This window comes from Flavobacterium sp. RSB2_4_14, assembly GCF_051547085.1.
Lineage (GTDB): Bacteria > Bacteroidota > Bacteroidia > Flavobacteriales > Flavobacteriaceae > Flavobacterium.
Genome location: NZ_JBPTTL010000003.1, coordinates 230,687 through 288,357, shown reverse-complemented (window position 1 = coordinate 288,357; position 57,671 = coordinate 230,687). Strand labels below are relative to the sequence as shown.

The following is a 57,671-nucleotide window of genomic DNA, read 5'->3' as shown; positions in this document are numbered from 1 at the left end:
CATACTGTGAGTCCATATAATCAACAACGGCATCATTGATTAATTTCTCTATCGCTTCCTTTTCTTTAGTATTATCTTGGGCAACAAGAGTTGAAAAGGAAAATAGAAACAATAAAAGGAAACAAATGTGTTTAATCCTAATCATTGGGTTAGTTAAGTCATCAAATATAAAATTAATATTCAAAAAAAAATCCTGATTTATCAGGATTTTTATGTCTTTAAGTTAATTTCTAATCAACTTTCTATATTTAATTCGTTTTGGAGTAACATCAACCCCTAATCGTTTCTTTTTATTTTCTTCATATTCAGAAAAACCGCCTTCAAAATAGTACACTTCGGAGTTGCCTTCAAAAGCTAAAATATGGGTACAAATTCTATCCAAAAACCATCTGTCGTGACTAATAACCACGGCACAACCAGCAAAGTTTTCTAAACCTTCTTCCAAAGCTCGAAGCGTATTGATATCCAAATCATTGGTTGGCTCATCCAACAGCAATACGTTTCCTTCTTCTTTCAAGGTCATGGCCAAATGCAAACGGTTGCGTTCTCCACCAGAAAGCGCGGATACTTTTTTGTTTTGCTCGCTTCCGCCAAAGTTAAACCTACTCAAATAAGCTCTAGAATTGACTTGTCTTCCACCCATCATAATCAATTCTTGACCGTCGCAAAAGTTTTCCCAAATCGATTTATTAGGATCAATATTGGAATGGGATTGATCTACATAAGCAATCTTTACGGTGTCACCTATTGTGAAAGTCCCAGCATCTGCTTTTTCTTCTCCCATTATCATTCTGAAAATAGTGGATTTACCAGCACCATTTGGCCCAATAATTCCAACGATACCTGCTTGTGGCAAAGTGAAATTTAAATTATCATACAATAATTTTTCGCCAAAAGCTTTGGATACATTTTTAGCTTCAATTACATTGGTTCCTAATCTTGGACCATTAGGAATGTAGATTTCTAATTTTTCGTCTAATTCTTTTTGGTCTTCGTTCAAGAGTTTATCATAGTTCTGTAAACGGGCTTTTTGTTTGGTTTGTCTTCCTTTAGCACCTTGTCGAACCCAATCCAACTCACGTTCTAATGTTTTTCTGCGTTTGGAAGCTACTTTCTCTTCTTGCTCCATGCGTTTTGTCTTTTGGTCTAACCATGAAGAGTAGTTTCCTTTCCATGGAATACCTTCTCCTCTATCGAGTTCCAAAATCCATCCAGCAACGTTATCCAAGAAATACCTATCGTGGGTAACAGCAATTACCGTTCCTGCATATTGTGCTAAATGTTGCTCTAACCACAATACACTTTCAGCATCTAAGTGGTTGGTTGGCTCATCCAAAAGTAATACATCGGGTTGTTGTAATAACAAACGACACAAAGCCACACGACGTTTTTCACCACCAGATAATACACTAATTGGCATATCACCTTCTGGAGTTCGTAACGCATCCATGGCAATTTCTAATTTGGTGTCCAATTCCCATGCGCCACAAGCATCAATTCTATCTTGCAACTCTGCTTGCCTAGCCATGAGTTTATCCATTTTATCGGCATCTTCATATACTTCTGGCAAACCAAAACTATCATTGATTTTGTTGAATTCATCTAATAAAGCAACCGTTTCTGCCACACCTTCACTTACAACTTCTAATACGGTTTTAGACTCATCAAGTTTGGGTTCTTGCTCAAGATATCCCACAGTATAACCCGGTTGAAAAACCACATCGCCTTGGTAGTTTTTATCTACACCAGCTATAATCTTCAATAACGAAGATTTTCCCGAACCGTTTAACCCCAGAATTCCAATCTTTGCTCCATAAAAGAAACTCAAATAGATGTTTTTTAATACTTGTTTATCACTTCCTTGATACGATTTACTCAAGCGTTGCATTGAGAAAATTACTTTCTTATCGTCTGACATATTGTTGGGTATTATTTAAAAATTAAGTTCACAAAGATAGTTTTAAAAAAAAGAATTTTAAAAATGATTTTATTTTAAATCAAGCAAAAAGGAAAGTATCGGACCATAATCGGTTTCACTATTCTTCCCTTGGATTTTTTTATTGTCATAGTTAAAGTAGAAAGAAAATTGCAATTTAAAATTAGTCACAAACTCCCAAGTTAGATCAGTAGTAGCATCAAAACGGTATCTACTCGTTTCTGTAATTCCAACAAAAGAACTAAGAGCTGTCGATGCTGTTAAATTCGGCTTCAGAAAACTATAAAAAGTGTGTTGTAAGGTTGCTTGCCATTCAACATTGGAGTTAAACTCATCTATTTGTATGTTCTTTTCAAAATTCTGAAGAATACCCGTAAAAATTTGTAACTTTTGTATCTCGGTTAATACAAGATTATTACCTGCACCTGCACCAAACGAAATCTTAGCATCTATTCCCAACTCATCATTTCTATTAAAAGAATTCTGTTCATAAACAAACCATTTTTTTCGCAAAGCATAAAATGCCTCTAATGAAAATTGAATTCTTTCTGAAAATTCAGAGTCGGCAGTAGAAGTTGAGATATATGAAAAGGCATTAATAAATCGCCAGCGTGGAATAACATAATACAAATTACTTTCTGCATTTATTCGAAGTACATCCGAAGATTTAGTATAACTCACACCGCCACCTAAATCGCCTTTAAATCCTTTATACCATTCCGATTCAAGCGCATAAATTCTTGAAATATTTTGAAATTTCAAATCTTGTTTGGGTATACTCAACACCGTGATTTCACCACTAACAGGTGAATCTATAATTCTTCCTTTAAAAATTTCTCCGCTAGTACTTTCTACTCGATAGAGTTTACTACCACAACCAATAGATTTTATCTTATACCATTTTACATATATTATGCCTGGTCCTTGAGCATCAAAACGCATTCGTCCTTGTTCAAAAGAAATAAGTTTGCCCGATAGTTTATCGCCATTAGTTAGATATAAAATATCAGGTGTTACTATTTCTTCATTTTTTACAGTGGAAATAGGTTTTATAGTATCAGTTAGTTTTGCATCGGAAGTAGAATCTATAACTAATTTATTAGGAAGATTAGAATTCTTTTGATTATTAATTGTATCTGTTTTTTGGGCACATAAAAGCATCGGAAAAATCAAAATGAATAAGATTAATACTTTTATATATTTTATCATTATACTACCCAAACAATGTTATAAAACGTCCATCAATTGATGGAACTATAACACAACGTTATTAAACTCTTCCTTTGAGCGAACTAAATACCCAAGCATTGGCTAAAAAACCCACGCCAACAGTTCCAAAACCCCAACCGGCAACATCTGCATAACGGTAAATTCCCAATCCAATAAGAACTAATCCCATAATAATCATTATAAAAGTAGCCCAACCCAGCACCGTGTTTTTATTCATTCCCATGTGTTACGTATTTATTTTTATAAAAAGCAAATATCGTGAAATTTTCTAATTTAATAAATTACAAATAGAAATTTTCGTACTCAGAGTTAATATTAAATTCTGATTAATAAAATCTACTAAACCCACTAAAATCTGTGAATGATGTAACTTATATATTAAATTAAACAATAGCCCAACAATCCATTTACTTGAACTTTGTAGCGTGAAAATTAATTCACAATTAAATATTTAAAAATGAAAAAAAACCTACTTAATAGAATAATAGTAGTATCGCTATTTTTTATTCAGAATGTAATTTTTGGACAAGCTCCAAACTTAGGAACCGCAGCAAATTTTGAATTATTTACAAGTGTTGGTGCCGTTAGAAATACCGGAACTTCGTTAATCACTGGAAATGTTGGGACCAATAGTGGTTCTAGTACAGGCTTTGGGAATGTAAATGGAGTAATGCATGACGGGAATGGAACAAGTGCTCAATGCGGAACAGATTTATTAGCAGCCTATGGTGAATTAAATAGTGCTATTCCAAATTACTTTCCTGCTCCATTGTTAGGAAACGGACAAATACTTCCTCCCGGAATATATTCTATTTCTAGTGTTGCTTCTTTGAACTTGGATTTAACACTTGATGCACAAAATAATGCAAACGCAGTTTGGATATTCCAAATAGGTGGAGCATTTGCTTCAAGTGCCAATGCTGAAGTTAAATTAATTAATGGTGCCTTAGCTTGTAATGTTTTTTGGAAAATAGAAGGATTGGTTAGTTTGGCTACCAATACAAAAATGAAAGGAACAATAGTAGCAAATAATGCAGCAATTATAATGAGTACAGGTGTATCATTAGAAGGAAGAGCTCTTTCTACATCAGGTTCTATAGATGTTGACGGTGTATTATCATATACTCCTATTGGTTGTGGAAGCCCAGTTTTAAATGGTCCAACACCACCACCTTTAAATTCAACTGAATGTTATGCTATATTTTCTTCTAACGGATATGTTACCAATGCAGGAGTTTCAACAATAACAGGCGATGTTGGTACCAACGTAGGATTAACAACTGGTTTTAATGCTTTAAATGTAAATGGAAATATTCATCCGATTCCTGATACTTCAACAGCACAAGCAGCAACTGATTTAACTGGAGTTTACAATTTTTTAAATTTATTACCTTTTGAAATAGAATTATTATATCCTGCACAATTTGGGAATAATCTTGTTTTAACTCCTCATACCTACTTATTAAATGCAGCAACTGTTTTAACTGGTAATTTGTATTTAAACGCACAAAATAATCCTAATGCCGTATTTGTTATTAAAATCAATGGTGCACTTTCTACAAGTACTTATGCCAATGTAATTTTAATGAACGGTGCACAAGCTAAGAATGTGTTTTGGAAAGTTTCTGGTGCGGTAATAATTAGTGACTTTTCAGAATTTAAAGGAACTCTTGTTGCCAATAATGGAGCTGTAGATTTAACAACTGGAGTTATACTCGAAGGAAGAGCTTTTACTACTAACGGAGCATTAAGTACGGCAGCAATTAACGCGACTATGCCAATGGGGTGTTCTACTATGGGAACTGTTACATTAAACGATACACAAAAAGTTATCATTTATCCAAATCCTTTTGACACATTAATAAATGTTAAAATAAGTGACACCTTTGATAGCAACAATACCAAGATGATATTGTATGATATATATGGACGTGAAGTGTTAAAAGCTAATCTAACAAATACAACCACAATTGATATGAGCGGATTATCTTCTACTATTTATTTTTATAAAATAATAAGTAATGATACTGTAATCCAATCCGGAAAATTGATATCAAAATAATATAAAATTCAATATTTTAGAAATCCACTTCTTCCCGAAGTGGATTTCTTTGTTTATAGACTTATTTATAAACCATACCTTCTTTCATTACAAAAACAATATCGGTAACGGTTTTAACATCAACTGTTGGGGCAGCATTAGTCGTTTGTACTGTCATAAAAGTTCCTGCCTCTCAATTCCCTACTAATGCCATCCTATTTTAAAACATTCCTATAAAATTTAGAGAGTAACTCCATCTAGCTCCATAGTAACTTCTTTTCACAACCAAATAATAACTATTCCTGCTAACGCAACTATCCAAATAAGATTTTTGTAGTCCATAACATTATTACTATATTTACATAACAGTCTATAAATCCAACAATCTAATAAGCTAACATACTTATGAAAAGAAGAGATTTTCTAACCAGCTCTACGCTTGCTGCTGCCGGTGTAGCCACTTTGCTTGCAACATCTTGCACTGACAAACCAACAGAGAATAAAACAGAAGCAGGCGATACAACCACCAAGGATGATTTTGAATTAAACGAAATCACTATTAGTGAACTTCAAGACAAAATGGCTTCTGGAAAATACACTTCAGAACAAATAACCAAGATGTATCTAGAACGCATAGAAGCCATCGATAAAAACGGACCCAAATTAAATGCCGTTATCGAACTCAACCCTGATGCGCTTGACATTGCCAAAGCCATGGACAAAGAACGAAAAGATGGCAAAACAAGAGGTGCTATGCATGGCATTCCAGTTCTAATAAAAGAAAATATAGATACTGCCGATAAAATGATGACTACCGCTGGTTCAATTGCAATGATGGGAAATATTGCTAGTAAAGATGCCTTTACTATACAAAAACTAAGAGAATCAGGAGCCGTGTTGTTGGGTAAAACTAATTTAAGCGAATGGGCAAACTTCCGTTCTACCAGTTCCTCTTCAGGTTGGAGTAGCCGTGGCGGACAAACCAAAAACCCATATATCACAGACCATTCTCCTTGTGGCTCAAGTGCTGGTTCGGGCGTTGCTGTGTCAGCAAACTTATGTGCAGTAGCAATTGGCACCGAAACCGATGGTTCTATCGTTTGTCCAGCTTCCGTAAATGGTACAGTGGGCATTAAACCAACTGTCGGTTTACTAAGTCGTTCGGGCATCATTCCTATTTCACACACTCAAGATACTGCAGGTCCAATGGCAAGAACCGTTAAAGATGCTGCCATACTGTTAGATGCATTACTCGGCGTTGATGCCAATGATACTATAACCAAAGAAAGCGAAGGCAAACAAACAGGCAACTACACCAAATTTTGCGATGCCAATGGTTTAAAAGGAAAAAGAATTGGCGTTGAAAAGAAGAAATATACCAATCCATTACTCAACAACCTGCAGGATAAAGCCATAGCAACCCTAAAACAACAAGGCTCAGAAATTATAGAAATAGACTATCTGGACAGTATAAACGAATTGGGCAAGAATGAAGGAGAAGTGATGCGATATGAATTTAAAAGCGGGTTGAACAACTACTTGGCTTCCGCCAATGCCAAAGTAAAATCATTACAAGACGTTATTGATTTCAATAAAAAGAACGAAGACAAAGCCATGCCTACCTTTAAGCAAGAACTCCTAGAACAATCCCAAGCAAAAGCAGGATTGTACAGCAAAGAATACCTCAAAGCATTAGAGAACAGCCATAACGGTGCTAAGAAAATCATTGACACCATAATAAAAAAACACAACCTCAACGCCATAACAGGAATAACCATGGGACCATCGTGTAGCATAGACACCATTTATGGTGACCGTTGGGGCGATGTGTTCCTAACCGCACCGGCAGCCATGAGTGGTTATCCACACATTAGTGTGCCGTGTGGAAAAGTATATGACCTTCCGGTAGGACTATCATTCTTTAGTGGTGCCTACCAAGAAGGAGAAATAATAACGTTGGGATATGCCTATGAACAAGCATCCAAAAACAGAGTAAAACCAACATTCCAAAAAGCATTTCTGGATTAAACAATTCATTTTCAACTATGAAAAATATAATTTTATCACTTACTTTTTTACTTTGTCTTTCCATTCAATACATGAAAGCACAAGCCAATCTAGCTCTTGCTAAAAGTGGTATTCCCATTGAAATGCTTTTCCCCGAAGGCAAAACAAAAGCGCTAATTTTAAGTTATGACGATGGCCGTGCCGACGACAGAAGATTAGTAAAACTACTTAATGATTATAATCTCATAGGAACTTTTCATTTGAACTCCAATAAACTAGGCACCAACGATTACCTTACGAAAGCTGAAATAAAAGACCTGTTTAAAGGTCATGAAGTATCAGTACACAGTGCCAACCATCCCAATTTAACAACACTTTCAAAAGTTGATATTGTTTATGAAGTAGCAGAAGATAGAAAAGAATTAGAACGATTAATAGGTATTCCTGTTAGAGGAATGGCATATCCTTTTGGCAACAATAATGATGTTGTAATTGATGCTATATCAGGATTGGGAATTGAATATGCCAGAACGGTAGATGATACATATAACTTCAGCATCCCTAAAGATTTTTTAAAATGGCATCCTAGTATCCATCAATTTGCCAAAGCTTTTTGGGAACCCAATAATCCTGAAAATGATAAAAAGGAGTTAGACAGTTTCTATCAACTGATAACTAGTTTTCTCACTACAAAAGAGTTGGCTTTATTAGATGTTTGGGGACACAGTTGGGAATACCAAACTCGCTGGGAAGAAGTGGACAAGTTCTTTAAAATGGTGGCTAACAATAAGGCAATATATTACACCACACAGATAGCATTGGTAGATTATATTCATGCCTATAGAAACCTTAAATTCTCAGTAGACAAAAGCGTGGTTACCAATCTAAGTGCAATAGACATTTATATTAAAAAGAATAATAATGTTTATGCAATCAAAGGAGGAAGTTCAATAATATTGAAGGATTAAAATCATAAATATTGATTTAGTTAGTATTTAAAATTGAAAATAAATGAATGAACTGCCACTTTCCTGTGCCCAAATAATCACTAACAACATAGCCGACCAAATAATTCCTAACCAAAACCAGGATAGCTTATAAGCCACGTCAAGAACTTTGGTATTGCGTAAAAACCAATGACACAAAACAATCAATGGAACAATCACAGCAACTTTAAGTATAGCTAAGGTGGTCAATAATGGTTTACCATCTACTGCCATTCCAAACATGGATTGCAACATTCCCCATGATCTTGTAAAAGTATCAGCTCTAAAGAATACCCAAGTGATGTTGATTAACATAAAAGTGAGCAGCGCAAAACCAAAATTAGTTAATGTATTTGCACTTGGTTTGTGATCACTATGTACACCCGTTTTATCTCTAAAATATTTCTCTACCCAAAGGTATAAACCGTGCAATCCACCCCAAGCGACAAAAGTCCAATTGGCACCATGCCACAAACCGCCCAAAAGCATCGTCATCATCAAGGCAAAATACATTTTTGCTTTTCCGTTTCTGCTTCCGCCTAATGGAATGTATAAATAATCGCGTAACCAACTGGACAAGGTAATGTGCCAACGACGCCAAAAATCAGTGAAACCAATGGCAGCGTAAGGATAATTAAAGTTTTGTGGTAGCACGAAACCAAGGCATAATGCCACCCCAATAGCACAAGTTGAATAACCTGCAAAGTCCAGAAATATTTGACCCGAGAAAGCAAAAACACCTATCCAAGCATCCAATACTGGCAACACACCACTAGAATCAAATATTGAATCTGCTGTTGAAGAAAGCATACTATCGGCCAAGACCACTTTCATAAACAACCCTAAGGTGAGTAATAATAATCCATCTAACAGTTGCTTACGTGAAGCTACTCTCGGACTTTCAAACTGAGGTACTAGTTGTGGTGGACGAACAATAGGTCCGGCAACCAAGTGAGGAAAGAAGGTAACAAACAAAGAAAAATCAAGTAATGATTGAACTGGTTTGCTTTCTTTTTTGTACATATCAATAGTATAACACAATGTGGTAAACGTATAGAATGAAATTCCAGCAGGAAGTATAATATTAGGTTTAGCAGGATTGAAATCAATTCCAACAACATGTGTCAGGGCTACAAAGTTGTCTAACAAGAATGTGCCATACTTAAAAAAGCAAAGCATCCCAAGGTTACCTATCAAACTCACTACGAGTAGTAGTTTCTTTTTATGCGAATTCTCTTGAGTGTACAACGCTCTACCAACAAAGAAATCAATTACTGTTGACAACCATAATAATAGTATGAAAGGTGGATTCCAAGCTGCATAAAATATATAACTAGCTAGTAATAGATTTACCTTTTTTGTTTTCCATGACAATGGCAAATTATGCAGAAACAGTATAAGTATAAAAAAGGCGACGAATGTATAAGAGTTAAATACCATAATAGCGCTAGTTTAGTGGGTTGGATTAGTTTGTTTCAAATAGGTAAAGCCATCATGTTGGCTCAATAGCTCGAAGAAATGTTTAGTAAAAATAACCGCATCCGATCTTTTTAAATGAGATAATTCTGGACAATCAAAGTTGGCTATGGCTGGATAATCCTTAAAATGAATACCCGGACAATTGGTTTCTTTTAACAATCTATCCCAAAACCTTTCCCTCGTAAAACCCATACTTTCTTCTTGATAGAAACTACCACTTGATGGTGTTCTGACAAACACTACTTCGCCACCACGCGCTTTAATCTTATTGATATTAGCCACTACAGATTTAAAAATAGCATCATATTCTGCTTGTTTTGGTGGTGGAGCCATTTTAGCACCTTTAGAAAAGAATGCCCAAATACTTTTAACTTTATTGCGTTGAACCGTATCAGCTACAAAACTTTCGGTCATGTAGGATTGTCTTTCATAAGTAGTTCTATCAAAAAGTGTTGGAAAAATAGGCATCATAAAAACACCTGGACGACTTTGTAATTCTAATGCATCTAACTCGGCACTAAGTGATAAATTATTTTTATCTAAAAAAGCAAACTGTGACTCCAATACTTTGCTAATTTCAAAACTAGCATATTGAGCTGGTGTTCTATCATGAAAGTATTTAATATTTTTATTGGGAGTTTCTTGATTGGGTGGCGCATTACTGAAAAACAACCTTTCGGTAACATCAATTACTAATTTACCTTTGAAGTTAGGATCGTTTGCCAAGTCTTCCAAAACAGGTCTTGGGCAACTACCCACCATAGCTAACTGTATGGGCTCTACACTTGTTAAACTGTTCCAAGTAGGAATATCTAAATCAAACTTGATACGAGAAGAACCAATAAAAACAATGGTCTTGTCAGCAGATTCGCAGGCCTTGACCCTACTGTCTGCCCATAAAGGCGAATCGTCATCAAAATCAGCGGGAATACCTTCTCCTCGTAAGTAAATTTCATAACTCACCACAGCAGTTAACACCAAAAATAATGTTAGTACTGCTGACTTAAAAATAGTTTTGTCATTCATAATAGTTGGTTTGGTTAGGAATAATCTTTTATAAAATCTAATCAAGTGGGGAAATGATTGTGGCAGATTTTACTGTTATCTATTTCAAATTTAACCAATTAATAATACAAAACATTAATTTGCTTCTTTATTTATTAACTTTATTCTTGTTAATAAGTAACAGTATCGTACTTAGCGTATGTTTACTTTGCTATATTTGATACTTGTTATTTTATATATATTTCTCTTTATGACACCAAACAATAGACTTCTCAAACAATTAGAGCTCACTAACGAACAAACATCACCTTTGTTTCGGATTATGTGGGTACAAAACGCTGATGAACCGCACAGAAGACATTTTGAAAACAATATTTGTGCTTTTCATATTGGCAATGGGTATATACTATCGGTGGCACACAACTTAAAAGTAGAAGCAAAAATCTTTAAATCTATTGCCCAAAATATCTATACCTCTGAGATTTTGCCCTTACTAAATCCCATACAAGCACAACATTTTGAGAATTGTTTTGTGTTGGATGTTACTACTAATAAAAGATATTGGAACAGTAACAACCCTGCCGATTACCAACTTATAATTGATATTCTAAAACAAATCAACTTTGACACCCGTTGGATTACGTTAATGCAAAAAGAGATTTGCCAAACGCATTTGATTGTACAATTCAAGAACGACCTTTTTTATAATACTCCAGAACTAGCACAACACTTTACTCCTACTACTTCCTTTGCTGAATCGGCTATCAATCGCCATACGTTTTTGATTGAAGTAAAACTGGTAGAAGCGTTTTATAGTGATGACATTGCGCTATACAAAATTGTGAATACCCCACAAGAAGTGATGGATTGCATGCCAAGTGTGGCTATTGATTACTCCATCTTAAGCGATGAACAAACCCATTATTATTGCCTACAAAGTTCGCCAACAAGCGAAGTGGGCAAACTGCTCAACAAAGCTCAAATTGATGGGTTCACAGAGCATTTCAGCATTTTCCAAGAGCGTATAGGTGGAAATTACATACTCGAAGGCTTGCGTTATTTAATCAAAGGCTACTTCCGTTTTGGGTCTTCTGGCGCGCCTTATTTGGTGTACGATGCAGAACAACTTGAATTTAAAGTCAATGCTATTCAGAGTGAAGCTTGCCCTATTCAGCTTTCTATTGATAACAAGCGCGAGGGCAATTTTCAATATGTAAATGCTATTGCTTCTCCTTTGTACAACATCAAAGAAAAACTCGAAGCCTATCTTAAAGAATAAGCGGAATAACTACTGTCGTAACGCTGTTACTTCCCAGTACTTCTAATCACTGATGATGGAAATACCACGGCACTTTCATGTCCGTTTTTATAAACGGTTGCTACGCCAAAATTGAAGTTGTCTATCACAATTCCTTTAAGTGTAAATGTAGCAACATTGCCCACAAAACGACTGTTTTCCCATTGTGCCGAAGTGGTTAATCGCCAATAGATTTTGTAACCCGCAATGTCATTATCAGTTGGAGTTTCCCATTTCAAAACAGTATCGGGAGCTACAGCACCACCTATAGAGACATTTTTTGGTGGTGGTGGTGACCAACCCATACTGGCCAATACAATAGCATTTACAGCAGTGAGCTTCTTAGCATAGTCAAAGTTAACGCCTTCCAATACATCACCATATTTTATACCATTCTCTACTCTAGTATTTTGATGTTGACGGTTGTAGTTCTCGTGAGCTTCCATTATTCTGACACCTGCATAGCCCAAATCATTAAACGGACGATGATGTCCACCACGACCAAAGCGATCCAAACGATACACCATCATAGGGTTCATTTCGGGCATGTAAGTCGTTACTGTTTTATGAATATAACGTGCAAATTGTCTGGATATTCCATCTACTTCGCCTCCATAAAAACGGCGTTGATTGCGTTCTCTCTCTGTTTCAGTAACAGGTGTTGGTTCAGAAAATATACGGAATGTGCGGTTGTCTATCACACCATCAACCCCTTCAATATTGCCTATCATGTCGTTGTTCAACACGCCTATGATTTCCCAATTTTTGGCTTTGGCATACTCCGCAAAACCTTTTCCTCCGAAAAGTCCTTGCTCCTCACCGGATAGTCCTAAGTAAATAATACTGTTTTCAAAACTATATTTCGAAAGCACTCGAGCCGCTTCCATAGTACCTGCCATGCCCGAAGCATTATCGTTTGCACCAGGAGCATCGGTAGTGAAATCCATTGTATCAGAATTGCGGCTATCAATATCGCCTGTCATAATGATAAAGCGATTAGGATACTTTGTCCCTTTTTGAATGGCTACCACATTGACTACATAAGCTTCCTTAGGTATTCTATCGCCATCTTTTGGGGTAACCAAATCTTTTTGGTAAAACACTTCCAAACAGTTGTTGCAGGCTTTACTGGTTTTGTCAAACTCTGACTTTATAAATCGTCTAGCAGCACCTATGCCTCTAGTGGTGGAAACCGTATCGCTAAAGGTATTACGTGTACCAAAATCAGCTAGCGTTTTTACATCTTTAGCTATGCGTTGTGCTGATACACCTTCAATAATATCATACAAGCGGCTATCTGTTTGGGCATTTAGAGTTAATGAACCCATAACAGCCAGGAGTAGTAAATATTTATTCATAAAAGTTATTTGTTTATTTTTTTAGAAATTGTTGCGTGTCTTTTCCTTTGTCTGTTTCAACCATAATAAAATACATGCCTTGTGACAAAGCGCTTGTATCCAATGATGTTGTATTATTTGTTGTTAATAATAACTGTCCTAGCGTATTGTAAATGCTGATTCGTTTTAAAATACCATTAGCATTCGCCAAAGTAATATTCAAGATATCGTGAGTAGGATTAGGATATATTGAAAACAAACTACCCGTTGTAAAACTAGGCGTTCCTAAATTTACGACCGTTGTCGATGTGGTATTGGTCACTATTGGAAAGTTAAAATCAAAATAAATATTGGCCGTATTACTGATAACATCATTTAAACCTACCGTGTTTTTGGGTTTAATTTTAAAAGCTACATAGCCATGACTTGCTGGTTCATTTACTATAGAAGCAGGCAAATTAATGTTGTCAAAATACACACTCAATTGATTATTAAAGACAGTGGCCCTGTACGGATGACTAGCAGACTCTATTTGTAATGTAGCTACATTCAGGTTGTTTTGAATAATATCGCTAACCACAATATTGATAGCATCGGCTGTTCCTGTGTTTTGAAAACGCACTACATAATGCAAATCTTTAGTAACATCGGATAATGCTATTTGAGTGCCTTCCAAACACGTTTTATCATTGGGGTCAAATGAATTGACTACCGTTTGCCGCATAGTAAACACATTGTTGGCTGGTGTCTCATCAATTAACGAAGTAGTAAGTTGTGCTGTAAAGTCCAAAATGTCACCACTATTGAGCGGTGGCGTATCAATAGGCGCATTCAAGTTCAAAACCAATAAATATTCTCTGGTTTGAAAAGGAGCAATAGCTGTAAAATCCCAAACCAATGTGTTTGCTGCTTGTGAGGTTACTGCAGGAATCGCCGAAACAAAATCGGCAACATTATCATTAAAAGTTACTGTTGCACTACCCGATTGCGTTTGTGTTCCCACATTTTTTATCAACACTTTATAGGTGGCATCAAAACCAGCTCTGGCTCTACTTACTGGAATTAGTGTCACTTCCAAATCGGGATGAACACCAACAGCCGTAAGACAAAAATCGGTATTGTAAGCATCACCCGTTGCCGCAAAAGTAGTCGAAACCGATGGTGGCGACACGGTAAAATAAGGTAAATTTTGCATGGATGGAACAATGGTAAAAGTACCTGTACCTACATAACGATTGAAAAAACCTAATCCATTTGTGAGCACTGTTATGGAACCCATACTAGAATTTATGTTCACCGGCAAACTAGCCAATGGAACAGCAGTACCACCACAATTATATTGTGCTGAACCGCTTATAATATTAAAATTAGGATTAGGCGATAATGGGCAATACGTATTTATAAAACTGGTGTTATTCCCGCCAGCCATTAGTGCCAATTCTTCTTCATCCACACAAATATGGGTCAAAGCCGAATTCATATAATCAACACAAGGTGGCATCATCAACAGCATTAAACAAGTAGAAATAACTCCATTCTTCATGTTCATAAAAACAAGATTTGGATTAAAACTACAAATAATGTTAGTGGCTCTTGTGCTACTCAAATCGAGCTCCGTAATTAAATTATAACTAATGGATATACTCTGTAAATTAGACATTAAATTAAAAGTCCCATCGGTAATTTGGTTGTGTGAGCAGTCTAAAGAAAGTAGGTTTTGCAAACCTGCACCACTAAAAAAAGTAAGGGAATTATAATTGCAACTCAAAGTAGTCATATTAACAAAATTAGCAATCCCTGAGAGGTCACTAATCCCTGCATCATTCACATACAATCCTATTACTGCTGCCGCTTCATTCACATCAATTTGCCCATCATTGTTAGTGTCGGTATCTGCATCCCCAGAACCATTATTGTTGGTATCTACACACAAATTATTGATTAAAGCATTTTTAAAATTGGCATCGGGGAAATTAATAATCTGTGCTTGAGAGACTACTCCAAACAACATACAAAATCCCAAGAAGTAGTTCTTTACCATCGCTATATTTTTTACAATGTATAAAATTATGAAAATAATTAGTACTAAAGTTTTAAATAGGGTGAATTAACTAAAATAAAGTAGTAACAATTACGAAATCTAATGCGGATTATTTGTTAATATCCAATAACCCTATCAGGGTTTTGAACCCTGATAGGAATAAAAGATTTTGGGTTTCAAAAAAGTTATTTTTGGGGTTTTGTTCGGGTTTTGTTCGGGTCTTGTTCGGAAAAGGTGCCGTTTTTCGGGGTTTTATCGAAGGATTCCCGAACAACACCCGAACAAATGGTATAAAATTGACCTAAAATTCATTGCTTTTTCGCAATATTCTAGTTCCGTAGGAACGATGCATATTGTAGCAACGGATTTTAATCCGTTGGCGAATAAATCAACAATAAATTTCAATCCATTGAAAATAACAAAAACAAAAAATCCGTTAGTTATCAAACACCAACGGATTTTGCTCATAAAAAAAGTAACAAAAACTACAATACATCCAATTCCTTCATGCACTGTTTCATCATTTGATAGGTGCGTTCAATATCGTTATCCAAGCCAATAGAAAAACGAATTAACCCATCTGTTAGTCCCATTTCGTGTTGTTCTTCCAATGGTATTTCGGAAGAAGTAGAAGTGCCTGGCGCACTAAATAGTGTTTTATAAAATCCTAAACTCACAGCAAGATAGCCAAGGTTTCGGTGTTGCATCAATTCCATTAGTTCGTTGGCTTTGTCCAATGTGCCTACATCCATCGTCATCATGCCACCAAAACCATACTCTTGGTTGATCATAGTCGCATACAACTCATGACTTGGATGACTTGGCAAACCTGGATAGACAATCTTTAATCCATCTTTTTCAAATTGTTGTGCCAAATACATCCCATTGTGGCTATGCTGTTTCATACGGATGTGTAGCGTGCGTAAGTTTTTTAGAATACTGGCAGCACGAAGACTATCCATCGTTGGACCTAATAGCATACTCGCGCCATCGTTTACATTCTTCAAATCGTTAATAAATGCTTGCGAAGCACATACTACACCGCCCACAGTATCACTACTACCATTGATAAACTTGGTCAAACTGTGAATGACAATATCAGCGCCCAATTTTGCTGGAGAAACTGATAGCGGTGAGAAAGTATTATCCACAACCAGCTTGATACCATGTGTTTTGGCAATCAAGGCAAGGTTTTCTATATCGGCAACTTCCAACAGTGGATTACTGACCGTTTCACAATACAATACTTTGGTATTCGGAGTGATAGCCAATTCCACTTGGTCTAGTTTTGTTATATCTACAAAATGGGTTTTAATGTTCCACTTTGGTAACATATTTTTCATAAAGGCATACGTGCCACCATAAATGGTTCTGCTCGATACGATTTCATCGCCAGCACTACACAACTGCATCAATACGGGTGTAATCGCTCCCATTCCCGAAGCCGCTACATTAGCACTTTCGGTTCCTTCCATAGCCGCTAAAGCTTGCCCTAAATATAAATTCATAGGCGAAGAGTGACGCGAGTATAAATAACAGCCTTCGGCATTGCCTTCAAAGGTGTCAAACATGGTTTTAGCCGAAAGAAAAGTATAGGTTGAACTATCAGATATAGAAGGGTTTACTCCTCCAAACTCACCAAAGTATTGCAGGTCTTGAATTTTATCAGCAGGATGGAAATTATTCATAGTTAGGAGTTATAAGTTTATAATGATTTTCTTTGAGATAGTTTACTATTGTTTAAAGTGGTTCAAAGTTGTCTATTATTAAAACAAAAATCAATACATTTGAAAATAATTAGATTTATTATCTATAAATACATAGTATTATAGTTTTAAAATCATAAAAACTACCAAAAACTCTTTTTAAACCGATAACTTTAAACCTGTAAACTATTTTAAACCCATAAACCACTATTGTAATGGATACCACCGATAAAAAACTGCTTGCCCTGCTGCAGCAAAACACTAAGAGAACCACCAAAGAACTCTCTGTAAAACTTCACTTGTCCGTTACTGCGGTGTATGAACGCATCCGAAAGCTGGAACGCGAAGGCATCATCAGCCATTATGTGGCTTTACTGAATAGGAATAAAATCAACAAAGGATTTGTGGTGTTTTGTCACATTAAATTAATCCAACATTCGAAAGAGTTTTTAACCAAGTTTGAGCAAGAAGTAGTAAAGCTTGATGAAATCCTAGAATGTTTTCACGTGAGTGGTGACTATGATTATATTCTAAAAATATGTGTAAAAGATATGGAAGAATACCGTGAATTTATGGTTACTAAGTTAACCACATTACAACACATAGGTAGTACTCACAGCACCTTTATGATAGGTGAAGTGAAAAATACTACCGAATTTGTCTTGTAAAAAAATTTAGCTAAAAAAGAGAATTAACAACTGAGCCGCTACTATCCTCAAAATCATGGTCAATGGATAAACAGTGGCATACGTTGAAGAAGGGATATCATTACCCGCTATTTTTAGAGCAAAAGTCAACGCTGGTGGATCGGTTGAAGCACCGGCTAATAAACCACATATCTCGAAATAGGTTTTTTTAAACCATACCATGGCTATAACTCCTACCAATAATAGTGGCAAAATGGTGATGACAATACCCATACTAATCCATATAAGTCCATTGCCACTAGCAAAAGCTTCCGCTACTTTGGAGCCACTACCCAATCCTACACTAGCTAAGAAGAGCGTAATACCTAGTTCGCGTATCATCAAATTAGCACTGGTAGTAGTATAGTTGTTTAGGTAGAGTTTGTTACCAAATCGGCTTAATAATAAAGCAATTATCAATGGTCCGCCTGCCAATCCTATTTTTACGGGTACAGGAATATTTGGAATTTGAAACGGAATACTTCCAAAGAAAATACCAATAACAATTCCCATAAATATAGGAGCTAAATCGGGCACTTCCAATCGTTTCATAGAATTCCCTAAAATAGTGGTTATTCGTGCCAATCCTTCTTTGGTTCCTACTACTTTAATAATATCACCAAGTTGAAGCGCTATGTTACCATTAGGAACCATTTCAATTCCTGCTCTGCTTAATCTGGTGAACGTAAAATCATGTTGGTTTATCTCAGGAATATCACCTAGTCGTCTATGCGTAATTTCTTTATTGGTTACCACTACACGACTAGAAACTAAGTTACTGTTCATGGCAGTTTTTAAATCCATATCACTTTCTGAACCTATCAGTAAGTGTAGTTTGTCAAAAAGATGTTGTGGTGCCACAATCAGCAATACATCGCCTTCGGCTAATACTTCATTGGGTGTTGGAGTAATTACTTTTCCTTTATGAAACATTCTTGAAACTACAATATGCGTAGGCAGCATTTCAAAAATGGTATGCAATGAACTACCTATAAGTTGTTTGTTTTCTAACTTCAAATGTTTAGAAATCACTTTGTCTTTACGCGTATCATTGACCTCTTCATGTTTCTCAATTTCCTGCTGGATGTTTACTTTAAATATTCTTTTTAAAAGTAACATGGCAATGATAATTCCAAAAACACCAAAAGGATACGCTACTGCATATGCCAATGTTACCATGGAATTATCTATATCTAAGTGATGTAAATTACTCAAAGTAGTTTGCGCAGCTCCAAGACCAGGTGTGTTGGTTACTGCTCCACTCATAACTCCTGTCATTACACCTATAGAATTACCAAAAAGAAAATACAAAACTACCGTGGTCAGTACGCCTAAAAATACAACAAAAGCAGCTAGAACATTTGAAACTAGTGCATTTTTATTAAGAGAAGCAAAGAAACCGGGACCAACTTGTAAGCCCAGTGTGTACACAAACAATACAAGTCCGAACTCTTTTAAGAAGTCTTTCAACTCAGGATTAACAGATACACCCATGAAGGAAAAAAATATCCCAACAAAAAGTACCCAAGTAACACCTAATGAAATACCAAATATTTTAATCTTTCCAAGCCAAATACCTAATGCAATGACTAATCCAAAAATAATGATGGTTTGTGGAATGGACTCTTTAGTGACTAAATCTGTTATCCAATTCATGGTTTTTATATTAAATGTAATTTCAATGGAAAGTTACTATTATTTCCATTGAAATTACAAAAGAGATTTAATTAAACTTGTGGACCAGCAGGAACCAATCGTTTTCCTTCTTCAGTATTAGTATACTGTTGGAAGTTTTTGATGTAACGTGCAGCTAAATCTTTGGCTTTACGTTCCCATTCTGCTTTGTCTTTATAAGTATCTCTTGGATCTAACAACCCTTCACTTACACCAGTTAGTGCAGTTGGAATTGTCAAATTTAGGAAAGGAATATGTTTGGTTTCGGCTTTATCAATTTCACTATTGATAATGGCATCAATGATGGCTCTTGTATTTTTAAGTGAAATTCTTTTGCCTGTTCCGTTCCATCCAGTATTTACCAAGTAAGCTTTAGCTCCATGTTCTTTCATCTTTCCAATTAATGTTTTAGAATACATCGTTGGGTGTAATGTTAAGAACGCTTCCCCAAATGCTGGAGAGAATGATGGTTCTGGTTCAGTAATTCCTCTTTCAGTTCCGGCCAATTTTGAAGTATAACCACATAAGAAATGGTATTGTGCTTGGTCGTCATCTAGTATAGACACTGGAGGTAAAACCCCAAAGGCATCAGCTGAAAGATAAATGATTTTACTAGCATGTCCCGCTTTTGATGGTAATACAATTTTATTGATGTGATAAATTGGGTAAGACACACGAGAGTTTTCAGTGATTGAATGGTCAAAATAATTAATTTCACCATACTCATCAACAATAACATTTTCTAAAAGTGCATCTCGTTTAATAGCTCTCCAAATATCGGGTTCGTTGTTCTCTGTTAAGTCAATAACTTTAGCATAACAGCCACCTTCATAATTGAATACGCCATTATTGTCCCATCCGTGTTCGTCATCACCTATCAAATATCGTTTTGGGTCAGCAGATAAAGTAGTTTTTCCAGTTCCAGAAAGGCCAAAGAATATAGCAACATCTCCTTTTTCTCCTACGTTAGCAGAACAGTGCATTGACGCCATTCCTTTTAGTGGAAGATAATAATTCATCATGGCAAACATTCCTTTTTTCATTTCACCACCATACCAAGTACCGCCAATGATTTGGATTTTCTCGGTCAAATTAAACATCACAAAGTTTTCGGAATTCAAGCCTTGCTCTTTCCAATTTGGATTGGTTGTTTTGGAACCATTCATAACCACAAAATCAGGTTCTCCAAAAGTTTCTAATTCATAAATAGAAGGTCTAATGAACATATTAGTTACAAAATGGGCTTGCCAAGCTACTTCCATAATAAAACGCACTTTTAATCGGGTATCAGCATTGGTACCACAAAAAGCATCCACTACATAAAGTTTTGGTGACGTTGAAAGTTGTTCTAAGACAAGAGATTTTAAATCATCCCAAATTTCTTTAGTAGTAGGGAAATTAACTTTATCATCCCAGTAAATAGTATCTTTAGTAATATCGTCTTTTACAATATATCTATCTTTAGGTGAACGACCAGTAAATATCCCTGTTTTTACAGCAACAGCGCCAGTGTCAGTCAAAGCACCTTTTTCATATCCTTTTCTTTTATGGGAAACTTCCGCTTGATATAATTCTTCATAAGAAGGATTGTATACTACTTCATGGTAACCTGTGATGCCTAAATCGTGTAATTCCTTAATAATTCTAATGTTTTTCATAATAAATAGATTTTATGTTTAGATTTTGCTCATAAATAAGTGATTAACTTACACTCCAAAGTTCGTGTTTTTGACTATTGAAAAAACTGATAATTATCATAAAAAAAATAAATCTACGAAAACGTTTTCATTGACTGGCAAGGGTTTCAGCGTTTTTTTGTCATCGCCTACTGTGTATAGAAATAAACCATACAAGAACAGAACAGTATTCCATTTAACGGTTTTGAAATCGGAATTAATTTGCCAAAACACTACTCAAAAAACCGCCAGAAAATCCACAATTGAGTTTGCTTTTTAAAAAAACTGTCCGCAATTCATAATACCAAAAAACATTTGTAATTTTGCAACACAAAAATAAACACACACACAAAATTTAAACTATGAGTTCATTTGACGTTGTCATTATAGGTTCGGGTCCAGGCGGATATGTTTCTGCAATTCGTTGTGCCCAATTAGGTTTCAAAACTGCTATCATTGAAAAATATGCCACTTTAGGCGGTACTTGCTTAAACGTAGGTTGTATTCCATCCAAAGCATTATTGGCTTCTTCACATCATTATGAAGAATTACAGCATTTTGCCGACCATGGAATTGAGGTTTCGGGTGAAGTAAGAGTAAATCTAGAAAAGATGATTGCCCGAAAACAAGCGGTAGTGGATCAAACTAGTGGTGGTGTAAAATTTTTGATGGACAAAAACAAAATCACTGTTTTCAATGGTTTGGGTTCCTTTGTAGATGCTACTCATGTCGCCATTGCAAAAGCAGATGGTACTTCAGAAACTATTGAAGGTAAAAACATCATTATAGCAACCGGTTCTAAACCTTCTAATTTGCCTTTTATCAAATTAGATAAAGAAAGAATAATCACTTCAACCGAAGCGTTGAAATTACCTGAAGTTCCAAAACATTTAGTTATTATTGGTGGTGGTGTGATTGGGATTGAGTTAGGACAAGTGTATTTAAGATTGGGTGCACAAGTTTCGGTAGTAGAATTCATGGACAGAATTATTCCAGGAATGGATGCTAGTTTGTCAAAAGAATTAACCAAAGTATTAAAAAAACAAGGCATGAAATTCTACGTTTCACACAAAGTGAAATCGGTAGAAAGAAAAGGAAAATCGGTAACCGTTCAAGCCGAAAATGCTAAAGGAGAATTAATTTCTCTTGAAGGCGATTATGCTTTAGTATCAGTTGGTCGTCGTCCTTATACTGACGGATTAAATGCCGATAAAGCTGGAGTTACAATTACAGATAGAGGAATGGTTGAAGTAAACGACCATTTACAAACCAATATACCAAACATTTACGCTATTGGTGATGTCGTTCGTGGTGCCATGTTAGCACACAAAGCCGAAGAAGAAGGTGCTATGGTGGCTGAAATTATTGCTGGACAAAAACCACATATCGATTATAATTTAATTCCAGGTGTAGTTTATACTTGGCCAGAAGTAGCTGCTGTTGGAAAAACAGAAGAGCAGTTAAAAGAAGCTGGTGTGGCTTACAAAGCAGGAAGTTTTCCTTTCAAAGCGTTAGGAAGAGCGCGTGCTGGTGGAGATTTAGACGGATTTGTAAAAATACTAGCCGATGCTAAAACTGATGAAGTGTTAGGTGTTCACATGATTGGTGCGCGTTGTGCAGATTTAATAGCCGAAGCCGTAACCGCTATGGAATTCAGAGCATCTGCCGAAGATATTTCGAGAATGTCTCATGCGCATCCCACTTTTGCAGAAGCGATGAAAGAAGCAGCATTAGCCGCGACTGATAATAGAGCGTTGCACATTTAGTGTTCAATTGTAAGTATTACAAAAAGCCGTTTCAATTGAAACGGCTTTTGTATTTATTAAAAATATTTTTTCTTCAACCAAAAGGCAACCCTAACTAACAGTATCAGTGCTGGAACTTCTACCAAAGGCCCAATAACTCCTGCAAATGCCTGACCACTATTAATTCCAAAAACACCAATGGCTACAGCAATAGCCAATTCAAAATTATTACCCGATGCAGTGAACGATAAAGCAACCGTATCACGATAATTCGCGCCAACTTTTTTAGCTACAAAAAACATTAGAAAAAACATAATGCCAAAGAATATCACCAAAGGAATAGCAACTCTAATCACATCAAGAGGCAAATCAACAATCATTTCCCCTTTTAAGCTAAACATGACAACTATTGTAAATAATAATGCAATTAAAGTAATCGGAGAAATAAAAGGAATAAACATTTGATTAAACCACTTCTCACCTACATACTTGAGAATAAAATACCGACTAATCAAAGCCAATACAAAAGGAATTCCAAGATAAATCCCAACAGTAGTAGCTATTTGTGCAATGGTAATAGCTATTGGTAATCCTTTGATACCAAATAAAGGTAACATCACTTCCAAATAAAAATAAGCATACAAACTAAAAAACAACACTTGCAGCAAACTGTTTATACCTACTAAACCAGCTGTTAACTCTCGATTACCTTCTGCTAGTTCGTTCCAAACAATTACCATCGCAATACAAGGTGCTAAGCCAATTATAATTAAACCTGTCATGTATTCGGGATAATCGTGTAAAAAGGTAATGGCCAACAAAAACATTAAGAATGGTCCAACTATCCAAGTAATAAACAAAGAGGTGAAAATCAGTTTGGGTTGCTTGAATATTAATGGAATTTTGGCAAAATCTACTTTAGTCAAAGGTGGATACATCATCAAAATTAGTCCAATAGCTAAAGGAATATTAGTCGTTCCCGAAGACATGGTATCAAAAGCTTTTGCAACAGCAGGAAGCAAATAACCTATGCCAACTCCTATTCCCATGGCTAGAAATATCCAAAGTGTTAGGTAATTATCAAGGAAGTTTAATCGTTTACGTGTAGGCATATTTATTTAATTTGAGAAAAAACGAAATACATTTCACTTGCAATTTGTAAACTTCGTTCAGCATATTTTTCGTTCATGAGTTCGGTTCCGTCAAATGCTTTTGGGTCATCATATTTTATGGGAAATCGGGCTTCTGCTCCAAAAACCATCGGACAACCTTCATCTGCATTATTGCAAGTCATGATGGCTCCAAAGTAATTTTTCGGATTAAAATCATCAAAATAGGTCTTAGAAAAACAGATAATCGGATGTTTATTTTTATCAAATTTCACAGCATAAACTGGATTTTTTTCTTCGGATAACTTTTGAATTTCAAAACCTTGATTGGTTAAAGTTTCGGCTACTTTTGGAAACATAGCTGTTGCTTCTGTTCCACCAGAATAACAGTAAACATTTTTAATCCCAAAATGAAACGCCATAGTTTGCGCCCAAATTTGAGACAAATGACTTCTACGGGAATTGTGTGTGCAAATAAAGTTCAATCGAATTTCTTCATTAGCATTTACTTTATTTTGAATGTAATCGACTAAAGGCTGAAGTATATCCTTTCGGTTGTCTGAAATAGCATTAGCATCAAGACTTTTAATTGTTTTTTGTAATGTAGTATTCATAAGTATTATTTCTTTTGGAATGTACAAAAAATAAAATTTTGTACTGTATTAAAGGGTGTTTGGTGATCTTGAGTAAAGCTCATTTGCAAATCAAAATCATTTGCAAAAACCGATTTAAACTTAGCTTCAGAATATTGAGCTATTTCTAATCCGCTACATTTCAAAGGGCCATTCTCTGAAAATGTTCCCAAAAACAAATATCCTTTATCGTTGAGCGCATGAGTTACAATATCACTATAGGTAGCAATATCTTCGGGTGAAGTTAAAAAATGAAATGAAGCTCTATCGTGCCAGACATCAAATTTGATTTCAGGTTTGAAATCTAAAATATCGGAAACAATAAAAGTTACTTGACTTGCTTTTTCTCCTAATCTTTTCTTTATACGATGAATAGCATTTTCAGAAATGTCTAAAAGATACAAATTAGTATATCCCATTTCCAATAAATTGTCAATCAAATAACTATCGCCACCACCAATATCAATAATTTTAGCATCTTTTGGAATTGAATGCTCTTCAAAAAAATCTAATGATGTTTCGGGTCTTTGTTGGTACCAACTTACTTCTGTTTCTTGCTTATTAGCAAAAACATTTTCCCAATGTTCTTTTTTATTCATAACAATACTATTTTAACAACAACCCGAATTCGGAGTGCAACATGAAGTTTCTTTTTGCTTCCACTCGCCTAGTTGAACTTTGAGTTTTTCTGTTGGAATACCACAATTGTCTTTGGCTAAACAATCGGTTAACTTAGATTTTAATTGAAAATTTGTACCGTCAAAATCCAAACTAAATTTCCCAATGGTAGTTGCCATTTGATATTCAACTTCAATTTCTAAATCGGGAATCTCTAATACTTTTTCTGATAGTTCAATGATATTTACCAATTTCTCTGGATGCAAACGATGGTCATAATCATTGGCTTCCCATAATTGAAAATTGGCTACTTCTTCGTTGCGAACTGTTCCTCCACAATCTATAAAATGTTTGGTTACTTTTCCCACTTCGGTAACATGAAAATGATAAGGAACCAAATCCCCATTGGGTAATTGAAAAGCGATAGTTGACAACTTTTTTAATTCGTTTTTAATTTCTGAGAGTTTCATATTTGTGTTTTAATATTGATTAGTAAATAGTTAGCAACACTTGCTATTCAATTTGTTTGTAATAGAACCAAAGTGACTAACAATTTTAGCAATCGTTTCCGGATTGATACAATAGCAAATAGCTGTTCCTTCAATACTTCCTTTGATAATATTAGCATTTTTAAGTGCTGCCAAATGCTGAGAAACAGTGGGTTGCGCCAGCGGTAATTCGTTAACAATATCACCACAAATACAAGTATCAACAGAGAGTAAATAGTCTACAATAGCTATTCTAGCTGGATGCGACAATGCTTTGAATAAAGTTGCCATTTCATTGTGTTCGGTTGAAAACGATTCAGTTTTTGAAGCTCCCATATTTCTATTTATTATTATATTGCAATATTACGATAAATAAATATAATCTACCTAATAAAAATCATTAATTTTTGAACATGATTATAAAACCAAAAATCAAATATTTTGAGCCCATCTCTTAATTTTTTTTTACTACTTTTGAAATCTTAATAAATATGAGTCATGGCAACAGTAACATTAGGTGGAAATCAAATCCACACCAGTGGTGAATTACCAAAAGTAGGTTCAAAAGCACCCAATTTTCAATTAGTTAAAACCGATTTAAGTACAGCAACTTTGTCCGATTATGCGGGCTCAAAAGTCGTATTGAATATATTTCCAAGTATTGATACAGGAACTTGTGCAACCTCAGTAAGAACATTTAACGCTAAAGCAAGTGCTTTGAATAACACTAAAGTTCTATGCATTTCACGTGATTTGCCTTTTGCCCAAAAACGTTTTTGTGGCGCTGAAGGAATTGAAAATGTAGAAAATTTATCAGATTTTAAAACAGGTAGTTTTGGTAAAGACTACGGACTAGAAATTGTTGATAGTGTTTTGGCAGGTTTACATTCAAGAGTAGTTATTATTTTGGATGAAAATGGTACTGTAACTTATGCAGAACAAGTTCCAGAAATTGCTGATGAACCAAATTATGAAGCGGCTTTAGCTGCACTATAATTCAGTCCTAAATGGAATTTCAAAAAGACAACTCCTTTTTTTCTGGTCGTTTAAAAAGTATAGGTTTTGCTGTTAAAGGTGCTTATAAATTAATCACTACTGAGCATAGTGTAATGGTGCAATCTTCATTAGCTGTAGTTATGATTATTGCTGGATTTGCACTTCATATTTCCAGAATAGAATGGATGATGCAAATACTAGCTTTTGGATTAGTTTTGGGCATTGAAAGTTTAAATACAGCTGTTGAAAAAATAGCCGACTTTATTCATCCTGAATTTCACGACAGAATAGGTTTTATTAAAGATATCGCTGCTGGTGCTGTGATGTTTGCGGCTGCAGCTGCTATCGCAGTAGGTTTATTAATTTATGTGCCTAAATTTCTATAATCTTTCTATTAAATTTCTATTTTTATAGCATTATAAGTAACCAATGGCAAAAACAGTAAAAAAAGAACCTAAAGAGAAAGACCCTCAAGTAGAACTTAAAATTCTTAAAACCAAAAAGCAATACCGCGTTTTGGCTGGGTTTTTAATGGTGCTTTTAGCTGTTGCGTTTTTGGTTTCTTTTATTTCCTTTTTTGTTTCAGGAAACGGCGTTGGTTATGGTCAAGCCGATCAAAGTGCAGTTGACGCATTTACTGATAGAAATGAAACAGTAGAAAATTGGTTAGGAAAATTTGGTGCCTATATAGCTGATTTATTTATTTACCGTGGTTTTGGTGTTGCTTCTTTTCTTTTTGTAAAACTTATTTTCCTTAGTGGTGCATTTCTGCTTTTAGATTTGCCTATTCGCAAACTCAAAAACACTTGGTTTTGGGATTTATTTGCAATTGTTGTTATTTCAATATTATTTGGCTTTGCAGCTTATACTTTACCAGAATTAGGTGGAACTGTTGGTTATGAAATGAACCTTTTTCTGCAAGATTATATCGGAAAGACTGGAACAGTTTTACTACTTGTCTTTTCAATAATCATTTACTTAATATTCAAAATAAAAATATCACCCGACGCTATTAAAACTTTCTTTGAGAAAAAGAAAAAAGACATTAGCGATGATTTGACATCTATGACAACTTCCAACACAGGAGTTGATTATAATTTAGAAGAATTTGCCGTTGAAGAGGAAGAAGAAATAATAGAACCAACCCTCAAAACTTCACAGTTTGAAATTAATAAAGAGTCATTAAAACCAACAATTGAAAATGCCTCTGAAATTAATTTAGAACCTACAATAAAAACAGTTACACCTTCACCAGAACCTCATATTATTGAAACAAATGATGATGCATTTGTTATTGAAGTAACCAATGATGAAGACGTAATGGAAGAGAATTTGGCTGCCAAACTCGTTGAAGATTTTGGACTATTCGATCCAACTTTAGAGCTTTCCAATTATAAATTTCCAACAATAGATTTACTAAAAGAATATACCTCTGTCGGAATTACAATCAATCAAGAAGAGCTAGAAGAAAACAAAAACCGAATTGTAGAAACGTTAAAAAACTACAAAATAGAAATTGCTCAAATCAAAGCTACCGTTGGACCATCAGTAACTTTGTATGAAATAGTTCCAGAAGCTGGTATTCGTATTTCAAAAATAAAAAGTTTGGAGGATGATATTGCTTTATCCCTTTCTGCACTCGGGATTCGTATCATTGCTCCTATTCCAGGAAAAGGAACAATTGGTATTGAAGTTCCAAACAAGAACCCAACTATGGTTCCGATGAAGAGTGTCATTTCTTCAGCTAAGTTTCAAGAAGCTGAAATGGAATTACCTATCGCTTTAGGGAAAACCATTTCAAACGAAACCTTTGTAGTTGACTTAGCCAAAATGCCTCACCTATTGATGGCTGGAGCAACTGGACAAGGAAAATCAGTAGGATTGAATGCAGTTTTAACTTCATTGCTTTATAAAAAACATCCAGCAGAAGTAAAATTTGTATTGGTCGATCCAAAGAAAGTTGAACTTACCCTTTTCAATAAAATAGAAAGACATTATTTAGCTAAATTACCCGATACTGAAGATGCTATTATTACTGATAACAACAAGGTAATCAATACCTTGAACTCTCTTTGTTTGGAAATGGATAACCGTTATTCGTTATTGAAAGATGCCATGGTGCGCAACATTAAGGAATACAACGAAAAGTTTAAAGGACGAAAATTAAATCCTGAAAATGGTCACCGTTTCTTGCCATACATCGTCTTAGTAGTTGACGAGTTTGCCGACTTGATAATGACTGCAGGAAAAGAAGTAGAAACTCCCATCGCTCGTTTAGCTCAGTTAGCGCGAGCTATTGGAATACATTTAATAATTGCGACACAACGTCCATCGGTAAATGTAATCACAGGTATGATTAAGGCGAACTTTCCAGCTCGTATTGCCTTTAGAGTAACGTCAAAAATTGATTCAAGAACTATTTTAGATACTGGTGGTGCTGACCAATTAATCGGTCGAGGTGATTTGTTATTTTCAAATGGAAATGACTTGGTAAGGGTGCAATGTGCCTTTGTTGATACTCCCGAAGTAGAAAAAATTGTAGAATATATTGGTTCTCAAAAAGCATATGCTAGTGCCTATTTACTTCCAGAATATGTTGGTGAAGATGGCGGTAGCGTCAATTTGGAAGTTGATATTTCGGAAAGAGACAGCATGTTTAGAGAAGCAGCCGAAATAATAGTAACCGCTCAACAGGGTTCGGCATCATTATTGCAGAGAAAGTTGAAACTGGGTTACAACCGCGCTGGTCGATTGATTGATCAATTAGAAGCAGCTGGAATTGTAGGTCCATTTGAAGGAAGTAAAGCGCGAAGTGTAAACATTCCAGACTTGACTTCATTAGATCATTTTTTTTCCAATGAACAAAACAATTTATAAAATGAACAAAATAGTATCAATTGCATTATTATTACTTGTGGGTTTAACTACAAATGCTCAGGATAAAAAAGCAAAAGATTTATTAGACCAAGTAACGGCTAAGATTAAAACCTACGATAACGTTACTATTGATTTCAAATACACTCTCAATAACAGTAAAGAGAATATCAATAAAGAAAGTAAAGGAAACCTATTATTGGAAGGTAATAAATATGTGCTAAACTTTATGGGTATAACCAAGATATATGACGGAAAAAAAAGCTACACCATCGTTCCCGAAGATGAAGAGATAACTGTTTCTAGTTTGAATGAAAAAGATGAAAATGCTATAACTCCTTCAAAAATGTTGACTTTTTTTAATAATGGTTACAAATATTACTGGGATATACCTCAGGATTTAAAAGGGCGTAAAATACAGTATATCAAATTAGTACCAACTAACTCAAAAGACCAACGAAAAGAAATATTATTAGGAATAGATTCCCAAACAAAAAACATTTACAACGTAATTGAAATGGGCAAAAATGGTACTAAAACCACGCTCACTGTTAATTCTTTTAAAACCAATCAACCTTTGTCAAAAAATCAGTTTACCTTTGTGGCGAGTAAATATCCAAATTACTACATCAATAAAATAGACTAAACTCGAGGTGAAAATACTTGACAGGTACTTATTAAAATCCTTCCTGATTACATTTACAACAGTATTTGTAATCCTTTTTTTTATATTCGTTTTGCAGGTTGTTTGGCTATTTATTTCTGAGTTAGCCGGAAAAGACTTAGATATCTTTATGATTATCAAGTTTTTACTATTTAAAATGCCAAGCATTATTCCGTTAGTATTACCACTATCCGTATTATTAGCTTCCATTATGACTTTCGGGAGTTTAGCTGAAAACTATGAGTTTGCGGCCATGAAATCTTCTGGTATATCGTTACAACGTGCCATGCGCAGTTTGACCTATTTCATTATCCTTTTGAGCATTGTTGCCTTTATTTTTGCTAATAATGTTATTCCGTATGCCGAATATAAATTCATTAATTTCCGAAGAAACATTGCACAAGTAAAACCTGCCATGGCCATTGCCGAAGGACAATTCAGCGAAGTAGGACTTTACAATATTAAAGTAGAAAAAAAATCAGGAGAAAACGGCAGATTTCTAAGCCAAGTTACTATCCACAAAAAATCAATTTTAGGTTCGGGAAGTAATACCGTTATCAAAGCAAAAAAAGGTGAGTTAATTAGTAACGAAGACTCTAATGTTTTGAAATTAGTGCTTAAAGATGGTAACTATTATGAAGATATTATTCCGAAGAAATTTGAAGAACGAAATAAAGTCCCTTTTGCCAAGAGTGAATTTAAAAAATATGTAATAAATATTGATTTGTCTAAACTAAATAACGCCAATTTAGATGAAGAACAAATCACGAATACCAATTCGATGTTGACTGTTGGTGAGTTAAAGTTCACACTAGACTCTTTAGAAAAAAATTACAAAAAAGATTTAATTTCCTTTACAGAAAATATTAATCAACGTGCCACAATTACCAACAGAATAGTTCCAGATAATATAAATAAAACTGACCTTAGTTTCAACAATATATTACAAAACTTTAGCGATACCGATAAATCCAATATTCTAAAAGCTGCTAGCAGTAATGTAGAATCTATAAATTTTAGTCTTGAATCTTCCAAATATGAAATGGAAGACAAACAAAAAAATATTAACCAACATTGGATTGCGTTATATGATAAATTTGTGATTGCGTATGCTTGTCTTTTAATGTTTTTCATTGGAGCACCTTTAGGAGCAATTATTAGAAAAGGTGGTTTGGGATTGCCAATTGTTTTTTCAATACTCATTTTTATCATCTTTCACTTCATCAACACTTTTGGTAAAAAAGTAGCAGGACAAGACGAAATTAGTCCTTTCATGGGTTGTTGGATGTCTTCTTTTGTTTTAACTCCATTAGCCATTTTACTAACTAAAAGAGCTACTGATGATAAAGGGTTTAGTCTCAATTTTGATGGACTACTTGTTTTAATTACTCGATTTTTCCCAGCATCGACATCAAACAAATTGGAACCTCAAATTGCTAATGCTGAGTTAGTAGAAAATATTGATGCAGTTAAAATTAAAGAATTCATCAAAGTCACACCAGTAAATACTGTTACAGAACAAAAAGTAGCAACAGAAGAGACAATCGCAATAGAAATTCTTATCAAAAAATATAACAAATTTAATCTACTTGCTTTACTCAGTTATGTTGCTTTGCTAGGTCTTTTTATTCCGGGAAAACCTGATTCAGTTCTGATTATTTTGGTGACACTTTTAGCAGCGACTATTTTTTATTATTCCCTATTTAAAGTACAACAACAATTATTGACTATGAGTAGACAAACCAATACTTCGTTAGATTTATCTTTGTTTATAATCCTAGCTGCAGGATTTCCATTTTACATCCTATTTTACATTTACAATAGATTATTTGTCAACAAACTTATTTTAGCATCAAAAAATACCCTTTAATGGAATTAGAAAACATACAACTTAACACTATCGAAGAAGCTATAGAAGACATCCGTCAAGGAAAAGTCATTATAGTGGTTGACGATGAAGACCGAGAAAATGAAGGTGATTTCCTGGCAGCAGCAGAAAAGGTAACTCCCGAAATGATAAACTTCATGGCAACTCATGGTAGAGGATTAATCTGTGCTCCTTTAACAGAGAAACGATGCCACGAATTAGAACTACACTCCATGGTCAAGAATAATACTGACCACATGGAAACCGCTTTTACAGTTTCTGTGGATTTAAAAGGACATGGCGTAACTACAGGCATCTCAGCAGCTGACAGAGCAAAAACCATATTAGCATTAGTTAATGAAGACACCAAACCCTATGAATTAGCGCGTCCAGGACATATTTTTCCGCTTACAGCTAAACAAGGTGGTGTTTTGCGAAGAACAGGACACACAGAAGCTGCAATTGACTTTGCGAGACTAGCTGGTTTTAAACCTGCTGGCGTGATTGTTGAAATAATGAATGAAGATGGAACAATGGCTCGCCTTCCTCAACTAGTAACAGTGGCACAAAAGTTTGGGCTGAAACTAGTTTCTATTGAAGCCTTAGTTGCCTATAGAATGCAACACGACAGTTTGATTGTCAAGAAAGAAGATTTTGATATTGAAACACGTTTTGGTACATTCCGATTGAGAGCTTATCAACAAACTACGAATAAGCAAGTTCATTTAGCGCTAACTAAAGGAAGTTGGAATGCTGGCGAATCAGTGCTCACTCGTATAAACTCTACACAAGCTAACAATGATATCTTGAATACATTAACGAATGAGGTAGACAAGAAATTAGACGACATGTTTAAACGCATTAATGAGGAGGGAAAAGGTGCTGTTTTATTTATCAACCAAGAAACCGACTCCTCTGATTTAATAAACCGATTAACCGAACTAAGACAATTACAAACAGAAGGTATTCTTAAAGCACCTCAAATTAAAATGGATGTAAAAGATTTTGGAATAGGCGCACAAATATTACACGATATTGATATTTCAAAAATACGATTGGTGTCCAACTCTACTCAAGCCAAGCGTGTAGGAATGATTGGTTATGGATTGGAAATCACAGAATATGTACCTTATTAAGTATAACAAATACTGATTAGACAAAAAGCCCGAAACTTTAGTTTCAGGCTTTTTTTTATAAAAGAAAAAGGAATTTTCTTTTATAAAAGTGTCTGCAACCGAAATAGAAATACCACTAACTATCCCGGCGCAAACACATCCTCAATTATATTATATACATGTTATGCAATGAGAACATGTTATTGTATTCGGATAGGTCTTTTGAGCCTCTTTAATTGCTTTGTGTATGTGCTTAAAATGTCCCAGAAATTTTCGATTGATCATATTGGGTAAAAAATCGCAATTACTTTTGTGCAATTCATGAAAGCCTTTTTTCCCCGGATAACAACTGACATAAAATAGTTCCATTTCCTTTAATTCTTTTTTCAAAATTAGAACCAATAAAATTCTAATCCTTACGGAAAACCGTAACGAGTGAAAAAAAATTTAAGCTAGGATCTTACTATATAATGCCTAAGTCTTTGGCAATAGCAATGAGGTGAATTGAGTTGGATGCTTTGAAATAATCTTTAAGCTTACTAATGCGTTTTTCAATAGCACTTCTGCTATTGGGTGTTATTCCTTGTGCCTTGAATTGAGTTTCTATTTCATCTTGGCTGATACCTTTTGATAATTGCTTGATGAGTAGAATATCAACTTCATCAATCTCGCGAGTTTTTTTATCTTTAAAGATGTATTCCAGTTCGGGAGAAATATAAATATCGGTAGTAGTGAATACTTGCTGTATTGCTGTTTTTAGTTGGTCAATACTTCTTCTGCCTTTGTGGATATAGGCGTTAATATGGTTATTTTCAAATAGCGATTTTATTCGGAACTTTTTGTCCTCAATCGAATAAACAATCACCTGGATATTGGGCTGAATCGCTTTAATTCTAGCAATGGCTTCATCTCCAGTTTTTATTTGTACTTCTCTAAAATCGGTTTCAAAAGAAAGATCGGAGATAAACAAATCATAAGGTTCATTATCGGCTAATGCTTTTTTTACTCTTAATAGGGCATCATCACAATATTTAACATGGTCAATATGGGTTATGCCTAACTCTTTTAGAATTTGGTTCAATGCTATATTGATACTATCAACATCTTCGGCAATCAAAACTTTCTGAAACATAGCTTCTTATTTTGGAATATTAATCACTATTCTAAAACCTTTTTGGGTTTCGTTATCAAAAATAAGCGTTCCTTTGATAGCATGAATACGGTTTTCCGCATTCTGTAAACCTTTTTTTTGAAGCGTTCCATTCAAAATTCCTATTCCATTATCGGTATATTTAATTTCAATGTGTTTTGAAAAATTGTTGAAACTAATAATAACAAGAGTACTTTTACTGTGCTTTTTCATGTTAACCATCAATTCTTGCAAAACTCTGTAAACTGCTATTTTAATCTCTTTTTTTAGTTTGTTCCAATCGATTGTGGTATATCCATTGACGATAACATTTACATGTTGATTACTGTAATTATTGAGTAAATCGACAAGCAATTCGCTGTAGTTTTCGCCTGTATCAATTTGGCTATTATCGCCAGAAATATTTCGAGTTCGGGTGTAAATAGTATCAAGGTTTTCGAGTAAAGTTTCCTTAATTTCTGGGTTCTTTAAATCTTGTGTTTCGGCAAAAGTCATGGCTTGAAAAACATCATTCGCCAATTCGTCATGTATTTTTTTGGAAATTCTAGTTTCAGTGGCATAAACTGATCCTTTGAGTTTTTGTCTGTTGCGGTAACGCACTAGCAGTATGATGAAAAGTGACAAAATAGTAACCGTGATGAGTATAATCACCACTATTTCTTTTTGCGTTTTATAGTGTTCTTTTTCTTCAATAGCTTTTTTGGAATCGTATTTAATTTTGACAAATTGGTTTTTGGCAGATTGTCGAACTTTATAAATACTATCGGTCAATGAAATTTGTTGTAACGCCAGTTTCTTTGCTCTGATTGGTTCGCTATTGGCAATCATGAACTTCAATGCTTCTATTTCATCATCGGGACTATTTACATTTTTAGCGGCTTCGTAGGCATTTTGGGCAAATGCTAATGCTAAAGATGAGTCAGTATTTTGATAGTATTCTGACATGTGCATGTAGGAAGCAATTAATTCATAGTCATTTTTGAGATTAGTTCTAATTGATAATGATTTTGTAAGGTAGATTATAGCGTTTGGATTGTTGGCTTTAAAATAGGCATACCCTAGATTATCCAATGCTTTGGCGTACTGCATTTTATCTGCTTGTAAAGAATCATTTGTAATTATTTTACTTAGGATAGTTATGGCTTTGCTAAATTCTTTTTTTTCTAAGTATACATAAGAAATATTGTTTTTAACAATCGCCTTATCCAACTCTTTTAATGAATAACTGTAGCATTTATTAAAATACAGTAAAGCTTCATCATAATTATATTGTTCTAAATAAGCTAGACCAAGCAGATTGTAGATAGTGGGAAAGTATATTGGATTCTTACAATTTTCAAGTGCTATTGTTACGGTCTCTTCACTACCAGCAAAATCACAATATTTTTGCTCTATTGAAGCTATTTGCAGTAAGCTATAAACAATTTGTTCCGAACTTTGAGCTACAGACTTTGACTTATGAAAATAATAAAAAGCACTGTCATATCGCTGCTTTTCTACCCATTTAAATGCTACTTCATTGTAACTGTCATATTGCGCTTTGGAAGATTCCTTATCTATTTCAAAATCCTTAGTACAAGATTGAAATACAAAACCAAGCAAAAAAATCGGGAAAAGGAACCTTTTGAGTTTCATTTCCCGAAATTATTAATTTAATCTATACAGAAACTATTTCTGATAAAAAAATTATGGTTTTGGTTTTAAAAAGTAGTTTAGAAATCAAAAAACAATTCAATTATCTGGGACTATAAGTCAAACATAAATTAGATATAGTACTCCTGGATTGGCATTTGTGGATTTTGCATAAAAATGCAATGTTGTTTTTACATTCATTTTGGTAACCTTTAAATTGAACAATAAGTTAAGGTTTATCTCAAAACAAGATGTTCATTAAATGGTTATTATACACTGTGGGGTTGTAAACCCTAATGAATAAAAGCTTTTCCAGTTTTACTAACCATTTTGCGAGACCCAGATTTTACTGTTTTTTAGGGTCTCGATTTTGCACCTTGAAATTTGATAAAGATTGTATTCTTTTGAAGTTTTAGAAAACAAAAAACCCCGAAATTCTTAAGATTTTCGAGGTTTTGTTGAGAATTGAAATTAATTTAGCGGAGAAAGAGGCTCCGCAACTCTTATATTTTTATCAGTGTTTTCAAGGCTTCGCAAAGGTCATTTTTTAATAGGTACACGAATAGGGTAACTAATTTTGACTACTTCGATTTTAGCAATGTAAACATACGAAAATTAATAATAGGTTGTTTGTTTTTTTATTGATTATTTTTAATAAAAATTATTTTATCTAATAACTATTGTCTTTTAAAATAGAAGAAATAATGCTTATCCTTTTTTTAGCTTTTAGGAAGTATAAAAAATGCTGAATTTTTCTTTTACTACTCAAAAGTGATTAATGTAGTTTTTATTGCTTCTTTCAATTTAGATTCAACTTTGATTTCTTCAGCAAAATCGGACCAATTTTTTATTACCTCGCTCGTTTGTTGGATGATTTCTGTTGCTTTTTTTATGTTCATCGATTTGGCAATGGTCACTATATCCTCTTTAGTGATTGCATTTCTTTTACCGTTAATACTTAAAGCATGCTGACTTACCCATTCGCTACCGGGTCTGTAGGCGTGACAGATATCGTAGGCTGGTGTTAATTCCCAGTCTTGGTCTTTTCTTAGTCGGAAGGCAAAGTTTTTGGTATGATCATCACAGTTGCGGGCCATTACGTTAAAGACCATTCTGCGAAACATTTGTTCGGCTTGAGGATAAGGAAGTCTCAACAATCTCATGGTTTGGAATAGCTGTTCATAGCTATAGCTATTTACATTATTAAAATCAAAGTGTTGTATGGCGTAAAAGGTTTGAATATGGTGTTTGATATCGCCATCTTCCCTATCAAAACGTTGTGTCATAAAGTGTGCTCTGCCGTTTTCTTCTAATAATCGAGATTCGGTCATGTCAATTTCACAGGCTTTTGCCATCAGATAATAAGCCATTTCCACACGTCCATATCCTGTTGAAGCTCCAAATTGACTATCGCTTACGCCGTCTAGTTTTATCAACCAATGATTAAATCCTTTGGGTGCTTTGGCTTGTCCAGATTTGATCATTCCCGTTTTTTCATTGTAGGCGATAATGGCTTTTGGTCTGGCACCACCCGCTGATGTTCCTATTTTTAGAATATCCAATAATGCTTTTTGTTCATCGTCATTTAGATTGGTTTCAAACTCTTGACGGTTGTTGACCACTTCTTGGGTTATTTTGACCAAGTTGTCCATTTCAATGGTGAAAGCTGTTTGGTTGGATTTGAAATTGACAGGTTCAAACTCTAAAGCACCCATACCTCGTGTGCCAATGAAACACAGTAACTCGACTGGATTTAAACTGTTTTCTGGACGACCGTTTTGTGCTAACCAAGCGTTGATTAATTGATTTCCATATTTATCGGGCAATACATCTGCGAGCAATCCTGGTAATCCTTTGAAGGTGGTATTTCTAACTAAATTTGGGAAAGAAAAAATTTGGTTTGCTTGGTTTAGTGGCATTTTTAAAGGTGCTACATCCCAATTGTTTGCTATAAATTTTGGGTCATACTCAAAACTGGCCGTTTGGGTATTTGAATCCCATGCCACTGCACCTACTCGTTCGCTCCAAAGATTTATATAGGCCGTTGTAATCATTACCAGTCGGATTTGTTGTCGTTACTATTGTTTTCCTTCCTAACTGTAGGCAGGTTGTTTCTGGCTCTTTGTCTTTTGTTTTGATCCAATTTTGCCAACTGTAATGGGCTTAGCTGTTCTTGTACTTTGAATACGTCCATGATATAGAGTAAGTCCAACACACGAAGCACTTGTAGTAGTGATTGCAGTGTTATTTTCTCTCCTTTTTCTATTTGGGTTACGGTAGAGCGGTTAATACCAGCTTCTATAGCGAGTTGCTGTTGGGTTTTGTTTTGTACTAAACGATGGTGTTTTACAAAAGCTCCAATAGTTTCTACTAAAGCCCCATCACTCATCGCTAACCAATTATTGCTTGAAATATCCATCACAAACTGTTTTATTTGTATTTAATGCTGATTATTTCCAACAAAAGTATGAAATAAAAAGATAAAAATGATTTTTTTGTCATTTTTATCTTTTTATTATTTACTAAAAGACATTATTGCGGCGATAATCGCCGTTACTGTGGGAAAATTTAAACTATTTCAATAGTTCAATATCTTGTAGTTTTCTGCCAAGTATGTCATCTGTACCAAGTTTTAAGAAATCGTCTTGAAGCCCTAACACTCTGAACACATTGAAATAGGCACCCATAGCAACACTAGGTTTTCCAGATTCGATTAAATGTAAAGTTGAGCGTGAAATATCTGCTCTTTCTGACACTTGTATCATGGTTAGTTTTCGTCTTTTTCGAGCTAACTTTATGTTTTCTCCCATTTGATCCAAAACCTTATTGTATTTTGGAAATATGATTTGTTTTTTAGTTGCCATTTTGCAATAAATGTTTGTTATTCTGAACAATAGTAGTTATTATGTTTCATATAACAAACATTATTATTTGAATTATAATATAGAAATATCAAACATATAGAGAATATTTGCATATCCAATTTTATTATTAACTTTATCTAGAAACTAAACTAGTTTTTTGTTCTGCTTATTGTTATAAGAAATTATACTTACAATATTTAATTAACTAAAGAGCGAAAAACTAAACAATAAACTATATGCTTTTGCATATACATTAATTATATTAAGCATGATTATATGCTTTTACATATAATTCATTTTTTTGTTTAAAATCAATGCAAAAGCATTTAACATCGAAGAAATTAGCCGATTTTGTTAGAGAGAGGAGAAGGGAAGTAAAACTGACCCAAGAAGCATTTGCGGAACCTTCAGGTGTGGCACTCACAGTCATTCGAAAAATAGAGAAAGGCAAAGAAAACCTAAATCTTGAAAAAGTAAACCAAGTACTCAAAATGTTTGGGCATTCATTAGCACCGATGAATTCTAGGGAATTATTTAAAAATGAAAACTTAGATAAATGAGAAACGGAGGTATATATTACAAAAAATTTCTAACGGGCATCCTAACAGAAACGAACGAGGGAGACTACACCTTTGAACAAAATGAAAAATATGTGATGGAACACCCAAAAGAAAGTATCACTTTGATAATGCCAGTTAGTAGATAAACTTATACCGAAAAACGGTTATTCCCCTTTTTTGAAGAGTTAATCCTTATTTCAACAAGAATAAATAAATTTATTTTAAATTAATATTTTAGTACAATGTAGAAATTTCCTCTATGGCATCAACCATTTTTAATTTAATGTTATAATAGTTAAAATCATTTGGTGTACCATTTTCAACTTCAATTATATTTAACACACAGTCATTTTGAGGAATTGGAGGAAAAATCAAGGAGAAATATCTCCAATCCTTTTTGGTTTCAAAGTAGTGATGAATTGGAGCTAATGGAATATTTTCGGCATTAACAAGAGTATATCGTTGCTTGGTAATTTTATTTTCAATGAATGTTTCTGGAGCAATTCTTATCCAACCACCATTGATATATATATCTTTAGCAACATAACCAAAATCAACTTTTGTATATTCAGGTGTCAAATGAATTCTTAGTAAATCTGGATTTCCATCATGTTTTTTTCTCACTTCTGGGTGAAATAAATAGTTCTTTTTTGGTGTCTTCATATCATTTATTTTTTACTTCACTTTTAATCCAATCGGGGGAAATAACTTTAATTTCTTCACCATATGAACGAAGCAGTCTAACTAGTTCAAAAGTTGGTACTACTTCAATTGTAAATTTACAAAAGCCATATTGATTTTTATCTGACTGTTGGGTTTCATGTATGGGATAGGATTCAAAATAATTAGTGATTAATGGTGTGGTTTTGAAAATGACTTTCTGTTTTGGTTGATTTTCATATGGATATACTCCATAAATATCATTGCAATACAAATCAACATCAGTTTGAATAACAGCAACATATTTTCGTTTCAAAGGAATGGGTTCATAAATCCTATCAAAACCAAAAGTTCTTAATGTATTGTGATGCTCAGAAAATCCAATAAGATACCAGCGGTTGTCAAATTCCTTTAGTAAAATAGGATGAACGATTACTGATTTGTATTCCCTTTTCTGGAATGAGTAATGTACAAATGATATGGGAGTTTTGTTTTTACATGCTGAAAACAATATGTCAAAATTTTTAAAACCTCTGGAGCCATTAACGTAGTCGGTTTGTATTAGTTTACGATTGGTATCACTCTCGGGAAATTCTTCTTTATAAGTCGTTAATATTTTGTCTATGGCTTGTTTAAACCTTATACTTACTCTTGAACCTCCAATATTTTGCAATAGTTCAATCGATTCTTTTATACTATCAATATCATGCTCTGTTAATCTAATAGTGTTAATAGAAAAGTTTGGATCGGTATAGTAATAACCCATGTTTTTTCTACAATATTTAATGGGAGCATCAAAACCAACTGGCTCGGACGACTTCATATTCCTGATGTCTTTTTCAATAGTATGGACTGAAGGAAAAAAAGATAATTTATCATCACAAGCTTCTTGAATATCTCTCATAGTTGGATAAGGTTTCCATGTGTTTCTTAAAAGTAAATCAATTACTTTATATCTCCTGATTGCTGAATTTGGAATTGACATTATTATTTTTTTTATAAAAATAGTAAAAAAAAATCACTCCTTACATATAATACGGAATGACCAATTAGCTTTGCTCTATAATCTTAACTAAAATCAAATTAAAAATGCGAAGTTCGATATTTAAAAAATATTTTGCTGAAGGGCTATTGACACTTATTCCTGAAAAACCTTTTGATGGATTTAATCATATTTATACCATTATTCCTAATGGGAAAATAAGTTTTGAAGATACTGTAATATCTGAAATTAAGAGTAATTCAGACAAAGAAGAAAATTGTACAGGTTTTTTTGAAATAGAAACATATAAAAAAGCAGACTTGATAAATTTTCACGTTCATAATATTTTCAATCAAAAGAATAAATCAAAAGAAAATGATATGACAAATCTGTCCGGTTTTTCTAGTTCACATAATAGTATGAAATGTAAAAATCATACACTCTTCTATTTTGTTCAATATAATTTAAAATCTGAAATGAATTGTCAAGAATTTTTAGAAGAACTCAATAGAACGATAGATCTTTTTTCATTTGATATGCAAAATAAAATCGTGTATCAACAAGTAAAAGTTTCAATTATTAATAATACAAAAGAACAGCTAATTGTATTCCATGATGATTATCAAAACCTATTAATTTATAAAACTTAACAATATGGAAATTAAAATTGACGAAAAAACAAAAGAAGTAACATTAATCGACATAGATACCTATGTTTTCAAAAATCTCGTTTCAGAGCATTCGCCAGAAGAAAATGTCGGGTTAGAATCGATTAGTTTTGATGATGAAATAACCCGTATCGATTTTGTTTATGTAGCAACACAGAAATTTGGAAATGGTAGTTGGGTTCAAATCGAACGTAATTCTTTCATAAGACCTGTGGGGTCAGATGTGAAATATAAATTGATAAAAGCCATTAATATTCCCTATGCTCCAAGCAAACACTTTTTAAAATGTGCTGGTCAAGTTTTAAGATATACTTTATTGTTTCCTGCTTTGCCGAAAAACACTAAAGAAATTGATATTATTGAAAAGCTAGCTCCTGGTTATTATTTCAATTTTTTTAGGGTACAACTCAATAATAAGAAACCCTTATTAGTTTCATTTGGTAATGATTTAAATTAATATAAAAACATGCAAAAACTACCTGCTATTGGAGATGTTGTTATGATTAAAAGTAACAACACTATTTGGGCTGACGAGAAGGGCTATTTTATAATCTCGAGACTTGATAGAAAAAACTTGCCTATTGAAATCATTGCGTTGACTAAAAGTAATTCACATCAAGTTGGCGACATCATTATAAACCATCAACTAATAAACTGTATTTATCCTATAAAACTCAAAGCTTCTAATTTAATAAATCAAGTCTCTTTATTATTGGTGAACGATAAATTTGAAAAATTACCTATAGTTCATTTTTTGGGCAATAATAGAATTATTGAATTTGTCCATTATGATGAAAAAATCGTTTCCAATGTTGAGTTTGAATTTTTTCAATTCCCAAACAAGTTGTTACATGGTAGATTAGTTTTCCATCTGACAAAACCGCTCGAAAAAAGGTTAATTCTTAACTTCATTTTTGAGCGATTTAAAAACAGTTCTCTTTTCAATAGACTTAATCAGATATAGAAATGAAAGTAGTATTTACAATACTTAAACACTACATAATTGGGATAATTATAGCTTTATTTCTAATCGGAATTATCCATTTATACAGCATCATTGCTGAATCGTATTTTAGATATGCAGAATGGAACAACATACTTGTAACCGCATTGATGAGTGGTTTGCCTTTTGGAGTGGCCATTTGGGCCTTTAAAAAATAACTGACTAGACAAATCCATTTACACTGATTTAGAGCTAAAATTAACCCAACAACCAGTTGAGATTTGTGCTTTTAGTTCAAAAGGAGATTTGGTTAGGTTTTGATAAGAATTTCTTATATTAGCATTCCAACAAATAAAAATTAATTTTTATGAATGAGATAATTTGTCCCAACTGTAAAAAAGCATTTAAAGTAGATGAAGCAGGTTTTGCTGATATAGTAAAACAAGTTAGAGACCATCAGTTTCAAGAAGAGCTAGAAAATCGTCTTTCACTTGCAGAGAAGGAAAAGGAAAATGCTGTAAAACTAGCAGAAGCCAATCTTAAAAATAAACTACAAGAAGAAATTGCTCTTAAAGACAAACAACTCGTTGAGTTAAAAGCTAAAATTGAAAAAGAGCTAACTGAAAAACTATCTCATAAAGAAGCTGAATTAGCCAAAATGAAAGCTGAGTTGGACAACGCTGAACTAAAGAAAAAATTATCGGTTACTGAGGCAATTCAGAAAATAGAAAAAGAACGAGATGCTTTTGCTAATGAAGTAAAGACTAAAGAACTCGAAAAACAAAATGAAGTAAGCTCCTTAAGACAAAAGTTTACAACTGAATTACAAAATAAGGAAGAAATCATTAAATACAAAGATGAAGAAATTGCTCGGGTGAAAGACTTGAAAGCAAAACTCTCCACTAAAATGATTGGAGAAACTTTAGAGTTACACTGTGAACATGAATTTAATAAATTACGTGCTACGGCGTTTCCAAAAGCTTATTTTGAAAAGGATAACGATGCTAAAACAGGAAGTAAAGGAGATTATATTTATAAAGAAACCGATGATCATGGTAATGAGATTATCTCTATCATGTTTGAAATGAAAAATGAGTCTGATGCTACAGTAACAAAAAAGCGTAACGAAGATTTTTTTAAAGAATTAGACAAAGATCGAACAGAAAAAAAATGCGAATTCGCTATTTTAGTTTCCATGCTTGAATCAGAAAACGAATTATACAATTCAGGAATTGTAGATGTGTCCTATAAATATCCTAAAATGTATGTGGTTCGTCCTCAGTTTTTTATTCCAATTATTACACTGTTGCGCAATGCAGCTATGAGTTCTCTTAAATACAAATCAGAGCTTGCAATGGTTAGAAGTCAAAATATTGACATCACCAACTTTGAAGAAAAAATGAATAAGTTCAAAGAAGGATTTGCCAGAAATTATGATTTAGCCAGTCGCAAATTTCATGAAGCCATTGATGGAATTGATAAAACGATTAAAGAATTAGAAAAGACTAAAGCAGCTTTATTATCCTCTGAAAATAACCTTCGCTTAGCAAATGAAAAAACAGAAGATTTAACTATAAAAAAATTGACACACAATAATCCAACCATGAAAGCTAAGTTTGATGAGCTTTCAAATGAGCCAGAATAGTTTGAAACAATAGATGAAAATATAAAATTATGAAAAAGTTGATGTTCCTAATAATTATGTTTATTAACTATGGTTTTGCCTATTCCCAAACCATCCAATCCAAAAACCACAGCACCACTAGCTACATAAAACCGGATGGCACAATACAAGAAAAAAATCATTCAACAGCTGGTTACATCAAGAGTGATGGGACTATTCAAAACAAGAATCACAGTACTATTGGCTATACAAAATCCGATGGAACCGTTCAAGACAAAAACCATTCAACTATTGGCTATATCAAAAAAGATGGAACGGTACAAGATAAAAATCACTCGACCATTGGTTATATCAAATCTGATGGAACCGTTCAAGACAAAAATCACTCCACCATTGGTTATGCCAAAGGAGTTGATATGTATTGGACGGCAGTTTCGTTTTTCTTTTTTAAGTAGGATTAATTATTAAAGCAATTTAAAATAGCTATCGTATTTAGAGTTTGATTACTATGATGTTGGTTAACTCTTTATTTGATGGCTTACTTATTATTTCTATTAAAGAAAAGCGTTCAAAACCATCGAACAAAGTGTTATATGCACGTTGGGACAAAAACTGTGATAGTATTTTTTTTGAGCGTTGTGAAGGAGTGGCGATTATATTGTAAATTTCCATCATAATATCATTTGTGAATAACCTCTGAAACTGTATTTATTGTTGCTAAAGCTCTTTCGATTGAAGAGTATTACAAATTATATTTAATGATCAAAAAGGACTTTGAAAATTCTAAAGCTTTACCTAAAAGATTGAAAAAAAAGGTTAAAAATGATGAAAGGTTACTACGATTAATTAAGACTTGTTTTAGCAAAGTGAAATAATTTTATTATGCTATTCTTTTAATTCGTTTTCTGTAAAATCATTAAATTTATTATTTGAAAATTTCTTCTAATACACTAGATAATCTTATGCCGGCTTTTAAGATTTGTTCTTGGATTATAGGATAGTTGTTGTTGATGTAGGTGTCATCGATTTTGCGGTTGCCCGTGTTGTAGATGGTTTTTAGATAAGAACGTGATTGGTTTGCCCAGTTAACCACATCAATTTTTTCTACTTCGGAAAGTTCTTCTTTGGTGTATTTTTTTGCTTTTAGGCATTCGGAGAGGGTTAATCCTTTGTATTCGATAATGCCGCTGTCGTAAAAGGAGTGTAGGTTTGTTCCTTTGCCATAGAAGTTGATTTGGAAATTGTTGCCTCCCCTATCCTCTCCGTAGCCGACGTGTAGCGGTTGGTGTAAATCTCCTATTAAGTGGAAGATGATGCATATTTTGATTTTTACGTCTTCTTTTGAAAGGGTTTTGTAGTTTTTTAGTTCCTCGATTGTTTTTGTTATTGCGCCTATAATGTTTTCCTCGTTATTTGGTACAATACTCTGCCCTCTATCGGCATTGATGTAATGTAGTTTTCTCATGTAGTCGTACTTTTTATCGCTTTTGATATCATCCATCCAATTGGCAGCTTCCTCAAAAGTCATTCCATCAAGGTATTGGTTTACTATTTTTTTGGTATTGGCATCAAGGTAATTTAAAGCGACTTGTGCTACCAATGCATGGCCTTTTTCACTCCAAGCGAAGCTGTTGTTTGGTGCTAAAAAAGCTGTAGTTATTAATACTGCTGTAATGTATTTTTTCATGTTGGTGGTTTAAAAACTTACTATCACAAATGTAGAAGAATAAATATGTGTAAATTGGTATAAGGGTGTTAAAATTGTTATTAACCCTTCACCCTCCAATTGCGATCAGGGTAGGCTCATTTTTTTTAGGGCGTTGGCAAGGAGTGGCAACTGAAATGAAAAACGTCTGGCTAAAAGTTAATGAAAAGAAATGTTGATGTAATAATAGTTTATTCGTTTTACTGCTCTATGTTTTTAAAATATATATTTTACCAAAAGTATATCCTTTTTACTGCAATCTTTTGAAATATATTTATTTAAATAATTGTTTTACATAAATATTGTTATTTTTTATTACATTTACTGCTTCAATATCTTTTTTACCGCATCTAATGGCATTACAAAAAGCAGGAAGTCTTTGGTTGGCAGCACATTTTGAACTTGGTAATTATCGAATAACCCATCGATCCTATATCGGTACAAGGGATAAAATCGAACTTGCTCATGACGGCAGTATCGAACAAACCTATGGACCCAAGTATGCTCCTAAAACACATACAGCAATAGGTCATATCGAATTCATGTTGAAATATGATGATTTAAATCTTGATCTCTTAGCGGCAGTATTCCGTAAATTGGAAGAACAGGAACTTCTAAATTATATTTACGAAAGCCCAAGCGGACGTTATTCAAGAAGAATAGGTTATTTGTATGAATGGTTAACTAATAGAAAATTAAACATTACACATGAAGTAAGTGGTAATTATACCGACTTACTTGACACAGAGCGGTATCTTACAGGCAAAATCATAAAAAATGCCCGCTGGCGTATTAATGACAATTTATTAGGTGTTCCGGCTTTTTGCCCTATAATTCGAAAAACACAAGCCTTAAAAGTGTTACTTGCCAAAGATATTAGGAGTGAAATAGAAGGGCTTAAAAATGACTATTCACCTGAAATATTTCAACGTGCCAGCCAATATTTATACCGAAAGGAAACCCGATCATCTTACGAAATTGAAAGTGAAAAACCTTCGCCTGACCGTGTAGATCGCTTTATTACTATACTTTATCAAGCAGGGAAACAGCCTTTTTCGGAAGTAATGGCTGAACAGCATTTAACCATTCTGCAAAATGCTATTGTAGATCCTCGCTATGCTCAACCTGGTTTTCGTAATTTCCAAAATTACATTGGACAGAAAAATTATCGAGGTGAAGAAATTTATCATTATGTATGTCCACCGCCATCTATGGTTGATTCTATGATGACAGGACTTACCGCCACAGAAGAAAAAACATTAGGAACTCCAGAAGTTGCTCGTGCTGCAATAATTGCCTTTGGGTTTGTTTTTATACATCCTTTTTTAGATGGAAACGGACGCATCCACCGTTTTTTGATTCATGACATGCTCACCCGAGACGGTTTGGCAGAGCAAGGTCTTATCATACCAGTTTCGGCTCACATGCTACAAAATATAACTGAGTATGACACTGTACTTGAGGATTATTCGAAACCATTGATGCAACGTGTTCGTTTTACTATTTCGGGAAGTGGTGAATTGAATATTGACAATACAGAAGATGTTAGCCCTTATTTTAGATATCCGGACCTAACATTGCAAAGTGAATACCTTGCTAAAACTATATTCTCGACCATACAACAAGACTTATTTGAAGAGCTTTTTTTTCTGGAACGCTATGATGAACTAAAAAAGGAACTCCAACAATTGATAGACATGCCTGATAAGAGATTAAGTGATGTTATTATGTACCTTCATCAAAATAAAGGGGTTTTTCCCAATCGAAGAAAAAAACAATTTGAGGAGATTACTGATGCGGAATTTGAGGCTATAGAAAGCATTTATTCTGAAATATTTTCCAGATGATTATTGTTTTGGGAAAATAAAATGTAAGTTGGCTTTACTTACTCTTTCCACCCGAAGAATTTGTTCGGTAACGGGGTATTGGTTTACTATTTTTTTGGTATTGGCATCTAGGTAATTTAAAGCTACTTGTGCTACTAGTGCATGGCCTTTTTCACTCCAGGCAAAGCTGTTGTTTGATGATAAAAAAGCTGCAGTTATTAATACTGCTGTAATGTATTTATTCATGTTGGTGGTTTAAAAACTTACTATCACAAATGTAGAAGAATAAAGGTGTGTAAAAGAGCAAAGGGTTGTTAAAAATAGTTATTAACCCTTCGGCAGGCTCAGGGCAGGCTATGAAGCAAACAACCCTTCGACATCGCTCAGGGTGACAATGCTAGGAATACTTGGACTAGTAGCGATTTATGTGCAGATGAATGAGGTAATGGCTATTTTTATTGGATAGTCCTTTTATTCTTTTTCAAGCTTATAATAGGACATTTGTGAAGCTTTCTATGAACTTTTTGCGGAGGTGGCATTTTTAATTATAATTAGTTTAAAAACAGATCACTTAATCTATTTAAATTTCATTCAAAGTTCTCTTTCGCATTTCATCCCTGAGTTGACTTTTCTTTATTGAGTCTTTTAAAGATTTATTTTTTAAACCCAACTCATATTCGTATTGAGGTTTAGATTTATAGGTAATACTTATTTCGTAGTCTATAATTGTTTGCGTTATTCTAAGTACAGAATTACTTGTTTCCACAGAACCAATATAATACTTGTCTTCCATAACCTCTTGAAACGATTTTTTTTTGAAAGCTTCCTTATCTGACAAACTATACTTTATAACGTACGATTTTATTTTACTTTGTTCAAAAACTATAACTGAACTGTCAGTTTCTGCTACAATCGGACTAAATTTAAGCTTGGTTGACATATCAAATGATATTTTTTTATTTCTAATTATTTCACCCTTTTGCAGTGAATTATGATTATCAAAATAAGCAGCTGATAAATTAATTTTTTTACCATCTCGTTCATACGAATATATTGGATTGTAATCTGGGTTATTTTCTATAGCTTCTTCTACTATCCTATTATACTTTGTCAATTCGGGTAATTTATATTTTTCCTTATACAAATTATAAACAGATTTATTAACCCTCATTAGCCTGATACTCACAAGTTTTCCACTATTAGTAAAAATAGGTTCAAAAGGCATTTCCCAATCTGATTCAAACAAGTATATAGAATTTTCAAATTTATAAGGAGAATATTGATTTAAATCAGCTCTAACAGTGTTTTTTTTAATTAAAATTTCCATTGCTCGATTATAGTCATCAAAGCTCATGTCAGCCCAAAATATTAAAAATATTTTTTTCTTCTCTCGTAGATTTTGCATAAATTTTTCGTTTTTACGATTTATGCTTTCGTTAGTCTTTATATTGTCTATAGATTGCTTATCTTCTTGACGTTGTTCTTTACTATTGCAAGAAAGCAAGATGATAATTGATATAATTGTTATGAGAGTTTTCATGAAATTAACTTTTCTAAGTGAGCATAGTTTATCATTTACTATGTTAAATTATTTTGCTAATTATTGACTATATATAAACTGAAAAGTAGCACTAATAGATTCATAATTGATTATTCACCTTTATATGGCGATTCCCAATCATCTCCATACATTTCTTGTTCAATAGAATAAGGTTTAGCATTTTCAGGAACTTGTTTAAGTGTAACTCTTAAGTATGAATTCAAATGTTTAACTCCTCCCTCAGGAATTACTCTTATTAAATCAAACTTGCACATAAATTCTTTTGAAAGATTTATTCTTTCATCGTGTATATTACAATTCAAGTTCTCTCTTACCCAATCGGATGAAGAAACGGTTAAGATATAAATCGTAGTTACTTCCTCCCAACTAATAACATATAAAGGTATATTTCTTTTAGAAAGTACTTCAAAAGGTTTCATATAATACCCTACGATTTCAACGGTATCCAATTCTCTTGCGAAATCTAATACATTTTCAAACTTAACAAATGCACTTATTTTTATAGGTTTTACCATATCGATAGTTATTAAAGTTTTATAATATTTATATTCAAAAACAATATAGCTTATAGTGTGTTTTCTTGTTCTTTATTTTATTACTGTTGAAATGATTTTAATGTTAACCATCTTTTAAGATAAAGATAGTAGTTTTGTTTATCCTACATCATCTGATATTCTCCAATTTCCATCATCATCATTGTCAAGTGCTCTATCTAATTCATCTAACATTCTATCAAATTTTTTATCTTCACTATCGTAAATACCTATTTTATCTGCTTTATCCCATGCCTTTGCTATTTCATCAGTATAATCATAAAATTTACTTTCAAGTTCTATTAGTGATTGTCTATCAAAATTTTCATTTGGAAATGCTTTTTGAATAGTTTCAAATCCAAAATCACTACATAGTTTATTAAATGTATCAATACAGGATAACCAGAAATCTTCAATAGGACAGAAATAAAAACTATTTTTTTCAGTTACAAAAAAAACAAGTTCTACTAAACTATTTGCTCGTTCATATTTAAAATAATTATTAACATAATATGGTGATTTGATAAGTTTTTCTGCCTCAAGATTACTTAGATAATGGACTTCATCTTCACAGTATGTTGGATGTGTTGGGTGCATTGAGTAAAATAAAAAAAAATACATAATAAATTATTTTAAGTAATTGTAAATTAATACATCTGTTAAATACTTATTAATACATGCTTTAAAATTTTGATAATATCATATATAATTGGCTAATTTGAGGAAGCTATTATTTTATTTTATAAATGTAAATGTTTTTTTTAATATAGATAAATTTAAGTAGTTTAATTCTTAGTATAGTTGTAAATAAATTATAGGTTGATTTAGTTTAAATTGTATGATCTTGTGATGCAGTTCTGAAAACGTATTCAACTAATTTAATTATGCATTTATATTTTTTGGTTAGATTTTTAATAATTCATAATAATATACTATTTCTAATTAAAATTGAATAATTATTACTCTGTAATCTGAGTTAACTTACCCCTTTTTCTAAATTGCCAAAATCTTCATTACCATATAAAAAACTGTTTTTCCCGAGTTTTTTTTTGTAATTAATTTTATTTACAAAAAAGTTTCTCTGCTCTAAATGATACTTTAAGGAAATATGTTTTTCAATTTCTTCACCAGAAAGTGGAACTCCTTCTTTAGTTTCAATTTCAACTTTAAATTTATCAAACAAAGTATAGTAATTCGTATCAATAGTATCTTGAAATCGTATGCAATTTTTCAAGTAATCTATATTTATGGAAATGTTCAATTCTTGGTTAAAGATAATTTGTTTTAATTCACCTGTCTTTTCATCTGCAAAATCTGAATAAAACAAAATCATTTCATTCTTTAAACCTTCATGTTCTGCAAGCCATTTAAGCATGTTCATTTCATAATCTTCCAAAAGGGTATCATATAATCGCATAGCTTTTTTACAATCTTCTTCAAGGATTAAATATTTTTTTAGAACTTCAGCTCTATAATAATAATGATGAAATTTATTTTCATTTTTATACTTTATGTTCAATATAGACGTAGAACTATAAAATTCAAAGTATTCTTGAAGCCAAGCCAATAATTCATTTTTCGAAATGGTCTTGTTCTTAAAATTGTTTAGGTAAGTTATTGCTCTAAGAGAGGTTGTATTGATGTTAATATAATATGAATTTGGCTGGAAATTTGCCTTTTCATCCTCATATATTTCTATATTTAAAGACTTTCCGCTTTTATTTGCTTTATCCTCAAAATTGCATTTGAAAGCATTACAGTAGTATAAATCCATAACATTTTCATTCTCATCTTCTTCAATAATTACATTAAAATGTTTACCTGAATTTCTACCACAAAACAACATTCCATTTTTATTGTGATTTGAACATTCTTTTGAACCACATTTTCCTGAATGAGACTGTAAAGTGTCGTTGCTCTTTTTTAATTCATCAAAGATTTCTTTTAACTTATTTAAAAACATTTCTTTACTAGCATCTTGATATGTTAAATTCTCATCAAGAATAAGTTCTAATGACACCATATCCATTTCTGTTATGGCTTTAACGACAGTTTCTTTTTTTCTGTTAAAAAGGTTGACATCTCCCATTTGTAGAAGTTGCTGAATTAATTTTTGTTGTTCTGAATTCATAAATTAAAATTATTGAATTGCTATATTTTAATATGTTTTATTATTTTCTTAATCAAAAAACATAGTTACTTGAAATGATAGAGCTTTCTCTTTACAAATTGGACAATAATTATTAACGGTATTTAATTTTAAATCAAAATTATTAATTGTGTTATTATCATAATTATTTCCTTTTAAAATATCGTCAGTATAAAAAAGATACTTATCTGAATTCTTGTGTTCTAAATAATTTATATTTTCAAATTCTAAAGTTCCTTTATTAATTGCCGGAACTGGACAATCGGTTTGATAACTAAATCTTCCTCCACCATATTTAAACTTATTTGAAAACCCACAAGATTTGCAATTAGTAGCTATTATATTTCCCATGATTTATATTATTTAATTTCTATTCAAAATCTTGTTTCAATTCAATGAAAACTCAAACCAAATAGGGATATGATCTGAAATCACCTTTGCTTCCATTATTGTATTGAAGTTTTTATAAAAATGTATTACGCCACAATCAATTTTAGCAACTTTTTGATTGTACCAAATATTATCATACTCAGAAGCAAGACAATTACCATTTTTACATTCCTTCTTGAGTGAGGTTTTTTGCTTTACGAATACAGGTAAATACCCCATACTTTTTAAAGGATTAAATACGGTGTGTGATTGTGGGCAATTAAAATCTCCTAAAAAGATTAAATTTAAATTCGGGTATTGCTCTGGTAAAAATTTAAAGTATTTTATTTCCGTTTCGGGTTGGCGTAATTTAGTGATGGCGTGAAAATTAGCAAGTGTGAATTGCTTATTGTTATATTCAAAAGTTGCGTAATAGGGTTCTCTATCTATTTCTAAATGGTATTTTTTTTCTAACCACGCCTTGCCTACTCTCTTTACTTTACTGGTTTTCCAAAGGAAGGCGTATCGCTCGGTTTTATAGGCACTACTACTTGTTGGGTCGCTAACTACATAATCCCATTTACTTCCTTTTCTATTAAGTTCATCAGCTAGTTTGGCTACAGCTTGTGCTCCGCCATAACCAGCTACAACTTCTTGAATGGCCACCACATCATAATCTTTGATAGTGTTAGCTATAAAGGTGATGGTAGTGTCTGATTTTGATTTCCCAAGATTTTCTAGATTCCAAGAAATGATTTTTACCTGAGCTTGGAGAGATGTGATTAATAGAAAGAGTAAAAAAAATAGTTTGAATTTCATTTGCACTACACTAACCTATTTGGATTTGTTAAACTTTTAGGGATTATTTGCTCTTTTATCATTAGTAGATTTGAATACTACATCCACATAACAAAGTATTGTACTTTATATTAATCTGGATTATGCTGAAAACAATATCCATTGGCTATACTTGTCATATGTTTACACCGTGTCCCTTTTTTGGTTTTTCCTTTACATTGAACGGTTTGATTTTCACCTTGAGCATTATTCTTTTTAGATACTAACCCTAAAGAAGTAAAGCTTTGGGGATTGCATATTTTACATGGTAACAAACTAAGTTCAGCAGCTTTTTGAAGAGATATTTTTTGTGACACATTTTCAACCATTCTGCAATCACCAGTATGATATTTAGCCCCCGAAGGTGTTTTGTATACACTCTGCGCGCTAATTGGCAAGGAAAGAAATATTATAATAATAAGATATTTGATATGATGTGAATTTAAAGTAAAACAATAATTATAAACACCAAAAATAGCATGAATACAAATTAAATTTTTTGATAACCCGCTTCCCCATTTCTTTTTAGTTTCACTTTGTAATTATCACATTTATCGCATCTATAGCTTGATTGCCAAGTTAATGAAAGCTCGTGAACCCCTTGAGTTCTTCCCATATTTGAAGTATTTATATCATAAGAATATCCAAAAGTAAATTCATTTATTTTTAGTGAAAGTATTGTATTAATTGAAGTTAAAACATGACTATTTGGACTTCTTCCCTCAGGATTTGTAGCTGCAATGACACCTAAACTAAATCTGCTGAATTCCATAACACCACCTATATCAAGTCTATTATATTGAGATTGTCTCATATAATTGGCTGTAATTAATAACGTTGAGTCTTCAGGCAATAATTTTGAAGGAGAATTTAGGAATTCAAAGTAGTATCCACCGTGCACCGATAAAAACATGTCCAATGGATAATTACCAAACTCAGTGAACGAAACATCTGGTCTGTTTAAATGCTTTAGTGTTACACCAAACCAAGCATTTTCTTGATCCATTACAAATCCTGCTGAAATGTCAAAAAAGTCTATTGTATCGCTATAATTTGCAACACCAGGATCAACACTACCAGGACTAATTGAGCCATCATTTATGTTGATTTGGTCTTCGAGTAAAAGATTGTTAAAGTTATAATCTTTTCGACCATATCCTGTTTCTAAACCAAGCCTTAACCGCCAATCATAATTCAAATCTACTCTATACGAAAAAGCTCCGTTGATTTGAGCATAGTTATAATTTGTAAATACTTCACGGTGATTTAAAACTGTAATCCCTACTCCTATCTCTTCGCTCACCACATTATTTGCAAAAGCAAATTGTGTGTCAATTTTTCTATTCCCGTCTGGCCATTGCCTCCTGTGAATTATCCCTGCATTCCAAGTATTTGCAATTCCAGTAAAAGCAGGATTGAGCGTTTCTGGCACAAGATAAAATTGGGTAAAAATTGGGTCTTGTCCTCTAACTTCTATCGAAATAAAAGTTAATAGTAAAAATAAAACTAATCTTAATTTCATGTGGCGTGGCTTTTACTTAATTAATACAAAAGTTTGATTTTCATTTACTATCGTTCCATAAAAAGTTTCAGCACTTACTTTGCTGTAATAATTACCGTTTTCAGCATTAAACCCTCTAATTTTTCCATCCCAACCTACTAAAACATCCCCTTTTTCGGTGTAAATAAGAGAACCCCAAGTATCATAAATGTCTAATTTCACATTTCTCAATGCTTTGGTTACTGGTCTGTAAGTATCGTTTAAACTATCATTATTTGGAGTAAAAGCTGTTGGGACAACTAACACATACCCTTTTTCAACAATCAAAGTTATTACTTGGGTATAGACACATCCAAATGGATAAGTCACTGTTTGTGTTACAACATAATCTCTAGGATTTACATAGGTATGGACCGGATTTAGTTCTGTAGAGAAAGTACCATCACCAAAATCCCATGAGACTGATTCATAATCGCCTGTTATAGTACTTTGAAATTGGATTGGGTCTCCAATAGCATAAATTCCATAGGTTGAATAACCAATAGATGAAGTATCGAAAGAAGCCGTCCCAATTTCGGGAACATCCACTACTAAAGTATAAGTTGCTTGACAACCTAAGTTATCAGTAACCGTTAGTATTACCGTGCCATTTACATCGGTTTGCATAATTTCATTATTATTCCCACTGATTGTGCCACTTGACCATTGGTATTGAAAAGGAGGTACACCACCTGATGCTTGAGCAATAAAACTTTGGGAAACTTCACGAGTAGCACAGTTAAAATCTGTTTGCGTATTGACGGTAATCAAAATAGGTGCTGGTCTGGTTAGTGTATATTGTGCCACTTTACTACAACCGTTTGCATCCGTTACTGTAACTAAATAGTTCCCTGCCACAACATTATTTAAATCTTCGGTAGTAGCTCCATTTGACCATAAGTAATTAAAAGGCGGCGAACCTCCTGAAACAACAAGATTTATTGAACCGCTATTTGCATTTGTACAATCTAACGGATTAACAACATTTGCAGAAAGCACTAATAGTTGTGGTTCAACAATAGTAAATGTTCTTACAATGAAACAAGGCGTGCCGTCTGATATTGTTGCTGTATAGGTTCCTGGACCTAGATTATTTCTTGTTAGTCCTGCCGTGCTTCCATCGCTCCAAACTAATGTTACAGGAGGAACTCCACCAGTTAGATTAAGATTAATGCTGCCATTTTGAGCTCCAAAACAAGTAATATTAGTGACAACAGGATTAACAGTAAAAATTGGAGCTTCGGGAATGTTTATGGTTTGTACTTTTTGACAACCCAAATTATCAGTAACTGTAATTGTATAATTACCAGCCGAAAGATTTGTTTGAATGAGACTTGTTGCCAGATTACTCCACTCAAATTGATATGGTGGATTACCTCCAGAAAGTGTAGTCGTGATGGAAGCATCATTAGCCCCATAACACGATATAGGTGTTGTAGTATAGGCAATAATAATTTCTGTTGATTGGGTAATTATAACTGTCAAATTTTTAGAACATCCTTGATTATCTGTGACTGTTAGATTATAAGTTCCAGCAAAAAGAGAAGTAAGATTTTGTGAAGCACTTGTAAAACCATTTGGTCCAGTCCAAGCATATGTATAACCTAATGTAGTTGGATTTGGGGTTCCTCCTACTACATTTACTGTAATAGCTCCAGTTGCTGCACCAAAACACAATACATTGGTTTGACTAACTAAACTTACTACCAAAAGTGGTGGTTCTGTTATAGTAAAGGTTTCTGTTTTTGGTCCACAATTATTTACATCTGTTACTGATACTACATAAGTTCCTGGTGCGAGATTTGAAATATCTTGTGTAGTGGCAAAGGGATTATTATTTCGTGTCCAAGTATAAAAATAGCTTCCTGTTCCACCAGTTACTGAAATATTAATGCTTCCATTGTCACTACCAAAACAAGTACTATCACTTTCGCTATCCACAGTAATTACAATATCAGCAGGTTCAATAATAGTATAGGAGTTTGAAAATGGACAACCTCCAACATCATCAATAGTAACATTGTAAACACCAGGCAATAAATTAGTAATACTCGTAGCAGCAGAAGTAAAACCATTTGGCCCTGTCCAATTTATTGTATAGGGAGGAATTCCACCGGTGATATTGGTAGTAATAGAAGCTGTATTGACACCAAAACAAGTATTATTATTGGCAACCACATTTGGATTAATAGCTGGGTTTACGGTAACCGTAACCGTAAAATTATTTCCCACACAAACTCCAGAAGTTGGAGTAACTGTGTAAGTAACTATTGCAGGACTAGTGGTGGTATTCACTAATGTCTGGCTTATATTGGTTTGAGGTGTGTTTTGAGCTGATGCTCCTGTTATGGAACCTGCAGGTGATATAGTAGGATTAGACCAAGTGTAAGTTGTACCAAGTGGTATTATATTTCCCGAAGCTGTAGTTGGAGTAATGGTAAAAGTAGTACTGCTACAAATGGTAGTTGTTTCGGGAGCTATAACTGGATTTGGATTAATTGTTACCTCAGCAGGATTGGTTCTAATTAATGAACAAGAACCTGATATAGCTGGAAAAGTAACTTCACAGTAATAAAATGTTGTCCCAGTTGAAGCGGCTGGAGGATTATAAGTGGCACTAGTTGCACCAGTAATCAAAGTTCCTCCAGTATTAGCACTACTAGTGTTGGAATACCATTGATAATTTGGCGTACCTGCACCATTAGTGAAGGTTAATGATAAAGTTGTAGGAGTTGCACCTAAACAAATGATACTAGATTGAGGTTGATTGACAACAGCAGGAGCTAAATTGACGATAACTGTTGCTATTGCGCTAGTTACATTACATCCTATTCCTGATGGTTGCGTTATTATACAGTA

The 57,671-nt window shown here is 33.5% G+C and carries 54 protein-coding genes and 1 pseudogene (2 of these 55 running past the window's edge); 21 read left to right on the top strand and 34 right to left on the bottom strand.

The genetic code is table 11. The features are described 5' to 3' along the window. The 4 genes from ACSVH2_RS09015 to ACSVH2_RS09000 form a co-directional block, all read right to left on the bottom strand. Positions 1-145, bottom strand: partial view of a response regulator gene (locus ACSVH2_RS09015; RefSeq protein ID WP_438092840.1) — the 5' portion only. The gene continues 2,063 nt to the left of window position 1, outside the view; 145 of the gene's 2,208 nt are visible here — the first part of the coding sequence; its start codon is at positions 143-145; its stop codon lies off the left edge, out of view. 78 nt (positions 146-223) lie between these two features. Next, entirely contained in the window at positions 224-1,918 is a 1,695-nt protein-coding gene (ettA, locus tag ACSVH2_RS09010; protein WP_438092839.1) for an energy-dependent translational throttle protein EttA, read from the bottom strand. Positions 1,919-1,987: 69 nt separating this feature from the next. Then, on the bottom strand, positions 1,988-3,145 hold the full coding sequence (locus ACSVH2_RS09005) for a DUF481 domain-containing protein (RefSeq protein ID WP_438092838.1): 1,158 nt from the start codon (positions 3,143-3,145) through the stop codon (positions 1,988-1,990). A 61-nt stretch (positions 3,146-3,206) separates the two neighbouring features. After that, entirely contained in the window at positions 3,207-3,389 is a 183-nt protein-coding gene (locus ACSVH2_RS09000) for a CAL67264 family membrane protein (RefSeq protein ID WP_438092837.1), read from the bottom strand. A 234-nt stretch (positions 3,390-3,623) separates the two neighbouring features. On the opposite strand from ACSVH2_RS09000, the gene ACSVH2_RS08995 reads away from it, so the two are divergent. The 3 genes from ACSVH2_RS08995 (at position 3,624) to ACSVH2_RS08985 (ending at position 8,182) form a co-directional block, all read left to right on the top strand. After that, the gene (locus tag ACSVH2_RS08995) at positions 3,624-5,228 is read left to right on the top strand and encodes an ice-binding family protein (RefSeq protein WP_438092836.1); all 1,605 of its coding nucleotides are present in this window, start codon (positions 3,624-3,626) and stop codon (positions 5,226-5,228) included. Positions 5,229-5,612: 384 nt separating this feature from the next. Further along, the gene (locus tag ACSVH2_RS08990) at positions 5,613-7,235 is read left to right on the top strand and encodes an amidase (protein WP_438092835.1); all 1,623 of its coding nucleotides are present in this window, start codon (positions 5,613-5,615) and stop codon (positions 7,233-7,235) included. A 17-nt stretch (positions 7,236-7,252) separates the two neighbouring features. Further along, on the top strand, positions 7,253-8,182 hold the full coding sequence (locus ACSVH2_RS08985; protein ID WP_438092834.1) for a polysaccharide deacetylase family protein: 930 nt from the start codon (positions 7,253-7,255) through the stop codon (positions 8,180-8,182). Positions 8,183-8,209: 27 nt separating this feature from the next. Here the strand turns inward: ACSVH2_RS08985 and ACSVH2_RS08980 are convergent, their stop codons facing one another. Both ACSVH2_RS08980 and ACSVH2_RS08975 read right to left on the bottom strand, forming a co-directional pair. Then, positions 8,210-9,640, bottom strand: a complete 1,431-nt coding sequence (locus ACSVH2_RS08980; RefSeq protein ID WP_438092833.1) for an MBOAT family O-acyltransferase — start codon at positions 9,638-9,640, stop codon at positions 8,210-8,212. Positions 9,641-9,652: 12 nt separating this feature from the next. Beyond that, positions 9,653-10,705 (bottom strand): hypothetical protein, encoded by a 1,053-nt coding sequence (locus ACSVH2_RS08975; protein WP_438092832.1) that lies wholly within the window; start codon positions 10,703-10,705, stop codon positions 9,653-9,655. 229 nt (positions 10,706-10,934) lie between these two features. Between ACSVH2_RS08975 and ACSVH2_RS08970 the strand changes: the two genes are divergently transcribed. Continuing rightward, positions 10,935-11,963: a hypothetical protein gene (locus ACSVH2_RS08970; RefSeq protein WP_438092831.1), complete on the top strand. Its 1,029-nt coding sequence runs from the start codon at positions 10,935-10,937 to the stop codon at positions 11,961-11,963. A 26-nt stretch (positions 11,964-11,989) separates the two neighbouring features. On the opposite strand, the gene ACSVH2_RS08965 is transcribed toward ACSVH2_RS08970, so the two are convergent. The 3 genes from ACSVH2_RS08965 to ACSVH2_RS08955 form a co-directional block, all read right to left on the bottom strand. After that, complete coding sequence (locus ACSVH2_RS08965; RefSeq protein ID WP_438092830.1) at positions 11,990-13,339, bottom strand: M28 family metallopeptidase; 1,350 nt, start codon at positions 13,337-13,339, stop codon at positions 11,990-11,992. A gap of 13 nt (positions 13,340-13,352) precedes the next feature. Further along, the gene (locus tag ACSVH2_RS08960; RefSeq protein ID WP_438092829.1) at positions 13,353-15,359 is read right to left on the bottom strand and encodes a DUF7619 domain-containing protein; all 2,007 of its coding nucleotides are present in this window, start codon (positions 15,357-15,359) and stop codon (positions 13,353-13,355) included. Positions 15,360-15,844: 485 nt separating this feature from the next. Continuing rightward, a complete protein-coding gene (locus tag ACSVH2_RS08955) occupies positions 15,845-17,047 on the bottom strand; it encodes an aminotransferase class I/II-fold pyridoxal phosphate-dependent enzyme (RefSeq protein ID WP_438092828.1) in 1,203 nt (400 codons plus the stop codon). Positions 17,048-17,280: 233 nt separating this feature from the next. Between ACSVH2_RS08955 and ACSVH2_RS08950 the strand changes: the two genes are divergently transcribed. Then, the gene (locus tag ACSVH2_RS08950; RefSeq protein ID WP_438092827.1) at positions 17,281-17,733 is read left to right on the top strand and encodes an Lrp/AsnC family transcriptional regulator; all 453 of its coding nucleotides are present in this window, start codon (positions 17,281-17,283) and stop codon (positions 17,731-17,733) included. A gap of 6 nt (positions 17,734-17,739) precedes the next feature. On the opposite strand, the gene ACSVH2_RS08945 is transcribed toward ACSVH2_RS08950, so the two are convergent. Continuing rightward, complete coding sequence (locus ACSVH2_RS08945; protein ID WP_438092826.1) at positions 17,740-19,407, bottom strand: putative transporter; 1,668 nt, start codon at positions 19,405-19,407, stop codon at positions 17,740-17,742. Positions 19,408-19,478: 71 nt separating this feature from the next. Then, positions 19,479-21,083: a phosphoenolpyruvate carboxykinase (ATP) gene (gene pckA / locus ACSVH2_RS08940; protein ID WP_438092825.1), complete on the bottom strand. Its 1,605-nt coding sequence runs from the start codon at positions 21,081-21,083 to the stop codon at positions 19,479-19,481. A gap of 380 nt (positions 21,084-21,463) precedes the next feature. Between pckA and lpdA the strand changes: the two genes are divergently transcribed. Continuing rightward, positions 21,464-22,867 (top strand): dihydrolipoyl dehydrogenase, encoded by a 1,404-nt coding sequence (gene lpdA / locus ACSVH2_RS08935; protein WP_438092824.1) that lies wholly within the window; start codon positions 21,464-21,466, stop codon positions 22,865-22,867. Positions 22,868-22,923: 56 nt separating this feature from the next. On the opposite strand, the gene arsB is transcribed toward lpdA, so the two are convergent. Genes arsB through ACSVH2_RS08910 form a run of 5 tightly spaced genes read right to left on the bottom strand, consistent with a single transcriptional unit; the run spans position 22,924 to position 26,029 of the window. Then, positions 22,924-23,958, bottom strand: a complete 1,035-nt coding sequence (arsB, locus tag ACSVH2_RS08930; RefSeq protein WP_438092823.1) for an ACR3 family arsenite efflux transporter — start codon at positions 23,956-23,958, stop codon at positions 22,924-22,926. Positions 23,959-23,960: 2 nt separating this feature from the next. After that, on the bottom strand, positions 23,961-24,569 hold the full coding sequence (locus ACSVH2_RS08925; RefSeq protein WP_438092822.1) for a low molecular weight phosphatase family protein: 609 nt from the start codon (positions 24,567-24,569) through the stop codon (positions 23,961-23,963). A 5-nt stretch (positions 24,570-24,574) separates the two neighbouring features. Then, positions 24,575-25,186 (bottom strand): class I SAM-dependent methyltransferase, encoded by a 612-nt coding sequence (locus ACSVH2_RS08920; protein ID WP_438092821.1) that lies wholly within the window; start codon positions 25,184-25,186, stop codon positions 24,575-24,577. Between the two features lie 12 nt (positions 25,187-25,198). Then, positions 25,199-25,675 (bottom strand): DUF6428 family protein, encoded by a 477-nt coding sequence (locus ACSVH2_RS08915; protein WP_438092820.1) that lies wholly within the window; start codon positions 25,673-25,675, stop codon positions 25,199-25,201. Positions 25,676-25,705: 30 nt separating this feature from the next. Beyond that, positions 25,706-26,029: an ArsR/SmtB family transcription factor gene (locus tag ACSVH2_RS08910; protein ID WP_438092819.1), complete on the bottom strand. Its 324-nt coding sequence runs from the start codon at positions 26,027-26,029 to the stop codon at positions 25,706-25,708. Positions 26,030-26,191: 162 nt separating this feature from the next. Between ACSVH2_RS08910 and tpx the strand changes: the two genes are divergently transcribed. The 6 genes and pseudogenes from tpx to ribB all read left to right on the top strand — a co-directional run bounded on the left by tpx (position 26,192) and on the right by ribB (position 33,230). Then, the gene (gene tpx, locus ACSVH2_RS08905; protein ID WP_438092818.1) at positions 26,192-26,689 is read left to right on the top strand and encodes a thiol peroxidase; all 498 of its coding nucleotides are present in this window, start codon (positions 26,192-26,194) and stop codon (positions 26,687-26,689) included. 11 nt (positions 26,690-26,700) lie between these two features. After that, on the top strand, positions 26,701-27,075 hold the full coding sequence (locus ACSVH2_RS08900) for a diacylglycerol kinase (RefSeq protein WP_438092817.1): 375 nt from the start codon (positions 26,701-26,703) through the stop codon (positions 27,073-27,075). 43 nt (positions 27,076-27,118) lie between these two features. After that, positions 27,119-29,566: a DNA translocase FtsK gene (locus ACSVH2_RS08895; RefSeq protein ID WP_438092816.1), complete on the top strand. Its 2,448-nt coding sequence runs from the start codon at positions 27,119-27,121 to the stop codon at positions 29,564-29,566. Between the two features lies 1 nt (position 29,567). Next, positions 29,568-30,209 (top strand): LolA family protein, encoded by a 642-nt coding sequence (locus ACSVH2_RS08890; protein WP_438092815.1) that lies wholly within the window; start codon positions 29,568-29,570, stop codon positions 30,207-30,209. A 7-nt stretch (positions 30,210-30,216) separates the two neighbouring features. Continuing rightward, positions 30,217-31,626 (top strand): annotated as a pseudogene (locus ACSVH2_RS08885) (LptF/LptG family permease); the annotation flags it as partial. A 470-nt stretch (positions 31,627-32,096) separates the two neighbouring features. Continuing rightward, the gene (gene ribB, locus ACSVH2_RS08880) at positions 32,097-33,230 is read left to right on the top strand and encodes a 3,4-dihydroxy-2-butanone-4-phosphate synthase (RefSeq protein WP_438092814.1); all 1,134 of its coding nucleotides are present in this window, start codon (positions 32,097-32,099) and stop codon (positions 33,228-33,230) included. A gap of 442 nt (positions 33,231-33,672) precedes the next feature. Here the strand turns inward: ribB and ACSVH2_RS08875 are convergent, their stop codons facing one another. From ACSVH2_RS08875 to ACSVH2_RS08855, 5 genes are all read right to left on the bottom strand, one after another. Then, the gene (locus ACSVH2_RS08875) at positions 33,673-34,341 is read right to left on the bottom strand and encodes a response regulator (RefSeq protein WP_438092813.1); all 669 of its coding nucleotides are present in this window, start codon (positions 34,339-34,341) and stop codon (positions 33,673-33,675) included. A gap of 6 nt (positions 34,342-34,347) precedes the next feature. After that, positions 34,348-35,994 (bottom strand): tetratricopeptide repeat-containing sensor histidine kinase, encoded by a 1,647-nt coding sequence (locus tag ACSVH2_RS08870; protein WP_438092812.1) that lies wholly within the window; start codon positions 35,992-35,994, stop codon positions 34,348-34,350. A gap of 758 nt (positions 35,995-36,752) precedes the next feature. Continuing rightward, entirely contained in the window at positions 36,753-38,045 is a 1,293-nt protein-coding gene (locus tag ACSVH2_RS08865; protein WP_438092811.1) for a type II toxin-antitoxin system HipA family toxin, read from the bottom strand. Beyond that, positions 38,045-38,410, bottom strand: a complete 366-nt coding sequence (locus ACSVH2_RS08860; RefSeq protein WP_438092810.1) for a helix-turn-helix domain-containing protein — start codon at positions 38,408-38,410, stop codon at positions 38,045-38,047. Before ACSVH2_RS08860 ends, ACSVH2_RS08865 begins: the two co-directional genes overlap by 1 nt. A gap of 154 nt (positions 38,411-38,564) precedes the next feature. Continuing rightward, complete coding sequence (locus ACSVH2_RS08855) at positions 38,565-38,855, bottom strand: helix-turn-helix domain-containing protein (RefSeq protein ID WP_438092809.1); 291 nt, start codon at positions 38,853-38,855, stop codon at positions 38,565-38,567. A 314-nt stretch (positions 38,856-39,169) separates the two neighbouring features. Here ACSVH2_RS08855 and ACSVH2_RS08850 point away from each other — a divergent pair, with 314 nt between their 5' ends. Both ACSVH2_RS08850 and ACSVH2_RS08845 read left to right on the top strand, forming a co-directional pair. Continuing rightward, complete coding sequence (locus ACSVH2_RS08850) at positions 39,170-39,415, top strand: helix-turn-helix domain-containing protein (protein ID WP_438092808.1); 246 nt, start codon at positions 39,170-39,172, stop codon at positions 39,413-39,415. Next, positions 39,412-39,561 carry a hypothetical protein gene (locus tag ACSVH2_RS08845; protein ID WP_438092807.1) on the top strand — a complete coding sequence of 50 codons (150 nt, stop codon included), beginning with the start codon at positions 39,412-39,414 and terminating at the stop codon, positions 39,559-39,561. The genes ACSVH2_RS08850 and ACSVH2_RS08845 overlap by 4 nt, the downstream gene beginning before the upstream one ends. A gap of 88 nt (positions 39,562-39,649) precedes the next feature. On the opposite strand, the gene ACSVH2_RS08840 is transcribed toward ACSVH2_RS08845, so the two are convergent. Further along, complete coding sequence (locus tag ACSVH2_RS08840) at positions 39,650-40,078, bottom strand: hypothetical protein (RefSeq protein ID WP_438092806.1); 429 nt, start codon at positions 40,076-40,078, stop codon at positions 39,650-39,652. A gap of 1 nt (position 40,079) precedes the next feature. Next, positions 40,080-41,060 carry a helix-turn-helix transcriptional regulator gene (locus ACSVH2_RS08835; protein WP_438092805.1) on the bottom strand — a complete coding sequence of 327 codons (981 nt, stop codon included), beginning with the start codon at positions 41,058-41,060 and terminating at the stop codon, positions 40,080-40,082. Positions 41,061-41,164: 104 nt separating this feature from the next. On the opposite strand from ACSVH2_RS08835, the gene ACSVH2_RS08830 reads away from it, so the two are divergent. From ACSVH2_RS08830 to ACSVH2_RS08805, 6 genes are all read left to right on the top strand, one after another. After that, positions 41,165-41,707: a hypothetical protein gene (locus ACSVH2_RS08830; RefSeq protein WP_438092804.1), complete on the top strand. Its 543-nt coding sequence runs from the start codon at positions 41,165-41,167 to the stop codon at positions 41,705-41,707. A gap of 4 nt (positions 41,708-41,711) precedes the next feature. Further along, entirely contained in the window at positions 41,712-42,182 is a 471-nt protein-coding gene (locus ACSVH2_RS08825; protein WP_438092803.1) for a hypothetical protein, read from the top strand. 9 nt (positions 42,183-42,191) lie between these two features. Further along, positions 42,192-42,689, top strand: a complete 498-nt coding sequence (locus tag ACSVH2_RS08820; protein ID WP_438092802.1) for a hypothetical protein — start codon at positions 42,192-42,194, stop codon at positions 42,687-42,689. 2 nt (positions 42,690-42,691) lie between these two features. Beyond that, a complete protein-coding gene (locus ACSVH2_RS08815) occupies positions 42,692-42,886 on the top strand; it encodes a hypothetical protein (RefSeq protein WP_438092801.1) in 195 nt (64 codons plus the stop codon). Between the two features lie 149 nt (positions 42,887-43,035). Next, positions 43,036-44,313, top strand: coding sequence for a DUF2130 domain-containing protein (locus ACSVH2_RS08810; protein ID WP_438092800.1), 1,278 nt, complete (start codon positions 43,036-43,038; stop codon positions 44,311-44,313). A gap of 29 nt (positions 44,314-44,342) precedes the next feature. Further along, positions 44,343-44,747 carry a 5-fold beta-flower protein gene (locus tag ACSVH2_RS08805; RefSeq protein ID WP_438092799.1) on the top strand — a complete coding sequence of 135 codons (405 nt, stop codon included), beginning with the start codon at positions 44,343-44,345 and terminating at the stop codon, positions 44,745-44,747. A 470-nt stretch (positions 44,748-45,217) separates the two neighbouring features. Here the strand turns inward: ACSVH2_RS08805 and ACSVH2_RS08800 are convergent, their stop codons facing one another. Then, a complete protein-coding gene (locus ACSVH2_RS08800; RefSeq protein ID WP_438092798.1) occupies positions 45,218-45,979 on the bottom strand; it encodes a S1/P1 nuclease in 762 nt (253 codons plus the stop codon). Positions 45,980-46,350: 371 nt separating this feature from the next. Between ACSVH2_RS08800 and ACSVH2_RS08795 the strand changes: the two genes are divergently transcribed. Next, complete coding sequence (locus ACSVH2_RS08795; protein WP_438092797.1) at positions 46,351-47,844, top strand: Fic family protein; 1,494 nt, start codon at positions 46,351-46,353, stop codon at positions 47,842-47,844. Here ACSVH2_RS08795 and ACSVH2_RS08790 read toward each other — a convergent pair whose 3' ends face one another. The 10 genes from ACSVH2_RS08790 to ACSVH2_RS08745 form a co-directional block, all read right to left on the bottom strand. Further along, on the bottom strand, positions 47,845-48,069 hold the full coding sequence (locus tag ACSVH2_RS08790; protein WP_438092796.1) for a hypothetical protein: 225 nt from the start codon (positions 48,067-48,069) through the stop codon (positions 47,845-47,847). Between the two features lie 334 nt (positions 48,070-48,403). Continuing rightward, on the bottom strand, positions 48,404-49,363 hold the full coding sequence (locus ACSVH2_RS08785; protein ID WP_438092795.1) for a hypothetical protein: 960 nt from the start codon (positions 49,361-49,363) through the stop codon (positions 48,404-48,406). A 110-nt stretch (positions 49,364-49,473) separates the two neighbouring features. Next, positions 49,474-49,899, bottom strand: coding sequence for a hypothetical protein (locus ACSVH2_RS08780; protein WP_438092794.1), 426 nt, complete (start codon positions 49,897-49,899; stop codon positions 49,474-49,476). 138 nt (positions 49,900-50,037) lie between these two features. Beyond that, positions 50,038-50,538 (bottom strand): hypothetical protein, encoded by a 501-nt coding sequence (locus ACSVH2_RS08775; protein ID WP_438092793.1) that lies wholly within the window; start codon positions 50,536-50,538, stop codon positions 50,038-50,040. Positions 50,539-50,893: 355 nt separating this feature from the next. Then, positions 50,894-52,048, bottom strand: a complete 1,155-nt coding sequence (locus tag ACSVH2_RS08770) for a hypothetical protein (RefSeq protein WP_438092792.1) — start codon at positions 52,046-52,048, stop codon at positions 50,894-50,896. Between the two features lie 48 nt (positions 52,049-52,096). Next, on the bottom strand, positions 52,097-52,417 hold the full coding sequence (locus ACSVH2_RS08765) for a hypothetical protein (RefSeq protein WP_438092791.1): 321 nt from the start codon (positions 52,415-52,417) through the stop codon (positions 52,097-52,099). A gap of 36 nt (positions 52,418-52,453) precedes the next feature. Next, entirely contained in the window at positions 52,454-53,254 is an 801-nt protein-coding gene (locus ACSVH2_RS08760; RefSeq protein WP_438092790.1) for an endonuclease/exonuclease/phosphatase family protein, read from the bottom strand. 110 nt (positions 53,255-53,364) lie between these two features. Then, on the bottom strand, positions 53,365-53,601 hold the full coding sequence (locus tag ACSVH2_RS08755; protein WP_438092853.1) for a DUF5763 domain-containing protein: 237 nt from the start codon (positions 53,599-53,601) through the stop codon (positions 53,365-53,367). A 161-nt stretch (positions 53,602-53,762) separates the two neighbouring features. Next, on the bottom strand, positions 53,763-54,794 hold the full coding sequence (locus ACSVH2_RS08750) for a PorP/SprF family type IX secretion system membrane protein (RefSeq protein WP_438092789.1): 1,032 nt from the start codon (positions 54,792-54,794) through the stop codon (positions 53,763-53,765). Positions 54,795-54,806: 12 nt separating this feature from the next. Next, positions 54,807-57,671, bottom strand: partial view of a PKD domain-containing protein gene (locus ACSVH2_RS08745; RefSeq protein WP_438092788.1) — the 3' portion only. The gene runs 3,810 nt beyond the window's last position; only the last 2,865 of its 6,675 coding nucleotides appear in the window; the start codon falls outside the window, past its right edge — the gene reads right to left on this strand; the stop codon is at positions 54,807-54,809.

Bases quoted from the DNA above. Each gene is read 5' to 3' on its own strand.
- ACSVH2_RS08920 (WP_438092821.1), bottom strand. From the start codon at position 25,186: ATGAATAAAAAAGAACATTGGGAAAATGTTTTTGCTAATAAGCAAGAA.
- ACSVH2_RS08870 (WP_438092812.1), bottom strand. From the start codon at position 35,994: ATGAAACTCAAAAGGTTCCTTTTCCCGATTTTTTTGCTTGGTTTTGTA.
- ACSVH2_RS08980 (WP_438092833.1), bottom strand. From the start codon at position 9,640: ATGGTATTTAACTCTTATACATTCGTCGCCTTTTTTATACTTATACTG.
- ACSVH2_RS08850 (WP_438092808.1), top strand. From the start codon at position 39,170: ATGCAAAAGCATTTAACATCGAAGAAATTAGCCGATTTTGTTAGAGAG.
- ACSVH2_RS08820 (WP_438092802.1), top strand. From the start codon at position 42,192: ATGCAAAAACTACCTGCTATTGGAGATGTTGTTATGATTAAAAGTAAC.
- ACSVH2_RS09005 (WP_438092838.1), bottom strand. From the start codon at position 3,145: ATGATAAAATATATAAAAGTATTAATCTTATTCATTTTGATTTTTCCG.
- arsB (WP_438092823.1), bottom strand. From the start codon at position 23,958: ATGCCTACACGTAAACGATTAAACTTCCTTGATAATTACCTAACACTT.
- ACSVH2_RS08810 (WP_438092800.1), top strand. From the start codon at position 43,036: ATGAATGAGATAATTTGTCCCAACTGTAAAAAAGCATTTAAAGTAGAT.
- pckA (WP_438092825.1), bottom strand. From the start codon at position 21,083: ATGAAAAACATTAGAATTATTAAGGAATTACACGATTTAGGCATCACA.
- ACSVH2_RS08925 (WP_438092822.1), bottom strand. From the start codon at position 24,569: ATGAATACTACATTACAAAAAACAATTAAAAGTCTTGATGCTAATGCT.
- ACSVH2_RS08960 (WP_438092829.1), bottom strand. From the start codon at position 15,359: ATGGTAAAGAACTACTTCTTGGGATTTTGTATGTTGTTTGGAGTAGTC.
- ACSVH2_RS08795 (WP_438092797.1), top strand. From the start codon at position 46,351: ATGGCATTACAAAAAGCAGGAAGTCTTTGGTTGGCAGCACATTTTGAA.
- ACSVH2_RS08895 (WP_438092816.1), top strand. From the start codon at position 27,119: ATGGCAAAAACAGTAAAAAAAGAACCTAAAGAGAAAGACCCTCAAGTA.
- ettA (WP_438092839.1), bottom strand. From the start codon at position 1,918: ATGTCAGACGATAAGAAAGTAATTTTCTCAATGCAACGCTTGAGTAAA.
- ACSVH2_RS08890 (WP_438092815.1), top strand. From the start codon at position 29,568: ATGAACAAAATAGTATCAATTGCATTATTATTACTTGTGGGTTTAACT.
- tpx (WP_438092818.1), top strand. From the start codon at position 26,192: ATGGCAACAGTAACATTAGGTGGAAATCAAATCCACACCAGTGGTGAA.
- ACSVH2_RS08915 (WP_438092820.1), bottom strand. From the start codon at position 25,675: ATGAAACTCTCAGAAATTAAAAACGAATTAAAAAAGTTGTCAACTATC.
- ACSVH2_RS08785 (WP_438092795.1), bottom strand. From the start codon at position 49,363: ATGAAAACTCTCATAACAATTATATCAATTATCATCTTGCTTTCTTGC.
- ribB (WP_438092814.1), top strand. From the start codon at position 32,097: ATGGAATTAGAAAACATACAACTTAACACTATCGAAGAAGCTATAGAA.
- ACSVH2_RS08860 (WP_438092810.1), bottom strand. From the start codon at position 38,410: ATGGATATTTCAAGCAATAATTGGTTAGCGATGAGTGATGGGGCTTTA.
- ACSVH2_RS08830 (WP_438092804.1), top strand. From the start codon at position 41,165: ATGCGAAGTTCGATATTTAAAAAATATTTTGCTGAAGGGCTATTGACA.
- ACSVH2_RS08990 (WP_438092835.1), top strand. From the start codon at position 5,613: ATGAAAAGAAGAGATTTTCTAACCAGCTCTACGCTTGCTGCTGCCGGT.
- lpdA (WP_438092824.1), top strand. From the start codon at position 21,464: ATGAGTTCATTTGACGTTGTCATTATAGGTTCGGGTCCAGGCGGATAT.
- ACSVH2_RS08760 (WP_438092790.1), bottom strand. From the start codon at position 53,254: ATGAAATTCAAACTATTTTTTTTACTCTTTCTATTAATCACATCTCTC.
- ACSVH2_RS08965 (WP_438092830.1), bottom strand. From the start codon at position 13,339: ATGAATAAATATTTACTACTCCTGGCTGTTATGGGTTCATTAACTCTA.
- ACSVH2_RS08995 (WP_438092836.1), top strand. From the start codon at position 3,624: ATGAAAAAAAACCTACTTAATAGAATAATAGTAGTATCGCTATTTTTT.
- ACSVH2_RS08815 (WP_438092801.1), top strand. From the start codon at position 42,692: ATGAAAGTAGTATTTACAATACTTAAACACTACATAATTGGGATAATT.
- ACSVH2_RS08985 (WP_438092834.1), top strand. From the start codon at position 7,253: ATGAAAAATATAATTTTATCACTTACTTTTTTACTTTGTCTTTCCATT.
- ACSVH2_RS08945 (WP_438092826.1), bottom strand. From the start codon at position 19,407: ATGAATTGGATAACAGATTTAGTCACTAAAGAGTCCATTCCACAAACC.
- ACSVH2_RS08780 (WP_438092794.1), bottom strand. From the start codon at position 49,899: ATGGTAAAACCTATAAAAATAAGTGCATTTGTTAAGTTTGAAAATGTA.
- ACSVH2_RS08875 (WP_438092813.1), bottom strand. From the start codon at position 34,341: ATGTTTCAGAAAGTTTTGATTGCCGAAGATGTTGATAGTATCAATATA.
- ACSVH2_RS08755 (WP_438092853.1), bottom strand. From the start codon at position 53,601: ATGGTTGAAAATGTGTCACAAAAAATATCTCTTCAAAAAGCTGCTGAA.
- ACSVH2_RS08765 (WP_438092791.1), bottom strand. From the start codon at position 52,417: ATGGGAAATATAATAGCTACTAATTGCAAATCTTGTGGGTTTTCAAAT.
- ACSVH2_RS08910 (WP_438092819.1), bottom strand. From the start codon at position 26,029: ATGGGAGCTTCAAAAACTGAATCGTTTTCAACCGAACACAATGAAATG.
- ACSVH2_RS08845 (WP_438092807.1), top strand. From the start codon at position 39,412: ATGAGAAACGGAGGTATATATTACAAAAAATTTCTAACGGGCATCCTA.
- ACSVH2_RS08750 (WP_438092789.1), bottom strand. From the start codon at position 54,794: ATGAAATTAAGATTAGTTTTATTTTTACTATTAACTTTTATTTCGATA.
- ACSVH2_RS08955 (WP_438092828.1), bottom strand. From the start codon at position 17,047: ATGAATAATTTCCATCCTGCTGATAAAATTCAAGACCTGCAATACTTT.
- ACSVH2_RS08900 (WP_438092817.1), top strand. From the start codon at position 26,701: ATGGAATTTCAAAAAGACAACTCCTTTTTTTCTGGTCGTTTAAAAAGT.
- ACSVH2_RS08790 (WP_438092796.1), bottom strand. From the start codon at position 48,069: ATGAATAAATACATTACAGCAGTATTAATAACTGCAGCTTTTTTATCA.
- ACSVH2_RS08950 (WP_438092827.1), top strand. From the start codon at position 17,281: ATGGATACCACCGATAAAAAACTGCTTGCCCTGCTGCAGCAAAACACT.
- ACSVH2_RS08975 (WP_438092832.1), bottom strand. From the start codon at position 10,705: ATGAATGACAAAACTATTTTTAAGTCAGCAGTACTAACATTATTTTTG.
- ACSVH2_RS08865 (WP_438092811.1), bottom strand. From the start codon at position 38,045: ATGATTACAACGGCCTATATAAATCTTTGGAGCGAACGAGTAGGTGCA.
- ACSVH2_RS08825 (WP_438092803.1), top strand. From the start codon at position 41,712: ATGGAAATTAAAATTGACGAAAAAACAAAAGAAGTAACATTAATCGAC.
- ACSVH2_RS08840 (WP_438092806.1), bottom strand. From the start codon at position 40,078: ATGAAGACACCAAAAAAGAACTATTTATTTCACCCAGAAGTGAGAAAA.
- ACSVH2_RS08770 (WP_438092792.1), bottom strand. From the start codon at position 52,048: ATGAATTCAGAACAACAAAAATTAATTCAGCAACTTCTACAAATGGGA.
- ACSVH2_RS08855 (WP_438092809.1), bottom strand. From the start codon at position 38,855: ATGGCAACTAAAAAACAAATCATATTTCCAAAATACAATAAGGTTTTG.
- ACSVH2_RS08970 (WP_438092831.1), top strand. From the start codon at position 10,935: ATGACACCAAACAATAGACTTCTCAAACAATTAGAGCTCACTAACGAA.
- ACSVH2_RS08800 (WP_438092798.1), bottom strand. From the start codon at position 45,979: ATGAAAAAATACATTACAGCAGTATTAATAACTACAGCTTTTTTAGCA.
- ACSVH2_RS08775 (WP_438092793.1), bottom strand. From the start codon at position 50,538: ATGTATTTTTTTTTATTTTACTCAATGCACCCAACACATCCAACATAC.
- ACSVH2_RS08805 (WP_438092799.1), top strand. From the start codon at position 44,343: ATGAAAAAGTTGATGTTCCTAATAATTATGTTTATTAACTATGGTTTT.
- ACSVH2_RS08835 (WP_438092805.1), bottom strand. From the start codon at position 41,060: ATGTCAATTCCAAATTCAGCAATCAGGAGATATAAAGTAATTGATTTA.
- ACSVH2_RS09000 (WP_438092837.1), bottom strand. From the start codon at position 3,389: ATGGGAATGAATAAAAACACGGTGCTGGGTTGGGCTACTTTTATAATG.